This window comes from Testudinibacter aquarius, assembly GCF_004342725.1.
Classification (GTDB): domain Bacteria; phylum Pseudomonadota; class Gammaproteobacteria; order Enterobacterales; family Pasteurellaceae; genus Chelonobacter; species Chelonobacter aquarius.
This window is the reverse complement of sequence record NZ_SMCP01000002.1, coordinates 286,138-343,808: the sequence shown is the minus strand read 5'-3', so window position 1 is coordinate 343,808 and position 57,671 is coordinate 286,138. Positions and strand designations below refer to the sequence as shown.

The 57,671-nt window shown below is 43.3% G+C and carries 48 protein-coding genes and 1 tRNA gene (1 of these 49 running past the window's edge); 34 read left to right on the top strand and 15 right to left on the bottom strand.

The window, feature by feature from the left end; all coding sequences use genetic code 11:
* Positions 1 to 17: 17 nt before the first annotated feature.
* The 4 genes from fmt to selA all read right to left on the bottom strand — a co-directional run bounded on the left by fmt (position 18) and on the right by selA (position 4,908).
* Positions 18 to 977, bottom strand: a complete 960-nt coding sequence (gene fmt, locus EDC16_RS03355; RefSeq protein WP_132965380.1) for a methionyl-tRNA formyltransferase — start codon at positions 975 to 977, stop codon at positions 18 to 20.
* Positions 978 to 1,057: 80 nt separating this feature from the next.
* On the bottom strand, positions 1,058 to 1,564 hold the full coding sequence (def, locus tag EDC16_RS03350; protein ID WP_132965378.1) for a peptide deformylase: 507 nt from the start codon (positions 1,562 to 1,564) through the stop codon (positions 1,058 to 1,060).
* Positions 1,565 to 1,645: 81 nt separating this feature from the next.
* A complete protein-coding gene (selB, locus tag EDC16_RS03345) occupies positions 1,646 to 3,520 on the bottom strand; it encodes a selenocysteine-specific translation elongation factor (protein WP_132965376.1) in 1,875 nt (624 codons plus the stop codon).
* Positions 3,517 to 4,908: an L-seryl-tRNA(Sec) selenium transferase gene (gene selA / locus EDC16_RS03340; RefSeq protein WP_132965375.1), complete on the bottom strand. Its 1,392-nt coding sequence runs from the start codon at positions 4,906 to 4,908 to the stop codon at positions 3,517 to 3,519. The genes selB and selA overlap by 4 nt, the downstream gene beginning before the upstream one ends.
* 98 nt (positions 4,909 to 5,006) lie before the next feature.
* On the opposite strand from selA, the gene EDC16_RS12660 reads away from it, so the two are divergent.
* The 16 genes from EDC16_RS12660 (at position 5,007) to EDC16_RS03265 (ending at position 19,912) form a co-directional block, all read left to right on the top strand.
* A tRNA-Sec gene (locus tag EDC16_RS12660) sits at positions 5,007 to 5,101 on the top strand.
* A gap of 328 nt (positions 5,102 to 5,429) precedes the next feature.
* A complete protein-coding gene (locus EDC16_RS03335) occupies positions 5,430 to 6,692 on the top strand; it encodes a tyrosine-type recombinase/integrase (RefSeq protein WP_132965374.1) in 1,263 nt (420 codons plus the stop codon).
* Between the two features lie 130 nt (positions 6,693 to 6,822).
* A complete protein-coding gene (locus tag EDC16_RS03330; RefSeq protein ID WP_132965373.1) occupies positions 6,823 to 7,563 on the top strand; it encodes a Fic family protein in 741 nt (246 codons plus the stop codon).
* 255 nt (positions 7,564 to 7,818) lie between these two features.
* On the top strand, positions 7,819 to 9,294 hold the full coding sequence (locus tag EDC16_RS03325) for a TrkH family potassium uptake protein (RefSeq protein ID WP_232517251.1): 1,476 nt from the start codon (positions 7,819 to 7,821) through the stop codon (positions 9,292 to 9,294).
* Between the two features lie 19 nt (positions 9,295 to 9,313).
* On the top strand, positions 9,314 to 9,775 hold the full coding sequence (mioC, locus tag EDC16_RS03320) for an FMN-binding protein MioC (RefSeq protein ID WP_132965372.1): 462 nt from the start codon (positions 9,314 to 9,316) through the stop codon (positions 9,773 to 9,775).
* Positions 9,776 to 10,210: 435 nt separating this feature from the next.
* Complete coding sequence (gene mnmG, locus EDC16_RS03315; protein WP_132965371.1) at positions 10,211 to 12,103, top strand: tRNA uridine-5-carboxymethylaminomethyl(34) synthesis enzyme MnmG; 1,893 nt, start codon at positions 10,211 to 10,213, stop codon at positions 12,101 to 12,103.
* On the top strand, positions 12,100 to 12,732 hold the full coding sequence (rsmG, locus tag EDC16_RS03310) for a 16S rRNA (guanine(527)-N(7))-methyltransferase RsmG (RefSeq protein ID WP_132965370.1): 633 nt from the start codon (positions 12,100 to 12,102) through the stop codon (positions 12,730 to 12,732). The genes mnmG and rsmG overlap by 4 nt, the downstream gene beginning before the upstream one ends.
* Before the next feature lie 246 nt (positions 12,733 to 12,978).
* Positions 12,979 to 13,386, top strand: coding sequence for an ATP synthase subunit I (locus tag EDC16_RS03305; protein WP_132965369.1), 408 nt, complete (start codon positions 12,979 to 12,981; stop codon positions 13,384 to 13,386).
* A gap of 8 nt (positions 13,387 to 13,394) precedes the next feature.
* The gene (atpB, locus tag EDC16_RS03300) at positions 13,395 to 14,195 is read left to right on the top strand and encodes a F0F1 ATP synthase subunit A (protein WP_132965368.1); all 801 of its coding nucleotides are present in this window, start codon (positions 13,395 to 13,397) and stop codon (positions 14,193 to 14,195) included.
* A gap of 70 nt (positions 14,196 to 14,265) precedes the next feature.
* Complete coding sequence (gene atpE / locus EDC16_RS03295; RefSeq protein WP_132965367.1) at positions 14,266 to 14,520, top strand: F0F1 ATP synthase subunit C; 255 nt, start codon at positions 14,266 to 14,268, stop codon at positions 14,518 to 14,520.
* A 57-nt stretch (positions 14,521 to 14,577) separates the two neighbouring features.
* Positions 14,578 to 15,048: a F0F1 ATP synthase subunit B gene (gene atpF / locus EDC16_RS03290; RefSeq protein ID WP_132965366.1), complete on the top strand. Its 471-nt coding sequence runs from the start codon at positions 14,578 to 14,580 to the stop codon at positions 15,046 to 15,048.
* A gap of 13 nt (positions 15,049 to 15,061) precedes the next feature.
* Positions 15,062 to 15,595, top strand: a complete 534-nt coding sequence (gene atpH, locus EDC16_RS03285; RefSeq protein ID WP_132965365.1) for a F0F1 ATP synthase subunit delta — start codon at positions 15,062 to 15,064, stop codon at positions 15,593 to 15,595.
* 12 nt (positions 15,596 to 15,607) lie between these two features.
* Positions 15,608 to 17,149: a F0F1 ATP synthase subunit alpha gene (atpA, locus tag EDC16_RS03280; protein ID WP_132965363.1), complete on the top strand. Its 1,542-nt coding sequence runs from the start codon at positions 15,608 to 15,610 to the stop codon at positions 17,147 to 17,149.
* A gap of 25 nt (positions 17,150 to 17,174) precedes the next feature.
* Entirely contained in the window at positions 17,175 to 18,041 is an 867-nt protein-coding gene (gene atpG / locus EDC16_RS03275; RefSeq protein WP_132965361.1) for a F0F1 ATP synthase subunit gamma, read from the top strand.
* 21 nt (positions 18,042 to 18,062) lie between these two features.
* Entirely contained in the window at positions 18,063 to 19,436 is a 1,374-nt protein-coding gene (gene atpD / locus EDC16_RS03270) for a F0F1 ATP synthase subunit beta (protein ID WP_132965359.1), read from the top strand.
* Between the two features lie 47 nt (positions 19,437 to 19,483).
* Complete coding sequence (locus tag EDC16_RS03265; protein WP_132965357.1) at positions 19,484 to 19,912, top strand: F0F1 ATP synthase subunit epsilon; 429 nt, start codon at positions 19,484 to 19,486, stop codon at positions 19,910 to 19,912.
* Between the two features lie 30 nt (positions 19,913 to 19,942).
* Here the strand turns inward: EDC16_RS03265 and EDC16_RS03260 are convergent, their stop codons facing one another.
* From EDC16_RS03260 to dusA, 5 genes are all read right to left on the bottom strand, one after another.
* Positions 19,943 to 20,554, bottom strand: a complete 612-nt coding sequence (locus EDC16_RS03260) for a protein-methionine-sulfoxide reductase heme-binding subunit MsrQ (RefSeq protein WP_132965355.1) — start codon at positions 20,552 to 20,554, stop codon at positions 19,943 to 19,945.
* Entirely contained in the window at positions 20,554 to 21,480 is a 927-nt protein-coding gene (msrP, locus tag EDC16_RS03255; protein ID WP_132965353.1) for a protein-methionine-sulfoxide reductase catalytic subunit MsrP, read from the bottom strand. The genes EDC16_RS03260 and msrP overlap by 1 nt, the downstream gene beginning before the upstream one ends.
* A gap of 200 nt (positions 21,481 to 21,680) precedes the next feature.
* Positions 21,681 to 22,241 (bottom strand): superoxide dismutase family protein, encoded by a 561-nt coding sequence (gene sodC, locus EDC16_RS03250; RefSeq protein ID WP_132965351.1) that lies wholly within the window; start codon positions 22,239 to 22,241, stop codon positions 21,681 to 21,683.
* A gap of 449 nt (positions 22,242 to 22,690) precedes the next feature.
* Positions 22,691 to 24,685: a transketolase gene (gene tkt / locus EDC16_RS03245; protein WP_132965349.1), complete on the bottom strand. Its 1,995-nt coding sequence runs from the start codon at positions 24,683 to 24,685 to the stop codon at positions 22,691 to 22,693.
* Between the two features lie 156 nt (positions 24,686 to 24,841).
* Positions 24,842 to 25,810 carry a tRNA dihydrouridine(20/20a) synthase DusA gene (dusA, locus tag EDC16_RS03240; RefSeq protein ID WP_132965347.1) on the bottom strand — a complete coding sequence of 323 codons (969 nt, stop codon included), beginning with the start codon at positions 25,808 to 25,810 and terminating at the stop codon, positions 24,842 to 24,844.
* Positions 25,811 to 26,202: 392 nt separating this feature from the next.
* On the opposite strand from dusA, the gene rsmD reads away from it, so the two are divergent.
* The 6 genes from rsmD (at position 26,203) to EDC16_RS03210 (ending at position 32,696) form a co-directional block, all read left to right on the top strand.
* Entirely contained in the window at positions 26,203 to 26,826 is a 624-nt protein-coding gene (rsmD, locus tag EDC16_RS03235; protein ID WP_132965345.1) for a 16S rRNA (guanine(966)-N(2))-methyltransferase RsmD, read from the top strand.
* Positions 26,827 to 27,305: 479 nt separating this feature from the next.
* Entirely contained in the window at positions 27,306 to 28,973 is a 1,668-nt protein-coding gene (glpA, locus tag EDC16_RS03230; protein WP_132965343.1) for an anaerobic glycerol-3-phosphate dehydrogenase subunit A, read from the top strand.
* On the top strand, positions 28,963 to 30,243 hold the full coding sequence (glpB, locus tag EDC16_RS03225; RefSeq protein WP_132965341.1) for a glycerol-3-phosphate dehydrogenase subunit GlpB: 1,281 nt from the start codon (positions 28,963 to 28,965) through the stop codon (positions 30,241 to 30,243). Before glpA ends, glpB begins: the two co-directional genes overlap by 11 nt.
* A complete protein-coding gene (gene glpC, locus EDC16_RS03220) occupies positions 30,240 to 31,511 on the top strand; it encodes an anaerobic glycerol-3-phosphate dehydrogenase subunit GlpC (protein ID WP_132965339.1) in 1,272 nt (423 codons plus the stop codon). Before glpB ends, glpC begins: the two co-directional genes overlap by 4 nt.
* Positions 31,512 to 31,616: 105 nt before the next feature.
* Positions 31,617 to 32,066, top strand: coding sequence for a recombination regulator RecX (gene recX / locus EDC16_RS03215; RefSeq protein WP_132965338.1), 450 nt, complete (start codon positions 31,617 to 31,619; stop codon positions 32,064 to 32,066).
* Positions 32,067 to 32,189: 123 nt separating this feature from the next.
* Positions 32,190 to 32,696: a GNAT family N-acetyltransferase gene (locus tag EDC16_RS03210; RefSeq protein ID WP_132965336.1), complete on the top strand. Its 507-nt coding sequence runs from the start codon at positions 32,190 to 32,192 to the stop codon at positions 32,694 to 32,696.
* On the opposite strand, the gene EDC16_RS03205 is transcribed toward EDC16_RS03210, so the two are convergent.
* Complete coding sequence (locus tag EDC16_RS03205) at positions 32,674 to 34,590, bottom strand: ABC transporter ATP-binding protein (protein WP_132965334.1); 1,917 nt, start codon at positions 34,588 to 34,590, stop codon at positions 32,674 to 32,676. The two genes, EDC16_RS03210 and EDC16_RS03205, sit on opposite strands and share 23 nt — an antisense overlap.
* A 69-nt stretch (positions 34,591 to 34,659) precedes the next feature.
* Between EDC16_RS03205 and EDC16_RS03200 the strand changes: the two genes are divergently transcribed.
* Together EDC16_RS03200 and shiA are read left to right on the top strand one after the other, a co-directional pair.
* Complete coding sequence (locus EDC16_RS03200) at positions 34,660 to 35,277, top strand: MarC family protein (RefSeq protein ID WP_132965332.1); 618 nt, start codon at positions 34,660 to 34,662, stop codon at positions 35,275 to 35,277.
* Positions 35,278 to 35,465: 188 nt separating this feature from the next.
* Positions 35,466 to 36,782 carry a shikimate transporter gene (shiA, locus tag EDC16_RS03195; RefSeq protein ID WP_208857767.1) on the top strand — a complete coding sequence of 439 codons (1,317 nt, stop codon included), beginning with the start codon at positions 35,466 to 35,468 and terminating at the stop codon, positions 36,780 to 36,782.
* A gap of 134 nt (positions 36,783 to 36,916) precedes the next feature.
* Here shiA and EDC16_RS03190 read toward each other — a convergent pair whose 3' ends face one another.
* Together EDC16_RS03190 and rraB are read right to left on the bottom strand one after the other, a co-directional pair.
* Complete coding sequence (locus tag EDC16_RS03190) at positions 36,917 to 39,835, bottom strand: S8 family serine peptidase (RefSeq protein WP_132965330.1); 2,919 nt, start codon at positions 39,833 to 39,835, stop codon at positions 36,917 to 36,919.
* A gap of 297 nt (positions 39,836 to 40,132) precedes the next feature.
* Positions 40,133 to 40,573: a ribonuclease E inhibitor RraB gene (gene rraB, locus EDC16_RS03185; protein ID WP_132965328.1), complete on the bottom strand. Its 441-nt coding sequence runs from the start codon at positions 40,571 to 40,573 to the stop codon at positions 40,133 to 40,135.
* Between the two features lie 317 nt (positions 40,574 to 40,890).
* On the opposite strand from rraB, the gene adhE reads away from it, so the two are divergent.
* The gene (adhE, locus tag EDC16_RS03180) at positions 40,891 to 43,512 is read left to right on the top strand and encodes a bifunctional acetaldehyde-CoA/alcohol dehydrogenase (protein ID WP_132965325.1); all 2,622 of its coding nucleotides are present in this window, start codon (positions 40,891 to 40,893) and stop codon (positions 43,510 to 43,512) included.
* A gap of 96 nt (positions 43,513 to 43,608) precedes the next feature.
* On the opposite strand, the gene EDC16_RS03175 is transcribed toward adhE, so the two are convergent.
* Both EDC16_RS03175 and glpT read right to left on the bottom strand, forming a co-directional pair.
* Complete coding sequence (locus tag EDC16_RS03175; protein ID WP_132965324.1) at positions 43,609 to 44,967, bottom strand: MFS transporter; 1,359 nt, start codon at positions 44,965 to 44,967, stop codon at positions 43,609 to 43,611.
* Between the two features lie 19 nt (positions 44,968 to 44,986).
* Positions 44,987 to 46,330 carry a glycerol-3-phosphate transporter gene (gene glpT / locus EDC16_RS03170; RefSeq protein WP_132965322.1) on the bottom strand — a complete coding sequence of 448 codons (1,344 nt, stop codon included), beginning with the start codon at positions 46,328 to 46,330 and terminating at the stop codon, positions 44,987 to 44,989.
* A 276-nt stretch (positions 46,331 to 46,606) separates the two neighbouring features.
* Here glpT and EDC16_RS03165 point away from each other — a divergent pair, with 276 nt between their 5' ends.
* From EDC16_RS03165 to EDC16_RS03155, 3 genes are read left to right on the top strand one after another with little or no spacing between them, the layout of a single operon-like run.
* Complete coding sequence (locus EDC16_RS03165; RefSeq protein WP_132965320.1) at positions 46,607 to 47,827, top strand: ABC transporter substrate-binding protein; 1,221 nt, start codon at positions 46,607 to 46,609, stop codon at positions 47,825 to 47,827.
* Positions 47,811 to 49,751, top strand: coding sequence for an ATP-binding protein (locus tag EDC16_RS03160; protein WP_132965318.1), 1,941 nt, complete (start codon positions 47,811 to 47,813; stop codon positions 49,749 to 49,751). Before EDC16_RS03165 ends, EDC16_RS03160 begins: the two co-directional genes overlap by 17 nt.
* Positions 49,741 to 50,982: a sigma-54-dependent transcriptional regulator gene (locus tag EDC16_RS03155; protein WP_132965316.1), complete on the top strand. Its 1,242-nt coding sequence runs from the start codon at positions 49,741 to 49,743 to the stop codon at positions 50,980 to 50,982. The genes EDC16_RS03160 and EDC16_RS03155 overlap by 11 nt, the downstream gene beginning before the upstream one ends.
* Positions 50,983 to 51,026: 44 nt before the next feature.
* Here EDC16_RS03155 and EDC16_RS03150 read toward each other — a convergent pair whose 3' ends face one another.
* A complete protein-coding gene (locus tag EDC16_RS03150) occupies positions 51,027 to 51,947 on the bottom strand; it encodes a GntR family transcriptional regulator (protein WP_132965314.1) in 921 nt (306 codons plus the stop codon).
* Between the two features lie 159 nt (positions 51,948 to 52,106).
* On the opposite strand from EDC16_RS03150, the gene EDC16_RS03145 reads away from it, so the two are divergent.
* The 6 genes in view from EDC16_RS03145 to EDC16_RS03120 are tightly spaced (at most 51 nt apart) and all read left to right on the top strand, a layout consistent with a single transcriptional unit that may run on beyond the window.
* Positions 52,107 to 53,111, top strand: coding sequence for a zinc-binding alcohol dehydrogenase family protein (locus EDC16_RS03145; protein WP_132965312.1), 1,005 nt, complete (start codon positions 52,107 to 52,109; stop codon positions 53,109 to 53,111).
* Between the two features lie 47 nt (positions 53,112 to 53,158).
* Positions 53,159 to 54,148 (top strand): C4-dicarboxylate TRAP transporter substrate-binding protein, encoded by a 990-nt coding sequence (locus tag EDC16_RS03140; protein ID WP_132965310.1) that lies wholly within the window; start codon positions 53,159 to 53,161, stop codon positions 54,146 to 54,148.
* A gap of 51 nt (positions 54,149 to 54,199) precedes the next feature.
* Positions 54,200 to 54,700 carry a TRAP transporter small permease gene (locus EDC16_RS03135; RefSeq protein WP_084257584.1) on the top strand — a complete coding sequence of 167 codons (501 nt, stop codon included), beginning with the start codon at positions 54,200 to 54,202 and terminating at the stop codon, positions 54,698 to 54,700.
* A complete protein-coding gene (locus tag EDC16_RS03130; RefSeq protein ID WP_132965308.1) occupies positions 54,697 to 55,983 on the top strand; it encodes a TRAP transporter large permease in 1,287 nt (428 codons plus the stop codon). The genes EDC16_RS03135 and EDC16_RS03130 overlap by 4 nt, the downstream gene beginning before the upstream one ends.
* Before the next feature lie 24 nt (positions 55,984 to 56,007).
* Positions 56,008 to 57,465, top strand: coding sequence for a tagaturonate reductase (locus EDC16_RS03125; RefSeq protein WP_132965306.1), 1,458 nt, complete (start codon positions 56,008 to 56,010; stop codon positions 57,463 to 57,465).
* 4 nt (positions 57,466 to 57,469) lie between these two features.
* A protein-coding gene (locus tag EDC16_RS03120; RefSeq protein WP_132965304.1) for a UxaA family hydrolase crosses the window boundary here: on the top strand, positions 57,470 to 57,671 show its 5' end (the start). 1,286 nt of this gene lie beyond the right edge of the window; only the first 202 of its 1,488 coding nucleotides appear in the window; it begins with the start codon at positions 57,470 to 57,472; its stop codon lies off the right edge, out of view.

Sequence of the window (57,671 nt, the reverse complement as noted above, 5' to 3'; positions counted from 1 at the left end):
TTTATTCCAAACCCTCTTTAGGCTAAAACCGTGCCGAGCGGGAACCAATCACGACGAGAATTCAATAACTCCTGCGCGGTCATCGGTTTTTTCCCTGCCGGTTGCAACAACGTTAAATTCAGCACCCCATCAGCAGTGGCAATCTGAATTCCCTGTTTATCCGCCGCCAAAATCGTACCGGGCTGTTTTTCAACCGACGGCAACACTTGCGCCTGATAAACTTTGACGCTTTGCGTTTGTTGATTGCTGTCTTGCGTGACTAAATAGCTGATCGGCCACGGATTAAACGCGCGAATACAGCGTTCCAATTGTGCCGCCGACAGCTGCCAATCCAGCTTGGCTTCTTCTTTGCTTAATTTCTGCGCATAGTTGCTATACGCCTCATCTTGTTTTTCCGGCTTAAATTGCTTGCCTTGCAAGCCGTTCAACACCTCAAGCAACGCATTCGGCGCAATTTGCGCCAGTTTTTGATACAGTGATGCCGACGTTTCATCGCCAGCCAGCGGACAACGGACTTTATGCAGCATATCGCCACTATCCAAACCAATATCCATCTGCATAATCGTCACGCCACTTTCCACATCGCCAGCCCAAACCGCTCTTTGAATCGGTGCTGCCCCTCGCCAACGGGGCAATAACGAACCGTGCACATTCAAGCAACCGAAACGTGGGGCATCCAACACCGCTTGCGGCAGCAGTAAACCGTATGCCACCACCACCATCACATCCGCTTTCAGCGCCGCCAATTGCTGTTGTACTTCGCTATTACGCAGCGATTTTGGTTGATAAAGCGGCAAATTATGCTGTTCTGCCAGCTGTTTGACCGCACTTTGCTGTAATTTTTTGCCACGACCGGCGGGTTTATCCGGTTGGGTATAAACCGCAACCACCTTGTGTGGGCTGTTGAGTAACGCCTGCAAATGTTGTGCGGCAAAATCCGGCGTACCGGCGAAGATAATATTCAAGGGTTTTTGCATAATGTACTACGCCATCTAAAAATTGTCAGGATATTGAGATAAAACAAATAACCTCTCAATCGAGAGGCTATTGACCGGCTTTATTTTGCATTTAAACGGTTTTGTTTTTCCATTTTTTGCTTGATCCGCTGTCTTTTCAACGGTGATAAATAATCAACAAACAACACGCCGTTTAAGTGGTCGATTTCATGCTGAATACAGATTGCCAACAGCTCATCAGCCTCTAAAGTAAAGGTGTTACCGTTGCGATCTAACGCTTTCACCGTCACTTTTTCTTTGCGCGGCACTAAACCACGGCAGCCGGGAATCGACAAACAGCCCTCTTCAATCCCGGTTTCACCGGAGGAGGTCAAAATTTCAGGATTAATCAGCACGATTTGCTGCTGTTTATCGCCTTCAATATCAATCACGATAATTTGACGGTGAATATCCACTTGGGTGGCTGCCAAGCCGATACCTTCGTCGTGATACATGGTGTCGAACATATCATCAATAATCGTACCCACTGCATCGTCAACCTTGTCCACCAACGCCGCTTTATTGCGCAGGCGTTCATCGGGGTATTTTAATACGGTTAAAATACTCATAAATCTCTCTTACTCTTGCGGATAAAAACTGTTAATCGTTTATTTTAGCCATTTTTTAAGCATAAAGGAATAAAAGTGCGGTTAAGCTTCAAAAATATCGCCGTCACGCAACAAATGCACATCCCCTTTGCGTCGCAAAAAACCGCACTTATCAAAATACTCGATCAATTGCACTGTCATTTTACGCCCGAATTGCAGCTGATCACGCAATTCATTCACTGAAATTGCACCGTGCTGTTGAATATGCTGTTTAATTTGGCTAGCATACGCCACAACGGTTTCACTCAGGAAAAAACGGTCTTTGATGATGGCAGTCAAATAGCCGAGCTTACCGGCTTTATATAAAAAATTACGCATTTGTTGCTCGTCCACCGCCAGCATTTTGCCTAAATCGCGCACCCAAAGTGCTTGTTTATCGGCGCTGAAAATCGGCTTAACCTGCTGCCATAGCTGTTGTTCGTCACTGGTGAATTCAATTTTATGATCGGGCAGATGTATCCAACCACGGGTTTGTGCCAGCAGCCCAGCGTCGAGCAATGCCTCAATCAAATGGTAAATCAATTCAATCGGCTGCTTCAAACACGCCATGCGCTGCAAGCGGGCTTTGGAAATCCCCAATTGATCAGTGTGTTGCTGGTGGTAAAGCTGTACGGCTTGCAACAGCCGTTGCTGCTGTTGCTGCCGATAATCTTGATCAAACAGATATTGACGCACTCTTTCAAAATCAAGTTGTTGTTGCAGTTGTGAAAATTGTGGATCAGTTAGCTGTTCCAACCAGCAGACCGCACTTTTATCCACGCAACCCTGCTGCAAATACAACGCCAAACGTTGCTGGCTGTTTTGGCTGTTTGCCAACTGCCACAAATACGCCAAGCGCATTTCGCTGCGTTTATAACGTGCCGGTGAATTGATTTCCAGCACTTTCGCCCCGGCAAGCGTCTGCTTGTTGTCGCCGCTGCGGAGAATCAACTTATCGCCAAACAGTAAAAACAACGGCTCTTGCAATACCACTTCCGCCAACACTTTTTCACCACTTGCCGCCACATTTTGTTGCAACAGGGTCAATTTGCCGACTGTGTGGGCGGCTGCATGGTAAAGGTGAATTGGCTGACTGGCTTTCAAGGTTTGAATCGGATCCAGTAACAAAGTGATCCGATCACTGCTATAGGCTTGATGATGCGAAAACAACCAGTCGCCTCGTTCAATTTTGTGTTGCTCTGCAGCACCAAGATTAATGGCTAAACGTTGTCCTGCCTGGCCCTGCTGTGCTGCTTGATTTTGCGCATGGATATTTTTCACCCGCAGCGCTTGTTTCAAATTGGTGGATAAAAACAGCGTATCATCCAACACCACTTGTCCTGCAAACGCAGTACCTGTCACGACTTTTCCGGCACCTTTAATGTGAAAAACCCGGTCAATCGCATAGCGGAACGGCTGCTCGCTTTGCTGGCTGTCCACCAGGGTGGCAAGGTAATCTCGCAGTTCAGTAATCCCCTGTCCAGACAGCGTAGAAGTAACAAAAACCGCACTTTTATCACTGCTTTGCGCCAAAAACGGATAGCGCTGGAACAGCGTTTGTTGCAGTTGAACAACTTGTGCTTCTGTAACCTTGTCCGCTTTGGTGATCACTAAGATAATTTGTTTAAAATCCAATAACTTGAGCAAGATTAAATGTTCGTCGGTTTGCGGTTTGATGCCTTCATCGGCAGCGATAACCAGCATGGCATAATCCACGCCGCCCAGTCCGGCAAGCATATTGGATAAAAAGCGTTCATGCCCCGGCACATCAATAAATCCCAAAACGTTGCCATTGGCCAACGGCAGATAGGCATAGCCTAAATCAATCGTCATGCCGCGTTTTTTTTCTTCCGGCAAATGGGTGGTGTCGGTGCCCGTCAAGGCATGAATAAGTGCGGTTTTGCCGTGATCAACATGCCCGGCGCTGACAATAATCATAGTTCGTCCAAAATAGTTAAAAGTTGTTGCGGATTGGCAACGCTGCGTAGATCAAGCCACAATTTTTGCTGTTCGATTCGTCCGATAATCGGCTGACTGAGCTGTTTCAACGAGCGGATCAACTGCATTAACTCCTCATTTTTTCCCGAGTGCGGTTGCAGCGTCACCGCAAGTGACGGAATACGGTGCAGCGGTTGCGATCCACTACCGATCTGTGCCGAACTGGATTCGATTTGCAGCTGATAGTCAGCACTCAGTTTTTCTTGTAGTTTTTGTAACAGTAACTCAGCAACTTGCTGTAATTCATCTAAATTCTGAGTTAGCAAACGCAAGGTTGGATTGGTTGTGGTTAAGGTATCCGCAAAAAGATAGTCGCGTAATGTGGCTTCCAAGCCTGCTAAGATCACTTTGTCACAGCGCAAAACCCGTTTCAGCGGATGCTGTTGTAAGCGGTCGATCAGCGCTTTGCTGCCGACAATAATCCCGGCTTGTGGTCCGCCCAGTAGTTTATCACCGGAAAATGAGACCAAATCAACCCCGTCAGCCAACATCTTTTGTGGCGTCGGCTCTGCAGGCAGTCCGTAGCGGCTTAAATCAAGCAACGCACCGCTGCCCAAATCACTGATCAACGGCAAGCCGTGTTGCCGTGCTAATTGTGCTAATTCCGCTTCGGCAACACTTGCGGTGAAACCGCAAATTTGGTAGTTACTGCAATGAACTTTCATTAAAAGTGCGGTATTTTCAGTAATATTGTGTCGATAATCGGCTAAACAAGTGCGATTGGTGGTACCCACCTCCACTAGCTTGCAGCCGGCTTGCTGCATAATATCAGGAATACGAAATGCACCACCGATTTCGATCAACTCGCCACGGGAAATAATCACCTCTTTACCCGAAGCAAATGTCGCCAATAATAACAACACTGCTGCAGCATTATTATTGACGATACAAGCTGCTTGCGCCCCACACAATTGAGCCAGCAATTCACTGATAAAATTATCGCGGTGACTGCGTTTGCCCTGCTGTAAATCAAACTCCAACGCCACATTTTCGCGCATCGCCGCCAACGCTGCCTGCTGTGCTGCTTCGCCCCACAACGCTCGCCCCAAATTGGTATGCAAAACGGTGCCGGTCAGATTATGAACTTTTTTAATCGCGACCTGCCGCTGCAATTGCAAATCATGACTCAGTTTTTTATACAACACTGAAAAATCACTGAAATAGCGCGGCAATTGCTGTTGCTGCTGAATATGTAAACGTGCTTGTTGCAGCAGACTGCGCAACTGATTCACCACCGCCGAATGCCCAAAACGGTCAATCAGCAGCTCTCCTTGCGGCGTACTCAATATTTTGTCAACGGAAGGCAATAAGCGATAAAGAGGATTCATAGCAGCACCGGTTAAAATTATCATGGTAGAATGATTTGATTTTAATGCTATTTTAATTAAAATTCAGTACAATATTGCTACCGAACGCAAAAATCAAAGGAAGATCGTCGTTTCCGGTGAAGCGGCAGGACTTCAAATCCTGTTGAGGCTGCCAGCAGTCTCGGGTGGGTTCAACTCCCATGATCTTCCGCCAACTCATTAATCATACCTCCTCATACTTCATCATTTCACCCGATAAAACCCAGTAAAATCAAGCTTTCTTCTAAAATCCATTCGTTATAGTTCGTCATGATTAATCATTCTTTGTTACTTTTTTAGTTCCCTGATCTATACTATTTGCCCAACTCCCTAAATCTACTCCCAAAAAGTGCTATTTTCCTGAAAAAAATAGGGAACTAAAACACCATAATCATTTGAATTAAAAGATAAAAAATAGAGTTTTAAAAGGGAACAAAAGGCAAAAAATAGGGAACTATAATTTTTTATACAGGGAACTAAAATCACCGAAAGGCTTGTTATATATGGCTAGAAGAGTAATACCGCTTATTGATTCCGAGATCAAGAACTCCAAACCCAAAGCGAAAGAATATTTACTTTCTGATGGTGGCGGATTGCATTTACTGGTATCACCCAAAGGGGGAAAATTATGGCGCTTTATCTATGTGCAGCCGTACACGAAAAAACGTCTAAAAATGAGCCTAGGGCGCTACCCTGATTTATCACTGATTGAAGCACGCAAGATACGAGATGAATATAATGCCTTGCTGGTGCTGAATATCGATCCACAGGAACACCGCAGGCAGTTAGAGCAAACCGAAGCCGACAGCAAAAACCGCACTTTTAAGCGTTTGGCGCAAGAATGGTTCAATGATCGCAAGCAGAAAGCCAATTACTCAGAACGGACAGCGGAAGACACTTGGGCAATGTTTGAACGGCATATTCTGCCAGCGCTAGGCGATTATCCGATTAGTGAAATAACCCCCCTTATTGCCATCAACGCATTTAAGCCATTGGAAAAGGCTGGCAAGTTGGAAACCGTGAAAAAGATAATTAACAACGTGAACAACGTTATGCGCTACACGTTACACAGGGGCATGATCAGCCACAACCCACTAGCAGAGATTGGCAAAGAGTTTGATAAGCCTGTGAGCCAAGGCATGAAAACGATTCAACTGGAAGAGCTGAAAACCTTTCTACATGGATTTTATGCCGCCAGAGATAAGGGGCGATTTAATCCGCTGTCATTCTATGCGGTTATGCTGGTGCTGCTGACTGGCGGCAGACCGTCCGAAATTGCTAGAGCGAAATGGCAAGATATCGATTTAGAAAATCAGTTGTGGCAGTACCGAGTGCAGAAAGGGAACAAAAATCTACCCGAGGGGCGATTGCATACCGTGACACTATCACGCCAAGCCACCGCCATTTTCAGCAAACTGAAAGCCATTCAGACCGCACTTGATATGAACGGTGAATTTGTATTTGCCAGTTTTAACGCCAAGAGCGGGCATTTGACGATTGAAGCTATGCGCAAGGCGATCATCAAGGGCATTGGCGAAAACAAGCTGACTACGCACGGCATAAGGCATTTATTCAGCACTTCATTGAACGAGCAGGATTATAAAGCGGACTGGATAGAAAGGGCGTTATCACACAAGCAGAACAAGGATAAAAACCAAATCCGCCGCACCTATGATAAATCGTTGTACCTGAAACAGAGGGCGGAAATGCTGCAACAGTGGGCGGACTATGTAGAGAGCCAAGCACCAGCGCCAATAGTCATCTAATCAATAAATTAACTGTATGCTTGTACAGTATGCGCAATTATGGTTAAATATGACGAAACTTAGTTAAAAATATATTCACAATGTATAGTTATACAAGAGGAATATAATTGAGCATGGCTAGGCTGATAAAATGGCAGATCAACTACAACGCATTGACGAGTTAAAAAATAAATTGCCTGCATTGCACCCTTTGAGTGCAGCAGAGTTAAAACGGCTGCAAGAAGAATTTATTATCGAATCTTCCTACAACTCAAATGCTATTGAGGGCAACACGCTGACACTGCGGGAAACCGCCTTAATTTTGCGTGACGGTATCACCATCGCTGAAAAATCCATCAAAGAGCATTTAGAGGTTATCGGCTACAAAGACGCTTTTAATTATCTGTTTGAGCTGGTGGCAAGCCGTGAACCATTGACCGAGCGTATCATTAAAGAGATTCATTCGTTGGTACTGATGAATGACGCAGAGAATAAAGGCGTATATAGGCGTGTTCCGGTGCGGATCATGGGGGCAGACAATGAGCCGGCACAACCGCACTTAATCGCTGAACAAATGGGCGCATTAGTTGCCGATTATGCCGAGAAACTACAGCAGCAACACCCGATAGAGGCAATCGCATGGCTACATTTAGCCTTTGAAAGCATTCACCCGTTTATCGACGGTAACGGACGCACCGGGCGGCTATTGTTGAATTTTGAATTGATGAAGTGCGGTTATTTACCGATTGATATTAAATTCAGCGACAGAGCAAAATACTATCAATGTTTCGATGACTACTACCAACAGCAACAACCAACGGAATTTCTATCGTTGGTGGCGGGTTATGAGATAGCAGAGTTAGAACGATATATTGCGATTTTAAGCAATTAACCATTTAATCTAATTGAATGCGGCTAGGTGCGGATTGTAGTGATCCACTAATTCAACAACCCCGAATAAGTTATTTTTGTAAAAACGGACGGTAAGCCATTATTGTAGCGACGCGGACGGGTGTAATTATATTACATAATCTTTTACATCCGTTACCGCATTTTGAAATTAGTGGATCACTACACTTCTATAAAAATTGATTTGTCATATCACTTAAACCAATAAATTTGCTTTTCTGATTCGTTGGCGTAATCTATGGCAAATCTCAGCCAATCGATAAACTTCATGATGTTTAATTCAGCCTTTATCCTTTACACACTAGGTTCAGTACTGAATAAAATTGCCTATTTATTGCTGTTACCAATCATTACCGCACTTGTCACCAACGGTGACGGATTAGCTGAATTCAGCCAATCATTTGTCATCATTCTTTTCTTTTCGTTTCTGCTGACTTGGAAAAAACCGATCAATATGGCACTTCGGGTAAAAGATATGTTGCTGATGACCACCTTAATTTGGGTGGTTGTCGGACTTTTTAGTGCCTTACCGTTTATTTTTATTAAACATATCTCTTTGACAGATGCTTATTTTGAAACGATGTCAGGCTTAACCACCACCGGATCCAGTGTCTTAAGCAATTTGAATAACACCGCGCCAAGTTTGTTAATGTGGCGCTCCACATTGCAATGGATTGGCGGATTGGGGATGATCGTGATGGCGGTGGCGATTCTGCCGTTTTTAAATGTCGGCGGTATGACATTATTTCGTAGCGAATCCTCAGATTGGTCGGAGAAAAGTACCCCGCATACTAAAGATATCGCTAAAAATATTATTCGAATCTATATTTTGCTGACAGTTTTATCCATTGTTGCTTTTATGTTGAGCGGAATGTCTTTTTTTGACGCGATAAACCATAGTTTTGCCGCACTTTCTACCGGCGGTTTTTCAACCCGCGATGCCGGGTTGGCAGATTATTCCAACGCTGCGCAATGGGTTTGTGCATTATTTATGTTTTTAGGATCATTGCCTTTTTTACTCTTTTTACAAGCCGCCCAAAAACGAAATTTTAAAATCATCGCCTATAACCAACAAATTGTCGGCTTTACGCTGTTTATTGTGGTCACCGGTTTATTTTTAACCGGATACCTTTACCAGCAGCATATTTTTAATTTTAACGACAGTTTACGTTTCAGTTTTTTCTCGTTAATCAATATCTTATCTACCAGTGGTTTTACCTTAGTCAATTTTGATACCTGGACTAGCGCTACCACAATCATTTTTGCATTTGCTTTTTTGATCGGTGGCTGTTCCGGATCGACTGCCGGTGGCATTAAAATTTTCCGTTTTCAAATTATTTTCAGTTTGTTAAAAATTCAAATTCAAACATTAGTTCATCCGAACAGTGTACATTTGCTGCAATATAACGGTAAAAAAGTACAAAATAACACTTTATTTGCGATAATCACCTTCATATTTTGTTATTTCATCAGTATCTTTATATTAAGTGTATTATTGGCAATCAGCGGAATGGACTCATTAGAGGCGCTCAGCAGTGCCGCAACTGCAATCGGCAATGTTGGGCCGGGATTAGGCCCGTCGGTCGGACCCAGTGGCAATTTTGCCAACATTCCGGAAATAGCCAAATGGCTGATGTCGATCGGCATGTTGTTAGGACGATTAGAAATTACCACAATGTTGGTACTACTGTTTCCGAGATATTGGAAAATGTAATAGTTTAACCAGGAATATTATGAAAAATACGATTTGTATCATCACCGGCAGCACCTTAGGCAGCGCTGAATATTTAGCAGAATACTGTGAAGATCAATTACAACAACAAGGTTATAAAACCGCACTTTTGCACGGTCCTGATTGGCAAACGGTACAAGATTATCGTGAATGGCTGATCATCACTTCTACCCACGGCGCCGGTGAATTACCGGATAATTTATACCCATTATTTGAACATATCGAAAATGAAGTTGATCAACTTGATCAATTGCATTTTTCAGTTATCGGACTTGGTAACTCAGATTATGATACTTTCTGTTTTGCGGTCGACAAAGTCGAACAGATCCTGCAAAACAAACAGGCAAAAAAACGTCACCCCTCGCTGAAAATTGATGTGCTACAAAGCCTCGATCATGATCAACAAGCTGCCGAGTGGCTGCCAAATCTATACGATCAGCTAAGCAAATCATGTTTAAGTTGAAAATTTATCAAAAACTTTAAAAAAAACAGCTGTGGATAACTTAGATCAAATCTGTTTAAAAGCTGTTTTATTTACTTGAATAAAATTAATACCAACTTTACCTGTGGATAAAAACCCTTTTTATCCACAACAAATTTTGAACAAAACACGATCTTCTCTACAGCTACCAAAGGATCGCAAGATCTTATTTTAAAACAAAAAAAGGATCTTATTCACAAGATCATGCTTTCCTAATAATAACAATAATAAGATCTTTATATATAAAAAGATCTTTATTTAATAGCTCACGATCTTTTCTCACACCGCTGTTTTAGATCGCGGATCGTGACGATAAATTTCCTTTAACGATCCGACTAAATTCAGTAGAATAGCCCACAATTTTACAATCGATAGATCAGAATCCATCGATCGTTCTCAAAATCAACAAGGTTTTTTATGATTTATACTGACAGTTATGATGTGATCGTCGTTGGCGGTGGTCACGCCGGTACCGAAGCAGCGCTTGCGCCTGCTAGAATGGGATTGAAAACACTATTATTAACCCACAATGTTGATACGCTAGGACAAATGTCTTGCAATCCTGCAATCGGTGGGATCGGGAAAGGACATTTGGTGAAAGAGATCGATGCGATGGGGGGATTGATGGCAATCGCAGCGGATCAAGCCGGGATCCAATTTCGGACGTTAAACAGTAGTAAAGGCCCTGCAGTACGCGCAACCCGTGCCCAAGCAGATCGGGTTTTATATCGCCAGGCCGTTAGGATCGCACTGGAAAATCAAGAAAATTTAGATATTTTTCAACAAGAAGTGATCGATATTATCTTAGATCAAGATCGTGTCAACGGTGTAAAAACCAAAATGGGACTAACATTCCATGCCCGCTCGGTGATCCTGACCGCCGGTACTTTTTTAGCCGGTAAGATCCATATTGGTATGCAGAATTATGTCGGTGGTCGAGCGGGTGATCCGGCGTCGATCATGTTGGCTGATCGCTTGCGCGAACTGAATTTAAGGGTTGATCGGCTGAAAACCGGCACTCCACCACGACTGGATGCACGCACGATTGACTTTTCAATATTGGAAAAACAACACGGTGATTCAGTATTGCCGGTATTTTCTTTTATGGGATCAGTGGATCAACATCCCCGTCAGATTCCGTGCTATATCACCCATACCAATGAAAAAGCCCATGATCTAATTCGGGCTAATTTAGATCGCAGCCCGATGTATGCGGGAGTGATCGAAGGGATCGGTCCGCGTTATTGTCCGTCGATCGAAGATAAAGTGATGCGCTTTGCTGAGCGTAACAGCCATCAGATCTATTTAGAACCGGAAGGTTTGACCAGTAATGAGATCTACCCGAACGGGATCTCGACCAGTTTGCCGTTTGATGTGCAGATGGGGATCGTCAATTCGATGAAAGGCTTGGAAAAAGCACGGATCATGAAACCGGGTTATGCGATCGAATACGATTATTTTGATCCGCGCGATCTGAAACCGTCGTTGGAAACCAAGGCGATCAACGGGCTTTTCTTTGCCGGACAGATCAACGGCACAACCGGTTATGAAGAAGCAGCGGCGCAAGGTTTGTTAGCAGGGATCAACGCAGGCTTATTTGTACAGCAAAAAACAGCCTGGTATCCACGCCGTGATCAAGCCTATTTAGGGGTATTAGTTGATGACCTTTGTACCTTAGGCACTAAAGAGCCGTATCGGATATTTACCTCCCGTGCTGAATACCGTCTGCTGCTGCGTGAAGACAATGCTGATCTGCGTTTGACCCCGATTGCCAGAGAATTAGGATTAATTGATGAAGCGCGTTGGGCACGTTTTAATCAAAAATTGGAAAATATTGTACAAGAACAACAGCGTTTACGCCAAATTTGGATTCACACGCAATCAACTCATTTAGCGGAAGTGAATAGTATTTTGAATACGCCGTTAACCCGTGAAGCCAGTGGTGAAGATCTGTTGCGCCGCCCGGAAGTGGATTATAAAACCCTGACCGCACTTTCAGTGTTTGCGCCGGCTTGTGCTGATGCGGAAGCTGCGGAACAGGTTGAAATTTCAATTAAATATCAAGGTTATATTGAACATCAATACGAAGAGATTGCACGGCATAAACGCCATGAAAGCACCTCCATTCCGGATAATTTCGATTATGACAAAGTCAGCGGATTATCCAATGAAGTGCGGTTGAAATTGACCCAGCATCGCCCGGTATCCATCGGACAAGCATCACGGATTTCAGGTGTCACCCCTGCTGCCATCTCAATTTTGCTGGTTAACTTAAAAAAGCAAGGCATGCTAAAACGTGGTGATGAATGAAATTGTATAACCGATTAGATCAACTATTGGCGCAAACCGTACTTTCGCTCACCGATCAGCAAAAACAGCAGCTGGTGGCCTTTGTCGAATTATTGGATAAATGGAATAAGGCTTATAACCTGACTTCAGTGCGGGATCCACACGAGATGTTGATTAAGCATATTCTGGATAGCCTGGTGGTGAGTCCTTATTTACAAGGCAAACGTTTTATTGATGTCGGCACAGGTCCTGGTTTGCCAGGGATTCCGTTGGCCATTATTAATCCCGATCAGCACTATTTTTTGTTAGACAGTTTAGGAAAGCGAATTATCTTTATACGCCAGGTGATTCGTCAGTTAGGGTTGACTAACGTAACACCAATTCAAAGCCGAGTGGAGCAATATCAACCCGAAGTGCGGTTTGACGGGGTACTCAGCCGTGCATTTGCTTCGTTAAAGGATATGACTGAATGGTGTCAGCATTTGCTTGATCAATCTGGGCATTTTTATGCTTTGAAAGGAATTTATCATTCGGACGAATTACAGCAGTTGGATCTGCAATTTCAGTTACAGCAAAAGATAAAATTGATGGTGCCGGAACTGGTCGGCGAAAGGCATTTAGTGATTTTATCCAAGACGGATAAACAATAAATTAGGTTTCAGTATTGAGTGAAAAATAGCAATCCGTATTTTATTGTGATAAAAAAGTAAAAAAAATTTAATAAATGTTAACTGAATAACATTTTTAACGGCTTTAATCGTTGCAATAATTAAATCTGACCGTATAATTTAACCTGTTTTGTTAGCGCGGAGATTACCCCGTTTTAGGTAGTTTTTAACACTAGGCATAACTTCACCTGAATAATAAAAAGATGATTTTGGTGAATAGGAAATCAGATGTCAGCAGTATTGGATAGAAACAGAAAACTTTATCATAAAGCGTTTATTATCGAACTGGCATTAATCCTGATTGTTTATGCGTTAATCGGATTGTTACAACCCGCATTCTCTTTCCCGTTTTTATTGGGCGCTTTGATCGGTTGGTTGCCGCAGCTGGTACTGGTTGTTTATGTATTTTATCTGCGTGCAAATTTACAATCGGAACATAAGTTAAAAGCGCTGTATCAAGGGGAAGGAATTAAAATAGTTTTAACTATTATTTTATTATTGCTGGTTTTTATTAACATTGATCTAACGCCGCTAGCATTTTTTGCCGGCTATTTTGGTTTAATATTGCTTAATAATCTTTTACCTTTTGTATTGCAAAAGCACACAGAAAGTAAAATCAACTCACTTACGAAGTAGGAAATTGTATGGCTGCCGAAGGTTCATCCCAAACTTCTATTGGATATATTCAACATCATCTCTCATTTCTCACCCACGGTGAAGGTTTTTGGTCGGTTAATATCGACTCCCTATTTTTCTCGGTCGTCACCGGATTACTGTTTATCTTTATTTTCAGCAAAGTCGCTAAAAAAGCGACCAGTGGTGTGCCGGGAAAATTGCAATGTGCGGTTGAAATGCTGGTCGAATGGGTTGACGGAATGGTCAAAGAGAATTTCCACGGCAGTCGCAATGTGCTCGGACCGTTGGGTTTGACCGTATTTGTCTGGGTGTTGTTAATGAATACTTTGGATATTGTTCCGGTCGATTATTTACCACAAATTGCTCATGCAATGGGTTTTGAGTATCTGCGTGCAGTACCAACGGCTGATATGAATATTACCTTCGGTATGTCAATTGCAGTATTCTTTTTGATTATCATCTACACAATAAAATCCAAAGGTTTCGGTGGTTTGGTCAAAGAATATACAATGCACCCTTTCAACCATCCTGTTTTTATTCCGGTCAACTTCCTATTGGAAACTGTAACATTATTAGCCAAACCGGTTTCACTTGGTTTACGGTTGTTCGGCAATCTATATGCCGGTGAATTGATTTTTATCTTGATCGCACTGACCTACTCTGCCGGTTATGTTATCGGTGGTCTAGGAATCTTCATGCATGTGGCTTGGGCAATTTTCCATATTTTGGTGGTTATTTTGCAGGCGTTTATCTTTATGATGCTGACGATTGTCTATATCAGTATTGCTTATAACAAAGCCGATCATTAATTTTTAACGAGTATTTTTATTTTTAACCTGGCAATTTTGCCAACACTTTAACTTAAACATGGAGAAAATCATGGAAACTGTTATTACTGCAACAATCATCGCTTCTGCCATTATGATTTCAATTGCGGCATTAGGTACTGCTATTGGCTTCGGCTTGTTGGGCGGAAAATTCCTGGAGTCAGCAGCCCGTCAACCGGAACTAGCTAACTCTTTGTTAACAAGAATGTTTATTGTTGCAGGTTTACTTGATGCGATTTCAATGATTGCGGTTGGTATCGCGTTATACTTCATCTTCGCTAATCCGTTTACTGCGTTATTGGGTTAATTTTTGCCTTACGCCATTTTGTTGGCGTAACCGATAAGCATTATTGAGGAGGACGTTGTGAATATTAACGCAACACTGATTGGACAATCGATTGCATTCTTGATTTTTGTCTTGTTCTGCATGAAATTTGTCTGGCCACCGGTTATTAAAGCGATCGAAGAGCGCCAATCCGGTATTGCCAATGCTTTGGCAGCAGCCGAAGCAGCTAAAAAAGAGCAATCTGACACCAAAGTTTTGGTTGAACAAGAGCTGAATAGTGCCAAAAAACAAGCGCAAGAGATTGTCGATTTAGCCAACAAACGTCGCAATGAAATTTTGGACGAAGTGCGGTCTGAAGCAGAATCGTTGAAAGCTAAAATTATCGAGCAGGGCTATAGTGAAATTGAAGCAGAACGTAAACGTGCACAGGAAGAGTTGCGCGTTAAAGTCGCTTCCTTGGCAGTGGCTGGAGCAGAGAAGATTGTCGGTCGTTCGATTGATGAAGCGGCTAACAGCGACATTATTGATAAATTAGTTGCAGAACTATAGGAAGGTGGGGCTAATGTCAGAATATATCACAGTCGCACGCCCCTATGCTAAAGCTGCATTTGACTTTGCGGTTGAACAAAACAGAGTTGATGCATGGCAAGCCATGTTGGGTTTTGTTGCCGAAGTGGCAGAAAATGACGATATTAAACATTTTTTAAAAGAGTCTTTTTCACCGCAGAAAGTCGCCAAGACTTTCATTGATATATGTGGCGATCAGCTGGATCAATATGGGCAGAATTTTATCCGTCTAATGGCAGAAAATAAGCGCGTAATGGCACTTCCTGAGGTATTTAAACTGTTTCAGGAGCTTGTCGATCAATATAAATCGCTGGCTAATGTTGAAGTGATTTCCGCCGAACCATTAACGCAGAAACAACAACAAAATATTCTCCAGGCAATGGAAAAAAGACTTGCCCGCAAAGTGAAATTAAATTGCAGCATTGATAAAAATCTGATTGGCGGCGCGATTATCCGTACCGATGATTTGGTTATCGACGGCAGCAGCCGTGGTCAATTAAATCGTTTGGCCAATGAGTTGCAATTGTAAGAGGAATAGAAAATGCAACTGAATTCTACAGAAATTAGTGAACTGATTAAAAAACGGATTGCCGATTTTAATGTAACGAGCGAAGCTCGCAACACCGGTACCATCGTTTCAGTAAGTGATGGGATTATCCGTATCCACGGCTTGAGCGATGCAATGCAAGGGGAAATGATTGCATTGCCGGGCAACCGCTTTGCTATTGCGTTGAACTTGGAAAGAGATTCTGTCGGTGCGGTGGTGATGGGGCCTTATTCCGATTTAGCCGAGGGTATGGAAGTACAATGTACCGGTCGTATTTTGGAAGTGCCGGTAGGACGTAACTTATTGGGTCGTGTCGTGAATACCTTAGGGCAACCGATTGACGGCAAAGGTGAAATTGTTGCTGATGCCTATTCGCCGATTGAGGTGATTGCACCGGGCGTTATCGATCGCAAATCGGTCGATCAGCCGGTACAAACCGGATATAAAGCGGTTGACTCCATGGTGCCGATTGGACGTGGTCAACGCGAATTGATTATCGGTGACCGCCAAACCGGCAAAACCGCATTGGCAATCGATGCAATCATCAACCAACGTGATTCCGATATTAAATGTATTTATGTGGCAGTGGGACAGAAAGCCTCGACCATCGCTAATGTGGTGCGTAAATTGGAAGAACATGGTGCACTGGAAAATACTATCGTCGTGGTTGCCTCAGCGGCTGAATCGGCGGCATTGCAATATTTAGCGCCTTACTCCGGGTGTGCAATGGGCGAATTTTTCCGTGACAACGGTGAAGATGCGTTAATCGTGTACGATGATTTATCTAAGCAAGCGGTTGCTTACCGTCAAATCTCATTGTTATTGCGTCGTCCACCGGGTCGTGAAGCGTTCCCGGGCGATGTATTTTATCTGCACTCCCGCTTATTGGAACGGGCGGCTCGCGTTAGTGCGGAGTATGTGGAGAAATTTACCAACGGGCGTGTGAAAGGCAAAACCGGTTCTTTGACTGCACTTCCGATCATTGAAACTCAGGCTGGTGACGTATCAGCGTTTGTTCCGACCAATGTAATCTCGATTACCGATGGTCAGATTTTCTTGGAGTCTGATTTGTTTAACTCAGGGATCCGTCCGGCGGTTAACCCGGGGATTTCGGTTTCACGCGTTGGTGGTGCGGCACAAACTAAAGTGGTGAAAAAATTGGCTGGCGGAATTCGTACCGCACTTGCTCAATACCGTGAATTAGCGGCGTTTGCTCAGTTTGCTTCCGACTTGGATGAAGCGACCCGTAAACAGTTGTCGCATGGTCAAAAAGTGACTGAGTTATTGAAACAAACGCAATATTCACCGTTAAGCGTCGGTCAACAAGCCTTGGTGTTGTTTGCAGTTGAATTTGGTTATCTGGATGATGTGGAGTTGGATCGTATAGCCTCTTTTGAAAGCAGTTTATTCGATTTTGCCAACAATAACGAAGCGGAATTCTTAAAACAGCTTTCTGCAACCGGCGACTATAACGATACTATCAAAGATAAATTAAAATCTATCTTAGATAATTTCAAAGCCAAAGGTGCATGGTAATAGCCAACGCTAACGGAGAGATGAAATGGCAGGTGCGAAAGAGATCAGAACCAAAATTGCCAGTGTGAAAAGCACGCAAAAAATCACCAAGGCAATGGAAATGGTTGCAGCCTCAAAAATGCGCAAAACGCAGGAACGCATGTCTTCTTCACGTCCGTATTCTACAGCAATACGCAACGTAATTAGCCATGTTTCCAAAGGTAATATTGAGTATCGTCACCCTTTTTTGGTGGAACGTGAAATCAAAAAAGTGGGTTTTTTGGTTATCTCGACAGACCGTGGTTTGTGCGGTGGTTTAAATGTTAATTTGTTTAAAACCGCACTTAGTGAGTTTAAACAGTGGAAAGACAAACAAGTCAATGTAGAAATTGCGCTGTTAGGGTCGAAAGCTATCGGCTTTTTCCACTCCTTAGGATTGACAATTCGTGGTCAAACCTCCGGCATGGGAGATACCCCGTCGGTAGAACAAATTGTCGGCATTGCCAACACGATGTTTGATAGTTATAGCAGCGGTGAATATGACGCCATTTATATTGTCTATAACAAATTTATCAATACGATGGCACAGAAACCGGTGGTGCAGCAGTTGATTCCATTACCGGAGCTGGAAGAAGACGAACTTACAACTGAAAACAGCTGGGACTACCTGTATGAACCAAACTCCAAATATCTGTTGGATAAACTGCTGACCCGTTATTTGGAAGCGCAGGTTTATCAAGCAGTGGTCGAAAATTTGGCGTCAGAACAGGCGGCACGGATGGTGGCGATGAAGTCGGCAACGGATAATGCCGGTAACTTGATTAACGACTTGCAGTTGGTTTACAACAAAGCTCGTCAAGCCAGTATTACAAATGAATTAAACGAAATTGTTGCCGGTGCGGCGGCAATTTAACGAAAAAGTAGAGGATCGGTAATGGCAACAGGAAAAATTGTACAAATCATCGGTGCCGTCATTGACGTTGAATTTCCACAAGATGCAGTGCCAAAAGTATATGATGCGTTAAAAGTGGAAACCGGGTTAACCCTTGAAGTTCAACAACAATTGGGTGGCGGAATCGTGCGTTGTATCGCAATGGGCTCGTCAGACGGTTTAAAACGTCATTTGAGCGTCAGCAACACCAACAACCCGATTTCAGTGCCGGTCGGAGTGAAAACTCTCGGTCGTATTATGAATGTGTTGGGTGAGCCGATTGATGAATTAGGTCCGATTGGGGCAGAAGAGAACTGGTCAATCCATCGTGAAGCGCCAAGTTATGAAGATCAATCCAATAGTGCCGAACTTTTGGAAACCGGTATCAAAGTTATCGACTTGGTATGCCCGTTTGCCAAAGGGGGGAAAGTCGGCTTGTTCGGTGGTGCCGGTGTAGGTAAAACCGTGAATATGATGGAGTTAATCCGTAATATCGCGATTGAACACTCTGGTTATTCGGTATTTGCCGGCGTGGGTGAACGCACCCGTGAAGGCAACGACTTCTACCACGAAATGCAGGATTCCAACGTATTGGATAAAGTATCATTGGTGTACGGTCAAATGAATGAGCCGCCAGGTAACCGTTTGCGTGTGGCCTTGACCGGGTTGACGATGGCGGAAAAATTCCGTGATGAAGGCCGTGACGTATTATTCTTCGTGGATAATATCTATCGCTATACCTTGGCAGGAACCGAAGTATCCGCTCTTTTAGGTCGGATGCCGTCTGCAGTAGGTTATCAACCGACTTTGGCGGAAGAGATGGGGGTATTGCAAGAGCGGATCACCTCAACCAAAACCGGTTCCATCACTTCGATTCAAGCGGTGTATGTACCGGCGGATGACTTGACTGACCCATCTCCGGCAACGACCTTTGCTCACTTGGATGCCACTGTGGTATTAAGCCGTCAAATTGCCTCGTTGGGGATCTATCCGGCGGTGGATCCGTTGGATTCCACTTCGCGTCAATTGGATCCGTTAGTAGTAGGTAAAGATCACTACGAAGTGGCACGTGGCGTGCAATCAACCTTACAGCGTTATAAAGAGTTGAAAGACATTATTGCGATTTTGGGTATGGACGAGTTATCCGAAGACGATAAATTGGTTGTTGCCCGTGCGCGTAAAATCGAGCGTTTCTTATCGCAGCCGTTCTTCGTGGCAGAAGTATTTACCGGTTCTCCGGGTAAATATGTATCGCTGAAAGATACGATTGCCGGTTTTAAAGGGATTTTGGACGGCGAATATGATCATATTCCGGAACAAGCGTTCTATATGGTCGGTTCGATCGACGAAGTCTTGGCAAAAGCCGAGAAAATGTAATCACTCCCTCGGGTATGTGAGTAATAACAGAACTGAAGGAGAATAACATGGCATCTTCATTTGAACTGACTGTGGTTAGTGCGGAGAAACAGATTTTCCATGGTGAGGTCAACAGTATTCAGGTTTCCGGTATTGAAGGGGATCTGGGTATTTTACCGGGGCATACTCCGTTGTTGACCGAAATCAAACCCGGCGTGCTGCAAATTAAGCAGGAAAGCGGACTAGAAGTGATCTATGTATCTGGTGGTTTTCTTGAAGTGCAGCCACATGTAGTGACAGTGCTAGCCGATACCGCGATTCGTGGTGATGAACTGGATAAAGACCGGATTCTGGCTGCCAAACGTCGTGCTGAGGAAAATACGCATGCGAAACACGGCGACGTGGATTATTCTTTGTTATCATCGAAATTATCGCGTGAATTGGCGAAATTACAAGCCTATGAATTAACCGAAAAATTAACTAAAGCTAAACGTTAATTTTTTAGTCGATTGCAAAACCCGTCATTTTTAAAATCGGCGGGTTTTATTTTTGTAGGCAATTATCTGATTGCTGAAAAATTTCCAAGCTAAAACCATAATTGCAAAAACCAGAAAAATCAGCGGCTGTAAGGCAATACCTTTGGTTGACCAATAGTAGTGAATAATCGCTAACACAATAGCTGGATTACTGAGTTGGTGCAGGATAAACCAGTTTTTTGCCAGTTTGCGACGTAGCATCGGGATTGAACTGGTGGCAGGCAGCAGAAAAAAGACAAACGCCAGTACGCCGACAATCAGATAAGGACGCTTTATAATTTCATTCAAAAACAGGCGGTAATCAAACGCCAGCTCTAATGCTAAATAACTCAATATATGCAATGTTAACCAAAACAATCCCCATAAACCTAGCGGTTTGTGTAGTGTCAATAAACGCCCGTTGCCGTATAAACGGTTAATAATCCGCAAGCTAAACAGCGCGGTAAAAAGATAAAGTGCGGTCAAACCGAAAAAATGGATTAATTCTTTAATTGGATCTGCGCCGAATATCAGGCTTATATCGCCATAATTCAGGATATAACCCAGCCATAATAACGGCAACAAACCGGCACAGTGGATGGTAAGGCGTAAAACATTAAACATTAAAAATTAGCCTTTAAATCCAAACCTTGATAAAGCCAAGCGACTTCATCGGCATAACCGTTAAATGGTAATGTGGCTTGGCGTTTGCTGGAAAACAGCCCGCCACTGCCGATAATCCGTTCGCTGGCTTGTGACCAGCGCGGGTGATCGACTTCGGGATTAACGTTGGCATAAAAGCCGTATTCGTTCGGGGCGAGGCGCTGCCAGGTATTCAGCGGTTGCTGTTCGGTCAGGGTGATTTTGACAATTGATTTAATACTTTTGAAGCCGTATTTCCAAGGTACAACCAGACGTATCGGTGCGCCGTTTTGTGGCAGCAAATCTTTGCCGTACAAACCGGTCGCCATTAAGGTCAGCGGGTGCATGGCTTCTTGTATCGTCAAACCTTCAACATAGGGATAATCAATACCGCCGCCAGTATAGCGATCACGTTGTCCCGGCATTTGTTGTGGATCATACAGGGTTTCAAAGCGCACATATTTGGCATTAGCGGTCGGATCGGCTAATTTGAGTAATTGATTCAATTCAAATCCCAGCCATGGTACCACCATTGACCAGGCTTCGACGCAGCGAAAACGATAGATTCGTTCTTCTGTAGTAAAACGTTGGTGCAGGTCATCCCAATCTAAGGTAAGCGGATTGTTGACTGCGCCATCTACCGTTAGCTTCCACGGGTTGGTTTTGAATGACTTGGCATAATGTTGTGGATCTTGTTTGCTAACGCCGAATTCATAGAAATTATTATAACCGATAATATTTTCTTCCGGGGTTGGCTTTAATAAAGTTGCTTGAGTGCCGCTATTGTCCGCATAGACAACATTAGGCAGCAATAAACTGCTTCCGCTTATGCCAAGTGCGGTCAGGATTTTACGTCGTTGGTGAAAAACCCGTTCGTCGGTAACATCATTTTCCAGTAATTTTTTCATACTTCCCCCATGTTTGATACTTAGATAGAAATAGTCAATAAAAGTTCGCTGAATTGATAGGTGGCTTAGTATAAAAGAAGCGGTTTATAGTCGCATCAATACCACAATCTAGGAGGAAAATAGAAAATGGATAACATATCAGGACGGTCTTCCCCGCCCTGATAACATGTTGTTATTAAATTAAAAAGTGTGGTGTCCGATTATTTTATGACACCGCACGCCATTCTGGCACCACCACCACCCAGTGGCGCCGGGTGATCGGAATGGTTATCACCACCGGCATGGATCATGATTGCACGGTTTTGAATTTCATCAAGTGATTTCAAACGTGGTGCTAACACCGGATTGGTTGCAGTGCCGTCGGCATTGACCGTTAAAGCCGGTAAATCGCCTAAATGGGCATCATCTTGCCACGGGAAACCGTGTTGCTTGGTCTCTTTTGGATCCCAGTGGCCACCGGCGGCTAATCCGGCAACTATTTTACCGTCTTTTTCTTGTGGTTCGCAGCTTGGGTTTTGATGAATATGGAAACCATGTAAACCCGGGGTTAAACCATTGAGTGCCGGTGTGAACACCAGACCATAGTTTGATTCGGTAACGACCACTTCGCCGATATCCTGATTGCCGTTGGTCGGGTCAAGCAATTGCACCTTAATTACCAAATTGTCGTCATGTTGGTGAGCGTGGTTTTGCGCCAACACCGTAGAACTTAGAGCGAGCGTGCAGATTGAAAGTGCGGTAACCAATAACGTTTTCTTCATAACTTCTCCTTAGGGTCTGTTGATCTTTGTTTATAATTTGAGCTATAGACTATTTTTCGTCAATACAAGGCAAAAGTTGTGAAGTTTAGTCATTCTAAACGAACGGCTTTTAACGCTGCTGTTGTAGCGAAAAGTAATGGCGAAAAATAGTCATAGTCCTACGGATTGTATTTAAAATGAGCATACTCGTCGTTGTAACCCTCATCAATAGTCCCACTATTGATTTCGGCTTACGCCTAGATTGTGCTCATTTTAAACGACAACTCAAAATATAAACAAAGATCAACAGACCCTATTATTAACAGCAATACCGTTCAGAAAATCAACGGATAGTGACACAATAAAGCAAAATTGCAGTTAGCTTAAGTGATCGAGTTCACAAAATAGAAAAATCCCTTTGTTTAAGACTAAAACAAAGGGATCATTTTACTGTGAGACAAATTTTACTGTTACAAAATCTCTTTGGCTTTTGCTACCACATTTTCAACGGTAAAGCCGAACAGTTTGAACAGTTGATCTGCCGGGGCCGATTCGCCAAAGCTGTTCATGCCGACAACACGACCGTTAAAGCCGACGTATTTGTACCAGAAATCGCTGATTCCGGCTTCGATTGCCACACGCTTGCTGACCGCACTTGGTAATACGGATTCACGGTAAGCTTGATCTTGAGCGTCAAATACATTGGTTGACGGCATCGAGACAACGCGTACTTTTTTACCTTCCGCATTCAACTGTTCAGCAGCTTTCACTGCCAATTCAACTTCTGAACCGGTAGCAATCAAAATTAAGTCCGGCGTACCATTACAATCTTTCAGTACATAGCCGCCACGGGCAACATTGGTCAATTGCTGTGCACTGCGATCCATTTGCGTCAGATTTTGACGGGTGAAAATCATTGCGCTTGGACCATCTTTGCGCTCAACCGCTGCTTTCCAGGCAATGGCGGATTCCACTTGGTCACAAGGACGCCAAGTTTGCAGGTTCGGAATCAAACGCAATGCAGCAGTCTGTTCAACCGGTTGGTGGGTCGGGCCGTCTTCGCCTAAACCGATGGAGTCGTGGGTGTAAACAAACAGCACACGCTGTTTCATCAATGCTGCCATGCGGATAGCATTGTGGGCATATTCCATAAACATCAGGAAAGTAGCACCGTAAGGAATAAAGCCGCCATGCAGGGCAATCCCGTTCATGATCGCTGACATACCGAACTCACGCACGCCGTAGTTGATATAGTTGCCGTCGACGATATTGGCGCGGATTGGTTTTGAACCAGACCACAAGGTTAAATTCGAACTTGCCAAGTCGGCAGAGCCGCCCAAAAATTCAGGCAGTAACGGTGCATAGGCTTCGATGGCGTTTTGTGAGGCTTTACGGCTGGCAATTGCCGCCGGATTAGCTTGTAATTTTTCGATAAAAGCTTGTGATTGTGCCGCCCAGTTTGCCGGCAAGTCACCGTTGACACGGCGCTTGAATTCAGCGGCTAATTCAGGATAAGCAGCTTGGTAAGCGGCAAATTTTTCATCCCAGGCTTTTTCAGCTGCTTGACCTTTGGCTTTTGCGTCCCATTCGGCGTAGATATCAGCCGGAATTTCGAATGCCGCGTGCGCCCAGTTTAATGCTTTACGGGTCAGCGCAATTTCGTCGTCGCCCAGCGGTGCGCCGTGGCTGTCGTGGGAGTTGGATTTGTTCGGAGAGCCGTAACCGATAATGGTTTTGCAAATAATCAATGTCGGTTTTCCGCTTTCTGCTTTGGCTTGTTCAACCGCACTTTTAACTTGTGCCGCATCGTGTCCGTCGATTGCCGGAATCACTTGCCAGCCGTAGGCTTCAAAGCGTTTTTGGGTGTCGTCGGTGAACCAGCCGTCAACATGACCATCAATGGAGATGTTGTTGTCGTCATAAAACGCAATCAGTTTGCCTAAGCCTAAAGTTCCAGCTAAAGAGCAGGCTTCATGGGAAATTCCTTCCATCAAACAGCCGTCACCTAAAAATACGTAGGTATGGTGATCAACAATTTCATGTCCTGCACGGTTAAATTGACCGGCTAAGGTTTTTTCCGCAATGGCCATCCCGACGGCATTGGTGATGCCTTGTCCCAGTGGGCCAGTGGTGGTTTCCACACCCGGCGCATAGCCGTATTCCGGGTGCCCCGGGGTTTTGGAATGCAGTTGGCGGAACTGTTTTAAATCGTCAATTGACAGATCATAACCGCTTAAATGCAGCAAGCTATAAATCAGCATCGAGCCGTGTCCGTTAGACAGTACGAAGCGATCGCGATTTGCCCAACTCGGGTTGGTTGGGTTATGTACTAAAAAATCGCGCCATAACACTTCGGCAATATCTGCCATGCCCATCGGGGCGCCGGGGTGTCCGGATTTTGCTTTTTGTACCGCATCCATACTTAAAAAGCGGATCGCATTTGCCAATTCTTTGCGTGAAGCCATGTGATTCTCCTGTTCAAAATAGAAATAATTATTTGCTAAAAAATAGTGGTATGAGTTTACACCAATCCGAGAATAAATGCTGAGAGATCATCTCAAGCGTTTAACTTTCAAAATTTTTTTGTGATCTTAATCACAAATACTCGGCATAGGTCAGGCTCAATCGATAAATGAAAGTGCGGTTTGCACCACTTCTGTCCCCGCATTTGGTTTATGTGCATTTTCGCTTAAATAACGCCGCCACTGTTTTGCGCCTTTACAGCCCTGAAATGCGCCCACCATATGGCGACTGATATGGTTTAAATGGGTGCCTGCCTGCAATTCTTTTTCGATATAAGGCAACATTTTTTCCACCGCTTGCCGTGGCGTGACAACCGCACTTTGCGGATCAAACAACACTTGGTCAACGTAACCAAGCAGGCTGGGGTTTTGGTAGGCTTCGCGTCCGACCATTACCCCGTCGACAAACTGCAAATGCTGTTGCATTTCATCAAGGGTTTTAATGCCACCGTTAATCACGATAGAGAGTTGTGGAAAATCGCGTTTTAATTGATAAACCCGTTGGTAATCCAATGGCGGAATCTCACGGTTCTGCTTCGGGCTTAAGCCGGACAGCCAGGCTTTGCGCGCATGAATGATAAACTCTTGGCAGCCAGCATTAGCCAGTGTTTGCACAAAATCATACAGAAATTCATAACTGTCAAAGTCATCAATCCCGATTCGGGTTTTCACCGTCACCGGAATTGAAACCGCACTTTGCATTTTAGCGACACATTCTGCGACCAAATCGGCTTTTGCCATTAAACAAGCACCGAAAAAGCCGTTTTGCACCCGATCTGACGGGCAGCCGACATTCAAGTTAATCTCGTCATAGCCGTATTGTTCGGCTTTTTGCGCACACAGCCGCAACTGTGACGGATCGCTGCCGCCCAGTTGCAGCGCCACAGGCTGTTCGCCCGGATCGTACAGCAGGTGATCATATTTGGCATGGATAATCGCACCGGTGGTGATCATCTCGGTGTAAAGCAAGGCGTGCCGGCTAAACTGACGGTGAAAATAGCGGCAGTGGCGCGTGGTCCAGTCCAGCATCGGTGCAACCGAAAAACGACCACGATAATGAGTTTTCATAGGCATAAGCGTTAATTAATGTTGAGCGGATTTGTTTTCCGCATGTTGTGTTGAAATGGCACAGGATTCTGAGATTACCTTTATGGCGCAGGAAAAACCGCACTTTGTTAATGGTGTTTTACAGAGAGTGTGTCGGCTGGAAGCACGCATAAAATTCAGATTGCCGTGTTTAGGGTCTGTAGCTCAAATTATAAACAAAGATCAACAGACCCTAAAAATATAAAGTTAAAAATAATCGCTAAAAAATAAACGTTGAACAACAAAATTATAACGGAAAAGATGTGCAGAGAAACCCTTCGTGCCGAATTTCGTTTTCAGTGTATCGATCAACAATCCCATTTTGTTCGGAAATAACATACACTATACACAAATCAATGTTGGAAAAATAGACTATGAAAAAACACCGGCGAATTGCTGATCAGAGGTTACAACCGAATAAAGCTAATAACAAATCCCAAAAAGGTGAGGTCAGAATTATCGCCGGGCTATGGCGTGGACGCAAATTACCGGTGTTGGACAGTCAAGGTTTGCGCCCGACTACCGATCGGATCAAGGAAACCCTGTTTAACTGGCTGATGCCGTATATTGTCGGCGCTCGTTGTCTGGACTGTTTTGCCGGCAGTGGTAGCCTGGGGTTTGAAGCACTTTCGCGTCAGGCAAGTGCAGTGCAGTTTTTTGAGCAGGATAAAAGTGCGGTCAAACAGTTGCAGCAGAATTTACAGCGTTTGGAATGTCAGCGTGGTTTGATTACTCAGGGCGATACTTTGCAACTGTTGGCGCAAGGCAATTCTCAGCTGCCGTTTGATATTGTGTTTTTGGATCCGCCATTTCAACAGCAATTGATTGCACCGACGATTGAACTGCTACAGAGTAATGGTTGGCTGGCTGCGGGGGCTTTGGTTTATGTCGAAACTGAAAAGCAGTTGGCAATACTGCAAGTGCCGGTGACGTGGCGTTTGTTAAAACAAAAAATCGGCGGTGAAGTCTGTTTTCGTTTGTATCAAACCGCTGATTGAACGACCGCTATTAGGGTCTGTTGATTCTTTGTTTATAATTTGAGCTATAGACTATTTTTCGCCACTCTTTTTGCAAATAAATAAGGCAAAAGTTGTGAAGTTTAGTCATTCTAAACGAACGACTTTTAACGCCGCTGTAGTTCGAAAAGTAATGGCAAAAAATAGCCATAGTCCTACGGATTGTGTTTAAAATGAGCACACTCGTCGTTGTAACCCTCATCAATAGTCCCACTATTGATTTCGGCTTACGCCTAGATTGTGCTCATTTTAAACGACAACTCAAAATATAAACAAAGAATCAACAGACCCTACAACAACGTTACTAAAATAGCGCAAAAAAGTGGTGGTTTAACTAATAAATTGTGATCGAAGCCTAATTTTAATGTTTGTTTTCGAACATTGAATGGCAAAAAGTGACACGGTAGGTTAAAATTCTCAATAGCAAATTTCGTATTCGAATTTTTATAGTGGGGATTTTTATGAACGCAACGTCTACTTGTCGTTCACATAGCGATGTGATCATCATCGGTGGCGGCGCGACCGGCGCGGGAATTGCCCGTGATTGCAGCTTGCGCGGATTGAGTGCGGTGCTGTTGGAACGGCGTGATATTGCCACCGGGGCGACCGGGCGTAACCACGGTTTGCTGCACAGTGGTGGTCGTTATGCGGTGAATGATCCGGAGTCGGCAAAAGAGTGTATTGACGAAAATAATATTCTAAAACGAATCGCCAGACACTGTATTGACGATTGCAAAGGGCTGTTTATCACCCTGCCGGAAGATGATTTAAGCTTTCAACAGCCGTTTTTGCAAGCCTGTGAACAAGCCGGGATTGATGCTTTGCAAATTGAGCCGGCATTGGCACGTCGCTTGGAGCCGTCGGTCAACCCAAATTTAATCGGCGCGATTGTGGTGCCGGATGGCAGCATCGACCCTTTCCGTTTAACTTCTGCCAATATGCTGGATGCCAAAGAGCGTGGCGCCCAAGTGTTCAGTTATTGCGAAGTGCGACAGTTGATCCGTGAAGGCAGTCGAGTCATCGGTGTTAAAGCCTTTGATCATAAAAATAAAATCGAACGAGAATTTTTTGCACCGGTGGTGATCAATGCCGCAGGGATTTGGGGACAAGGCATTGCCGAATATGCCGATCTGAAAATCAAAATGTTCCCGGCAAAAGGCGCCTTGTTAGTGATGGGACACCGTTTAAACAGCATGGTGATCAACCGTTGTCGCAAGCCTGCTGATGCCGATATTCTAGTGCCGGGCGATACCATCAGCGTTATCGGCACCACATCCAGCCGAATTCCCTACGATCAAATTGATAATATGCAGGTGACACCGGAAGAGGTGGATATTTTGATCCGTGAGGGCGAAAAATTGGCGCCTAGCCTACGGCATACTCGGGTGTTGCGTGCTTATGCCGGGGTGCGTCCGCTGGTGGCAACCGATGATGATCCGTCGGGGCGTAATGTCAGCCGTGGCATTGTGTTGCTCGATCACGCTGAACGCGACGGTTTGGACGGCTTTATCACCATTACCGGCGGCAAATTGATCACCTATCGTTTGATGGCAGAATGGGCGACCGATCTCGCCTGTAAAAAACTCAACAAAACCGCACTTTGCAGCACCGCACAGCTTGCATTGCCCGGTTCGAATGAAAGTGCGGTCGAAACGCATCAAAAAATCTTTTCACTGCCGACGCCGCTGCGAGTTTCAGCGGTATATCGTCATGGTTCTCGTGCCAGTGCATTGTTGGAAAAAGAGCGGCTGGATCGCAGCCTGATTTGCGAATGTGAGGCGGTGACTGCCGGTGAAGTACGCTATGCGGTTGATGAATTAAAAGTCAATAATCTGGTTGACTTGCGCCGCCGCACCCGAGTCGGGATGGGAACTTGCCAAGGTGAACTATGTGCCTGCCGTGCTGCCGGGCTGATGGCACGCTTTAAAGTCGCCAATCCGCAGCAATCCACCCAGCAACTGGCCTCTTTTATGGAAGAGCGCTGGCGCGGGATTGAACCGATCGCTTGGGGCGATGCGTTGCGTGAAGCGGAATTTACCTCATGGGTTTATTATGGCTTACTGGGGCTGAATGATGTGCCGCTGCCGACACCACAACAACTACAAGGAACCGACAACAATGAAGTTTGATAGCTTAATTATCGGTGGCGGCTTGGCTGGGCTGATTTGTGGCATCCGTCTGCAACAAAGTGGCCAGCGCTGTGCCATGGTCAGCAATGGACAGAGCGCACTGGATTTTTCTTCCGGTTCGCTGGATTTGTTAAACCAACTGCCAAACGGTGAAAACGTACAATATGCAGCGCAAGGATTAGTGCAACTGGCTCAGCAACAGCCGCAGCATCCCTACAGCCTGTTAGGGGCGGAGACCGTACTGGCGAAAGCGGCACAATTTGAACGGCTTGCCGCAGCGCTGAAGTTGAATTTAGTGCGTGGTGGGCAACACAACCATCTGCGTTTGACACCGCTGGGTGCATTGCGTCCGACCTGGCTTTCGCCTGCCAGTGTGCCGACCTTTGACTGGGTTGACAAAATCTTATCACCACAGAAAGTGGCGGTATTGGGCATCGAAGGGTTTAACGATTTTCAGCCGCAACTGCTGTGCGACAATATGCAGCAGCTACCGCACTTTCAACAGTGGCAGATTCATTTTGATTATCTGCATATTCCGGAGCTGGATCACCTGCGTAACGATGCCCGTGAATTTCGCAGCATCAATATTTCACAGGCGTTAGAGCACAAACTGAATTTTCAGCAGTTGGTGGCTGAACTGAAAAAAGCAGCGCAAGGGGCAACCATGGTGTTTTTGCCGGCGTGTTTCGGTTTGGATAATGATGACTTTTTAAAACAGTTACAACAAGCTTGCGGCATCAAACTGTTTGAACTGCCAACCTTGCCACCCTCATTGCTGGGCATTCGCCAACACCGTTTATTGCAACAAGCCTTTGAACAGTCCGGTGGAATTATGATGAAAGGCGACAGTGTCCTGCGTGCCGAGATGCACGAAAACCGTGTAACCGCACTTTATACCCGCTTGAACGAAGAGGTAGCGCTGAGTGCCGATCATTATGTGTTGGCAAGCGGCAGTTTTTTCAGTAACGGTTTGGTTGCTGAATTTGATCAGATTGTCGAACCGATTTTCGGGCTCGATCTGTTTAGCCAGCAACAGCGCAGCCAGTGGACTCATCGTCGTTTTGCCGCTGCTCAGCCTTATCAACAGTTTGGTGCTAAAATTAATGCCCATTGCCAAGCGATGAAACAACAGACGGTGATCGATAATTTATATGCGATCGGCGCGGTGGTGGGCGGTTATGATGCCATTCACCAAGGTTGTGGTTCCGGGGTGGCGGTGGTGACTGCCTTGGCAGCAGCAGATCGAATTTTGCAGGAGAAAAGCGTATGAATTTACAGGAATTGATTCAACAGGCAGAGCGTACGCAAACCCAAATTCATCAAGACAACAGTTTTGAAAGCTGCATCAAATGCACAGCTTGTACTGCCGTTTGTCCGGTTTCTCGCAATAACCCGTTCTATCCGGGACCGAAACAGTCCGGTCCTGACGGCGAGCGTTTGCGTTTGAAAAGTGCCGAATTTTATGATGAAGCGTTGAAGTATTGCACCAACTGCAAACGTTGCGAAGTTGCTTGCCCGTCCGATGTCAAAATCGGCGATATTATTGTGCGTGCCAGAAATCGTTACAGCAAAAAACAGGATAAACCGGCAATTCAAAAACTGCGTGATGCGGTGTTAAGCAACACCGATATTATGGGATCGCTTTCCACGCCGTTTGCACCGGTGGTCAACGCATTGACCGGTTTGAAAGCCACTCGTTTCTTGTTGGATAAAACCCTGAAAGTGGCTAAACAGCGCAGCCTGCCAAAATATTCATTCGGTACTTTCCGCCAGTGGTATGGCAAGGTAGCGGAAAGGCAGCAGCAGTATGCAGAAAAAGTGGGTTACTATCATGGCTGCTATGTCAATTACAATAATCCGACCTTGGGCAAAGAGCTGATTGAGGTGTTTAATGCAATGAATATCGGCGTGCTGTTGTTGGAAAAAGAGAAATGCTGTGGCGTGCCGTTGATGGTCAACGGTTTTCCAGAACGGGCGAAGAAACAAGCCGAGTTTAATCTTCTACAATTGGAAAAAACGGTTAGCGAGCGCAAATTGGATATTGTCGGCACCTCTTCCACCTGCACCTTGACCCTGCGTGACGAGTATCAACATATTTTAGGCTTGGACAATCACAAAGTGCGGTCGCATATTCAATTGGTGACACGCTATTTATACACCCTGTTGCAGCAAGGCAAAACGTTACCGCTGAAACCACTGCCGCTGCGAGTGGCATATCATACCGCATGCCATATGGAAAAGAGCGGTTGGGTGCCGTATACCATTGAAGTATTGCGAAAAATTCCGCAATTGGAGATTGTGATGCTCAATTCACAATGCTGTGGCATTGCCGGTACTTACGGTTTCAAAGCGGAAAATTATGACACGGCACAAGCCATTGGCAATGGCCTGTTTCAACAGATTGATCAGGGCGGGTTTGACTATATTGTTTCCGATTGTGAAACCTGCAAATGGCAAATTGATATGTCCACCAGTCGCCAATGCTTGCACCCGATTACCCTGTTGGCGATGGCGCTGGATAATCCAGTTAGACAGTAAAAGTACCGGCAGTTTCTGAGCACAAAGTGCGGTATCCCACTGCACTTTGCGCAAAAATATGTTTTAATAGACAAATTAACTCATCTTACAACCGCTCTTTGTGTTATGAATAATATTGCCTTATCTTACCTTCTTAATTTGCTGGCGCGCCGTGATTACAGTGTGTATGAAATTCAACAGAAAATGCGGGCAAAGGCATTCAGTGAAGCGGAAATTGAAACGGTGATCGAACACTGCCAGCGCAAAGGCTGGCAAAGCGATCAGCGCTTTTGCCAACACTTTGTGCTGGCACGTAGCCGCAAAGGTTACGGTCCGTTGCGGATTCGGCAGGAGTTGCAGCAAAAAGGGATTGAAACAGCGCTGATTGCGCAACAACTGGCAACGGATGAGATTGACTGGTTTGCGCTTGCCGAGCAGGTGTTTACTAAAAAATATGGCGATCATACGCCAACAGAGTGGACGCCGGTACTGAAACAAAAGGCTTGGCGCTTTATGTTAAGTCGTGGTTTTCAAACCGATCACTTTTCTCATTTGCTGAATATCGACAGATCCTAAAATATTTGCCGATTTTTTAATCTTTTGATTGCGCCCAGACGGAGTTTGTGGCTAAATACAGCAATTCGAATTTCCTAATTTATCATATAGTTAGAATATTTCTTATAGCTTAATGGATTAACTATGATTAGTATTGAAAAATACCGCTTTTCGCATTTTGAGGCGCTGGTGCACTACCAACTGCCGCCGGAGCAGGCATTGTATGCGCCGGATCCGTCACAATGGTTTAATGGGCATACCTTGCTGCTGGAAAGCAGTATGACTGCGGTCTCCATTTTAAAAAACCAACAGGTGGTCGGCTTTTTCATTTTAGATCGCGGCGTGGATAAACTGGAATTTACCCATAATCCGCAATCGATTTTGCTGCGCTCCTTTTCGGTTAATCCTCACTATCAAGGACAAGGCATTGCGAAAACTGTAATGCAACCGGGATTGTTGGAACCGTTTATCTCACAACAATTATCACCCAGCTGCAATGAAATCGTGCTGGCGGTTAATCCTGCCAACCAGCACGCTTATCAGTTGTATCTAAAGTGCGGTTTTTGTGAAGTGGGTAAAATGGTGATGAGCAGGCGCGGTACACTTTGCTCTGCTTTACGGCGTCCGATTACAGGTTCACAGCTTGATTGAGCAACTCTTCTAGCTGCTGCTGAGCCTCTAGCCAGTCAAATTCCACCTGTTCTAAGGCTTTTTTCTGTTTAACCTGTTGATCCAACAGCGTAGTTAACCGCACTTTGTTCTCTTCTTGATAAAGTGCGCTGTCGGCAAGCTGATTTTCAATCTCGCTTAATTGTGCGCTGTATTGCTCTAACTGGGTTTCCAGTTTGCGCAGTGATTGACGCAACGGCGCACTTTGTTGCCGCAGTTCCGCTTCGAGCCGTTTTTGCTCCTTGCGGTTGAGTGAGTTTTCTGTTTTTTCAACTGCACTTTCAGCGCTTTTATCAACAGTTTGATTAGCATTGTCGTTCAGCCATTTTTGATAATCGTCCAAATCGCCGTTGAAGTCTTCCACCTTGTGATCGTGCACCAGATAGAAATCGTTGACGGTGTTGCGCAGCAAATGGCGATCATGCGACACCACCACCAAAGAGCCTTGATAATCGACCAATGCTTCGGTCAAAGCTTGGCGCATGTCTAAATCCAAATGGTTGGTCGGTTCGTCCAACAGCAGTAGATTCGGGCGTTGCCACACAATCAGCGCCAACACCAAACGCGCTTTTTCGCCGCCGGAAAAACTGTCCACCGCCTGTTTGACTTTGTCACCGTGAAAAGCAAAACCACCGAGATAATCGCGCAGTTGTTGTTCAGTCTGTTGCGGCGCAAGGCGTGCCAAATGCCAAAGTGCGGTTTCGTCAGCGCGCAGCGTGTCCAATTGATGCTGGGCAAAATAGCCTAGTTGTACCCCTTTCGCCAGTTGCACCATACCGCTTTGCGGTGCTAATTCTTCCGCTAATAGTTTGATTAAGGTGGATTTGCCGGCACCATTACGACCAAGCAAGCCGATGCGTGAGCCGGGAACCAAGTTCAATTTCACTGATTGCAGCACCGTATGATCAGCGTAACCGGCACTGACTTTCTCCATGCTTAGAATCGGATTTGGCAATGAAACCGGCGGACGAAATTCAAATTTAAACGGATTGTCTACATACGCCGGTGCGATCAGTTCCATGCGTTCCAGTGCACGAATCCGGCTTTGCGCCTGTTTGGCTTTGCTGGCTTTGGCGCGAAAGCGGTCGATATAGCTTTGCAGATGTTCCACTTTTTGCTGTTGCTGGCGATAGAGCGCATTTTGTTGTGCCAGTTTGGTGGCACGCTGTACTTCAAACGAGGAGTAATCGCCGCTATATTCGTTCAGTTGTTGCTGTTCGATATGCAGAATTTTACTCACTACCGGATCGAGAAAATCGCGGTCGTGCGAAATCAGAATCAATGTGCCCGGATAGCGGCTCAACCAGCGTTCCAGCCAGATCACGGCATCCAAATCCAAGTGGTTGGTCGGTTCATCCAGCAGTAGCAAGTCAGAGCGACAAATCAGCGCTTGCGCCAGATTCAGCCGCATCCGCCAACCGCCGGAAAACGACTTGACCGCACTTTGCAGTTGTTCGTTTTTAAAACCTAAGCCGTGCAACAAGGTGGCGGCACGAGACTGAATCGTCCACGCATCGATGATGTCCAATTTGGCGTGCAGCAGTGCGATTTGGTTGCCGTCATTGTCAATATTTGCCTGTGTCAGTTCTTGGCTCAGCTGAATATATTCCCGATCACCTTGAATCACATAATCCAATGCACTGATGTCCAACGCTGGGGTTTCTTGATTAACCCATGCCAATGACCAATTTGACGGAAATTTGACCTCACCGCCTTCGCTGCTCATCTCGCCTTTAAGTAAGGAAAGTAAAGAGGATTTACCACAACCGTTTTTGCCCACCAGACCGACTTTTTGTCCTGGATTAATCGTCGCGTTAGCATGTTCGAGCAGCGTGGTCAGTCCGCGCTTCAAAGTAAGATCAGTAAAAAAAATCATTTTTTGTTTTATTTTGTTAACAGATTATTGCACAATAATAGCATATTTTTCTCACGTTCAGGATGAATAATGTTTGACTCTTTGATTGTGCAGTTCGTCGTACTTTGGGCGGTGATCGATCCAATCGGCTCCGTACCGGTTTATCTTGCAAAAACAATTGGTTTGCCGCTGGAAGCGCGCCATCGGATTGCGCGTAATGCCACCTTGATCTCCGCCGGAATTTTGGTGTTTTTCTTGGTTGCCGGTCAATTGTTGTTAGAGGCAATGCAGATTCCCCTGACGGCATTCCAAACTGCCGGTGGTTTGGTACTGTTATTATTTGCCTTGACCATGATTTTTGGTGAGGGCAAACCGAGCGAAGAGATGCGAATGCCGTCCAACCTGAACGAAATTGCGGTTTATCCGCTGGCGGTACCGTCGATTGCTTCGCCCGGTGCGATGATGGCTGTGGTTCTGTTGACCGATAATCACCGTTTTAATTTTGGTGAACAGATGCTCACTACGTTGATTATGTTGATTATTTTGCTTATCACTTATCTGCTGTTTATTGCTGCCAACCGCATTCAACGGATTATCGGTACCACCGGCGCTGCGATTATCAGTCGGGTGATGGGCTTGATTCTGGCTGCGGTGGCGATCAACAATATTCTGCTCGGCGTGCGTGATTTCTTTATGTATGTGAAATAATAAATACGAAAAACTGACCAATACCGTCACTTTAAGACCAATATAACGTTGGTCTTTTTTCTGTTTAACATCCTGCTTGTTGACCTTATTCCACACTTTGGGTAATCTCAAATCCTATTTTTAATTTATGTAAAAAAATAATGACATAATCGGGTGTTATTTTTACAGTCGGGTGAGTCGAGGTTTCAGTGTCGCCAATATCGAAAGAGATGAAAAGTGCGGTAGCCGAAGTGCCGCTTTACAGTAACAAACGAGCACAGCGTGCTGCCTTGAGCAGCTTTATGGGGGCGGTGGTTGATTGGTACGATTTTTTGCTGTACGGCATTGTTGCCGCCTTGGTATTTAATCACCAGTTTTTTCCCAATATCAGTCCAGCGATGGGCACGCTGGCGGCGTTTGCCACTTTTGGCATCGGCTTTTTATTCCGCCCGTTGGGTGGCGTGGTGTTCGGGCATTTCGGCGATAAACTCGGGCGCAAAAAAATGCTGGTTTTGACGGTATTTTTAATGGGCGGTTCGACGGTGTTGATCGGCTTGCTGCCTAATTTTGAGGCTATTGGTTGGGCGGCGCCGGTGTTGTTGGTGATGCTGCGTGCGATTCAAGGCTTTGCTGTCGGCGGCGAATGGGGTGGTGCGGCATTGATGGCGGTCGAAAGCGCTCCTCCGGGCAAAAAAGCGTTTTACAGCAGTGGCGTGCAAGTCGGTTATGGTGTCGGCTTAATGCTGGCGACCAGCAGCGTATCACTGATTATTTACTTTTTCGGTAACGAGGCTTTTCATCAATGGGCATGGCGGATTCCGTTCGTTGCCAGTGTGGTGCTGTTGCTGGTGGCGTTGTGGATTCGGCGCAATCAGCAGGAATCGACCGAATTTGAGCAAACGATGGTCAATACCCAAAAACAGGTTCGGCGTATGCCGATTATCGAAGCGGTCGCTCGCCACCCGAAAGCCTTTTTATACATTATCGCCTTGCGTTTCGCCGAATTATTAACCATGTATCTGGTCACTAATTTTGCCTTGAACTACTCGACCGTGCATTTGGGGATGTCGAGCAGTGTTTTTCTGAACATCGGTTTATTGGTCGGCGCAGTCAGTTGTGTCAGCATACCGCTGTTTGCCAAAATTGCCGATCATTACGGCTACCGTCGTATGTGCGTCGGTGGCGGGATTATCGGCGCATTGAGTGCGGTGCCGTTCTTTTTGGCAATGGAACAGGGCAATCTGTTTTTGATTTACCTGTTTGCGATTCTGCTTGCCAATATTGCGCATGATATGGTGGTGAGCGTGCACCAACCGTTGTTCACTGAGTTTTTCGGCACGGCTTACCGTTACAGCGGTGCCGGAGTGGGCTATCAGGTTGCCAGTATTGTTGGCGGCGGCTTTACCCCGTTTATTGCCGCAGCATTGGTGACTTGGTATGACGGTGCTTGGTATCCGGTGGCGATCTATTTGATGGTGGGGTGTTTATTAACCGCGCTGGCGGCGGCAAGTATGCAGCGCAATTAATTCAACGTTTATCGGTTCACTGTCGTTGATTCCGGAGCAGTGGGGTGAGCGGATTAAACTGTTCGCAAGCCGTCAAAAAGCCGCAATCTGAGACTGATGCGGCTTTTTTGATCGCAGCGCTTAGAAGCCGACGCTTAGAAGCGATAGGCGATATTCAGATAGGTCTTATTGCCTTTTTCCTGTTGATAGCCGTTGTGCTGCCAACCTAATATTGCCTGCCAAGCGTGGTAGTTGACTGCCAGCGCCAGTTGTGTCCGCAGATGAGCACGCTGGGTGGCGGTAGCCGTTTGGGTGATTACCACGTTATCTAGCTGACTGCTGACATCAAGCGGGCGGGAAGCTAAATGTCGGATATAGGCAACGGAAATACTCGGCACCAACAGCCAGTCGGCATAACGCAAAGTGCGGTCTAGCTTCAGATCCAGCAGTGCATTGACTTCGCTTTGACGAATACCGCCGGTACGCAGCGCCAGCTCGCTATCGTGTTCGTTAAAACCTTTCAGCTTCAGGCGGTTGAGTTGTACGCCGATTGTCGGTTGCAGTGACCAATCGTTGTGTTGCCATACATAACCCGTACTTAAACCGAGGTTACCGTTCCAGCCGTGGGTTTTGCCTTTAGCGGTGGTTGTAACGCCTTTAAAGTGGCGTTGTTGCTTGTAGTGGATTTTTGCCAAAGACAAATCGCCTTCGATAAACCAGTTTTGTGCCAAGCCCAGATAATAGCGTCCGCCAGCAGAAAAACGGGTTTCACGCATATCGGCGTTGGCGTTAGTTTGGCTTATATCAAATCGGTTGTTGGCTAAAGCCAAGGTCAGCAATGCCCGTTCGGACAGCATTTTGTTGATGCCCAACGCCAGTTGTTTGCTGTTGTATTTCACTGCTGTACCATGCTGATTTGCCTGATAACGGCTGTTATCACGTCCGTTTTCGAGCCACACTTGCCATTCACCGTTTTTCAAGGCTGTGGCTGTTGACAATTGGCGATGTAACAAAGTGCGGTTTAATGCCGCTTGATCGAGCAGATAGCTGATTCCGTTGGCATAAATACTGTTACCCAAATTTGCGGGCAAGCCTTGCCAATCGCCGCTTTGCAACGTGCGGTTCAGCCATTGGTTATAATCGCTGCGGCTGAATGCCAAACGGCTATCGCGCAATTGGTTTAAGGCGTTGATTGCCTCAGCTTCATTGCGGTTGGCGCTGTTGGTGGTTAAGGTTGCCGCATTGACGTTCAGCACAACGGCGTCCTGGGTAAATTGCAAATCATAGCGCAAGCCTTGGGTTAACAGCGCTTGCGGTTGAACTAGGGCAGAAAAGCCGCCGCTGTAGCTTGCGCCGTTTTTCAGTTGCAGTAAGTATGCTGCGGGCTGCCCGGCTTTTGCTTGGGTAGCGTTCAGCTCGGCAGTCAGTTCGGCAGTGGTCAGTCGCCCAGCCAACCGCACTTTTGCCGTGCTGCCGTCAGCAATAATGCCCTGTGTTGTCCGCAAGTCGAGTAGTGCGGTCTGTTGCAAGGTTAAGGCGTGTAAAAAGCGCATGCCTTCGGCATATAGGGTTCCGCTGATGTCGGTTGCGGCATCAATCACACCGTGGCCGCTCAAGCTGCCTTGCGGTTTGATTTGCACGGTTTGGCTGTGCAGGCGTTTGTTGATCTCCAGATTGCCGTGTTCAACCAGCGCATTTTTCGTTAAATAGGTATCGCCTTGCAGCGTCAGCCCACCAGCGGCAACAGTAATGCCTTTTAAGTGATTGCTGTTGCCGCCCAATGTCAGCCTTGCCGCTCCGTGTTTCGTCAGGCGCCCACCGGCACTTAGGCTGTTTGACCAGCGATCATCCTGTTTCAGGTTGTAGCTTTCATCACCGAGTAACTGTGCCGGCCCGTTGATTGCCTTGCCCAGATTCAGCATGCCCCAACCGAATTGCTCATCAACGCCTTTACTCCCCAAATCAGTGGCAGTGGTCAGCATAACATCACGTATCTGCGCCATACTCATATAATCAAATCGCTGCTTCAACACTGCGGCGGCGGCACTGACCGTCGGTGCTGCATAAGACGTGCCTTCTTCAATTGCAAAGGTATAATCGACTTCATCGGCTTGCGGATCACCTTTTACGGTCAGCAATACCATGCTGCCGGGGGCTGCGATACACCAGTTTTTGCTGACGCCGCAATGATTAGAATAGCTTTCCAGCCGGTGATCCGCGTTGACTGCAATCACCGATAGATAGTACTTCTCCATTTGTGGAAAATAGCGTGGTAATGCGGCTAAAATTCCGGGCTGGCGTTTTGATTCGTTGCCGGCGGCAAAAACGTGTAAAATCCCCTTTTCGGTTGCTCGTTGTAAGCTGTTGATCAGCACATTGGACAAATCCAGCGTGCCTTTATATTCGCGATCCATCTCATCTACACGGTTAGAAATCGGATCTTCATTCCAGCTGTGGTTCATCACATGCAGTGTCGGCACTTTGTCAATCATATGGTTGATGGCACCGGCAAACAGGGTGCGTGTAAGAGGGTTTTTACCGAGCAGCAATTTTTTGTCTTGTTGCTGATCGCCACTCTCTGCTACTGGGTCAGGGGTTGCTTCGTAGGAGGTTTGATATAGCGTGACACCTTTTGCGATGCCACCAAAATAATCCAGTTGTGGATTGAGTTTGGATTTCTGTGCGTCGGCGACAATAATCCCGCTGACTTGTCCGCCGTGGTTGCTATAAACCAGTTTACCGCTGTCCTGATCTTCTGCCACCGTCAAGATATTCGGGTCAAAGGTGTAAGGTTTGCTGTTCAGTGTTAGTGTGAAAGGCAACGGCGTGATATTTTGCTTATTTTTCAATAAAGGGTGCTGGTTAAAAAATCCGGTATCGACTACACCGACTACAATCCCTTTGCCGTTATAACGGGCTGCAATATTATCCGTCAAGCCAATCGCTTCTTTTGGCTGCTTCAAATAAGCGGCCAAGGCTTCTTGATCTTTACTCAAGGGTGCCGCTTGAACTTGAGCGCCAAAGAGGGCAGTACTGATCACCAAATTCAAGTAAGACGAGTTAAATTTAAACATTAAAACTCCTGTTTTATTAGGGGCTGTTGCTTTTTAAAATTATATTGATGAAAACGAGTTAACAATTGTTTTCAGCTCCAAAAGACGGCGACACTTTATGTAATAAAAAAAGTAACGACAAGGTATTATCTGTAATTTAATTGAACAATCACAATGATTTACCTCAAAATAAAGAGGGTGTCTGTTTTTTATAATCCGGGTAAATCGGCATAAAGAAAGGTGTTGTAGTGAGCATAAAAAAGCAGCCCGAAAGGGCTGCGGTTGATAAATCAGCGTAATGTGATACGAAAAGTGCGGTTAGTGTCGGGTATCCAGCTCTTCTTCATCGTCATAATCATCATCTTCATCGAAAAACTCGCCGTCGTCGCCGTACTCGTCGTCATCGGCATTCGGATCTTCAAAATAGGTTCCCCAGCCGTCATAAAGACCGCCGTGTTTTTCGATCAGGGGAATCAGTTCGTCTTGTTGCGCGCTGATTAATTCGGCTTTCAATTCGATTTCGCTGATGATGTCACAGCAAAAAATATCATGCCCGTCTTCATCTTCCAGCTCTTCAGCTTCGGATACTTCGTAACCGGCTTTGAACGCATCAACTGCGATTTTTTCCAGCTTGTCGAAATCTCGATGCGAGACGTGGTGTTCGATGATGTATAGCGCTTGCGGATCGCTGCCGTCGTCCAGCAAATCTTGGATAATCTCTTGAGTTTCTTGTAATCGTTCGGCTTTACTCGGTTTCATGGCCTTTCCTTTAAATGTGCAGTTGAATTTACCGTTTCATTGTAAGGCTCGGCTACAAATAGCACAATGGAATTTTAGGGGCTGTTGATGTAGCGGCGAAAAGCAAAGTGCGGTTTTAAACTGTTTTTTAGATAATTGCCTTTTTAAACAACCACTTTTTAAAAAACAGTTATCCAGTTGTTAAGATTTAATTCGAGTTTGACCAAAGCGTGATCTAGATCACTCTTTAGAGGTAAATAACGCTTAAATATTTGCTTCAAGCGCCTATAATTTTTCTCAGAAAATTTTTTAATTTATTAACTTTAGGAGAAATCACTATGAGCAAAACAACAGCGGATGCGGTTGTCAGTCCGGCACAGGTAGAAGTCAATCATTTGGTTGAAAACGGCCTGGTTGCCCTTGAAGAGTTTCGCAAGCTGAATCAGGAGCAAGTGGACTATATTGTGGCGAAAGCTTCAGTGGCTGCACTGGATCAGCATGGCGTGCTGGCGTTACATGCGGTTGAAGAGACCGGACGAGGCGTGTTTGAAGACAAAGCCACTAAAAACTTGTTCGCCTGCGAATATGTTGTTAACAATATGCGCCGTTTGAAAACCGTCGGCGTGATCAGCGATGATGATGTCACCGGGATTACTGAAATTGCCGATCCAGTTGGAGTGGTTTGTGGTATCACCCCAACCACCAACCCAACTTCAACTGCTATTTTTAAAGCATTGATTGCTTTGAAAACCCGTAACCCGATCGTATTTGCCTTCCACCCGTCGGCTCAGCAGTGTTCCGCCCATGCGGCACGTGTGGTGTATGAAGCAGCAGTCGCTGCCGGTGCGCCAAAACATTGTGTGCAATGGATTGAAAAACCATCAATGGAAGGCACCGCCTCATTGATGAAACATCCCGGCATTGCCACTATTTTGGCAACCGGCGGTAATGCAATGGTGGAAGCAGCTTACTCTTGTGGTAAACCGGCACTGGGCGTGGGCGCAGGCAACGTGCCGGCCTATGTGGAAAAAAGCGCTGACATCAAACAAGCGACTCACGATATTGTGATGTCAAAATCGTTCGATAACGGCATGATTTGCGCCAGCGAACAAGCGGCAATTGTGGATAAAGAAGTGTATGACGAATTTGTTGCCGAGATGAAATCTTACGGTGTGTATTTCGTCAATAAAAAAGAGAAAGCCCTGTTGGAAGCGTTTATTTTCGGGGTGAAAGCCAATGGCGCTAACTGCTCCGGTGCCAAATTGAACCCGAATGTAGTGGGCAAATCCGCCTTCTGGATTGCACAACAAGCCGGTTTCAGTGTGCCGGAAAAAACCAATATTCTGGCGGCTGAATGTGCCTTAGTCGGGGAAAAAGAGCCGCTGACCCGTGAAAAACTGTCACCGGTATTGGCAATTTTAAAATCCGATTCAACCGAAAATGGATTTGAATTAGCAGAACAAATGGTTAATTTCCACGGTTTGGGGCACTCGGCGGCGATTCATACCAAAGACGCCAAGATCGCCAAAGAATACGGTGAACGAGTGAAAGCGATTCGTGTGATTTGGAACTCGCCTTCGACATTCGGCGGCATCGGCGATGTGTACAACTCCTTCCTGCCTTCTTTGACGTTAGGTTGTGGTTCTTATGGTAAAAACTCCGTCGGCAACAATGTCAGTGCGGTCAATTTGTTAAACATCAAACGGGTCGGCAGACGGAGAAATAATATGCAATGGTTTAAAGTGCCTTCAAAAATCTACTTTGAACGAGACTCTATCCAATACTTACAATCAATGAAAGGCGTGGAGCGTGTGGTGATCGTCACCGACCGCACGATGGTGGATTTGGGCTTTGTGGAAAAAATTGCGCACCAATTGACCACTCGTGGCAATCATGTCACTTATCAACTGTTTGCCGACGTTGAACCGGATCCGAGCATCGAAACCGTGCGTCGCGGCACCGAATTGTTGCGTAACTACCAACCGGACACTATCATTGCATTGGGCGGCGGCTCGGCGATGGATGCGGCAAAAGTGATGTGGCTGTTCTATGAACAACCGGAAGTGGATTTCCGTGATTTGGTACAAAAATTCATGGATATCCGCAAACGGGCATTCAAATTCCCACAATTGGGGCGCAAAGCCAAATTTATCGGCATCCCGACCACCTCCGGCACCGGCTCTGAAGTGACCCCGTTTGCGGTGATCACCGAAGGCGATAAAAAATACCCGATTGCGGATTATTCGTTGACGCCGACCATTGCGATTGTCGATCCGTCATTCACCATGAGTGTGCCGGCACATGTGACTGCCGACACCGGTTTGGACGTGTTGACCCACGCCACCGAAGCCTATGTTTCTACCTTGGCGAATGATTTCACCGACGGTTTGGCACTGCAAGCGATTAAACTGGTGTTTGAATATCTTGAACGCTCGGTGAAAAACGGCGCCTCTGATCCGGAAGCGCGCGAAAAAATGCACAATGCCTCAACTATCGCAGGGATGGCGTTTGCCAATGCGTTCTTGGGTATGAATCACTCGCTGGCGCACAAAATCGGTGGCCGTTTCCACACCCCGCACGGACGCACCAATGCGATTTTGATGCCGCATGTGATCCGTTACAACGGCACTCGCCCGCAAAAAACGGCCACTTGGCCGAAGTATAACTACTACAAAGCCGACGTGAAATACCAAGAAATCGCCAAAATGTTAGGCTTGCCAAGCAACACGGCAGCGGAAGGCGTTGAGTCTTTTGCCCAAGCGTGTTCTGATTTGGCACAAAGAGTCGGCATCAAAATGTCGTTCAAAGAGCAAGGCTTGAATGAGCAAGAATGGATGGATAGCCGCCGCGACATCGCCCTGTTGGCATTTGAAGACCAATGCTCCCCAGCCAACCCACGCCTGCCGATGGTGGAAGATATGGAGCAAATCTTAACCAAGGCGTTTTATGGTGACAAATAAAACAACACGTTAGTTTTAGCTCAATAAACAAAACCGCACTTTGCTAGTCAGATGGACTGGTGAAGTGCGGTTAGTTAGTTTTAGATGCTTAGTGTTTTATGCTTTGCCATTGAGTCGTTCGATTTTTTTCGATTCTAACTTCATAACACCACGGTGTGTCATAATACAACAGAAGATACAACCAAAAACGGCAAATAGCAGCAGGTAGAAGCCGGCATCCCAACCAAAATTATGAGCTAGAATACCGAACAATGCTGTTCCAGAAAAACTGCCAAGCACATAACTTAATAATCCCCGTAGCCCGGTCGCTGATCCAGCAGCAAATGGTGGAACCAACTCAATGGTTTGCAAAGAGGATAGAAACATCGGCACATAAATTAAGCAACCGATAACGCCGGCACCGATAGTGACAGTCAATAAATCTTTGCCGCCCCAATAGGCAAAAATCGCCACGCCAACTCCCAGCAAAGTAATAATTGCCAAAGGCATCCGTTTTCCTTTGAAATAAGTATCGGTTACCCAACCGGCTAAAATAGTGGAGGGAATTGCAGCCCACTCAAAAATAGCGAATGCAGTTGACATTTCCCCTTTGGTAAATCCTTTGGTTTCTAGTAAATAGAGTGGTAACCAAGTTAAAACACCAAAACGGATCATATAAGTAAAAACATCAATAAAGGAAACAAACCAGACATTAATATCTTTTAGAATATATTCTTTAAAAATATCCCAAGAGCTTAGTGAGGATGTATCTTTTTTATTGACGACTAACTCCTCATCTTCATTTTTAAGGATGTCGACTAGTAATGGCAGCCCCTCATTATAGGTTTTACCAGTGCCAATAATATAGAAAATTAAGGCAATAATAAAAACAATAGCGACCGGAATAATAAAATTAGCCGCTTGCCAATATTCAGTACCTAAGAATGCCATTGCTCCACCAGCAATCGGGGCAATTAATCCACCGCCTACATTGTGCGAAATATTAAAAATTGCAGTAGTTACCCCTCTAGATTTTCGTGGGAACCAATTGGCTAAGATAACATAAGCCGGACCAGCCCCCATTCCTTGAAATAACCCATTGAACATGACTAAAATAAAAAACATCCAAAAGGCGCTACTGAATCCCATCATCAAATTTACAAGGCCTGAGAGGATTAATCCAAAAATCATAAAATGTTTAGGATTAGATTTATCCGCTAGTACACTCATAAATCCTTTGCTAAGCCCATAAATAATGAGCATTGCACCAGACATAAATCCAATATCTGATTTGCTGAATTGATATTCGCTGATTAAATATGGTGTTGATAAAATAAAGTTATTACGCACAATATAATATGCAGCATAACCAATAAAAATACCAAAAAGCGCGCGCCATTTTAAACGGTTATATTCAATTAATATCTTATCGTTTGGGACGGCTACACCGGGTTTAGATTTTAATAATGAGATCATTTATCCTCCAGAGATGAAATCAGTGAGTATGTGATTTTTTGCCTAACATACTCATAAATAATAGAATAATGGCAAATAAGCATGATGCGATTAGTGTATAAAAACCTCCATCCCAACCAAAATGGTCAACGACTCCGCCTAAAACGACTCCGGCAAAAGCAGAACCAATTAAATAACCTAATAATCCAGTTAATCCTGTTGCGCTGCCGGTGGCTTTTTTAGGAACGAGATCTGCGGCATGTAGCCCAATCATCATTACCGGCCCATAAATAAGAAATCCAATAGCAACCAGTGCAATATTATCTATTAATGGGTTACCCGCCGGATTTTTCCAGTAAACAAAAATGGCAATTAATACGCCAACCATAAATAGTATTGTTGCTGGAGCACGACGACCTTTAAAGACTTTATCACTTAAATAACCACTAACCAGCATGCCTGGAATACCTGCCCATTCATATAAGAAATAGGCAGTTCTTGAGCTTTTATGCGAGAAATCTTTTACCTCAGTTAAATAGGTAGGTGCCCAATCGACAACACCATAACGAATAAAATAAACAAAGATATTGGCAACGGCGATATACCATAAGACGCGATTGTTTAAGACATATTTAAATAAGATTTCTTTTGAGGTTAATTCTCTTTCAATAACTTCTGAAGTGGCTTCTTTAGGATAATCATTACGATACTCTTCAATTGATGGCAAGCCACAAGATTGCGGTGTATCTTTCATTAGAAAGAAGGTTAGGATTGCCAGAAAAATAGCAATAATAGCCGGGAAGAAGAAAATGCTGTGCCAAGTACCAAATAAGAAAATACCTAACCCAGCTAATGGCGCAATCAAGCCACCGCCTAAATTATGGGATACATTCCACCACGACCACTTTTGACCTCGCTCATTAGTTGAAAACCAATGTACCATCGTTCTCGCATAAGGAGGGTAGCCCATCCCTTGAAACCAGCCATTTAAGAAGCTCAGCACAAACATAATCGGAATACTGGACATAACGCCGGGAAGTAAACCGAACATCAGGCTGATAAAAGCACTTAACAGTAGGCCTGCGGTAGCAAAATATTTTGGATTGCTGCGATCAGAAATATTTCCCATAACAAATTTACTGATGCCATATGCAATTGATACACCAGTTAATACTATACCGAGTTCAGCTTTACTAAAGCCGGTCTCGGCTGTCATATATGGCATTGCTAAAGAAAAATTTTTCCGCAACAAATAGAAGGTTGCGTATCCAATAAAAGTTCCCCAGAATACCTGCATTCTCAATTTTTTATACTCAGGATCTATCTGTTTGTCGGGTAAGCGATCAATGTGTTTAGCGGGAGCAAAGATAGAAAAAAATGACATAGAGACTCCTATAATTAGGTTTGTAATGAATAAAAAATATGTTATTTTTTAATATATTAAGTAAAAGTAAAATTATAGCAATAAGTTCATTTTGGGTTAAAATTGACCCAATTATTAAATTAAATGTGTCAATTTTGACAAATATCGATTTTTCCAAATTGTCCATCTGTTTATTTAGGTCAGTTTTGAGTGTTTTATGTGAATTATAATAATTTTATTGGTGTGAAAATATTTATAAACTGTGATCTTTATCACTATTAGAATAGGGCTTGTAATATGCGTATATATCATTTCTTTATTGCATTAGTGTTATCTCTATTATTTCAGGTAAAAGCTGAAACGTTAACGATTGGAACAACATTATCTGTAGATTCTTTGCAGTATTTAATCGATAAATGGCAAGAGGAAATGGATGGTAATCAAGTGAAAACAGTAAATAGAACAGCGATGTCATTAGAAAGGCTATTAATGCAACCCAATGAAGTGGATATTATATTTAGTTCCTCTCCAATATTATTATATAATTTAAAGGAGAATGATAAGCTAGCTATCTTACCTAAAAAATCACAACAAAATAATAAGTTAATTCCTGAATACCTAAATCAATATGCTGTTGCGGTTGCTTTTTCTGGGTTCGGGATTCTATATAACGAGGCATTACTTAAAGAACGAGGAATGAATTTACCCACTGATTGGCAGGACTTATTAGATATAAAATATAATGGTAGTGTAGTAATGAGCTCACCTTCTCGATCAGGTACAACACATTTATTGATTGAGATGTTATTACAACAGCAAGGGTGGAAGTCTGGATGGGCTACAATATTAGAGATGTCATCCAACTTATCAACGATTTCCTCTAGAAGTTTTGGAGTGGCTGAAAAATTGAAGTCTGGTTTGGTTTATGCAGGACTAACGATAGATAATTATGCTAACCTTGCTTTAAAAAATAAAAATTTAGGTTTTCAATATTTTCCTAATTCTATAGCATCAGCCACTTTTTTAGCTATTAATAAAAATAGCCAACACAAATTACTAGCTGAAAACTTTATCGATTTTTTATTAAGTGAAGATGGGCAGAAATTTATCTCAAATTCTAATAATGGTAAGTTTCCAGTAAATAAATTGCCTGAGGATCACCTTCTTTTTTACCAGCAACAGAGATTATTAGATCAAGATCAAATTAATCATAAATTACTCTTAGAGAGGAGATTGATCGTAGAGAAGTTATTTGATCTTGCTATTACTTTTAGGTTAAAGCAGCTACAAGATACATGGAATGAATTATATAAAAAAGAAGAAAAATTAGGTTATAGATTGCAAAAAATAAGGAATTTATTAACATCGATACCTATCAGTGAGAGTGACATTAATCAAGATTTTTTATTACAAATAAAAGGAGATCAGAATTTTTTATTGAAAAAAGAATCAGAGTGGATTTATTTCTTTCAAAATAAAAATGACGAGGCGATAAAAGAACTTGGAAAAGTTAATTAAATTAAAAAAAGTTAAAATTGCAGATAAATTACGCAATGCACTTTGGTTTAGTACATTTTTAACAATTATTGTCGGTTTGGTAGGACTGCTATCTTGGTATCAACAAAATAAGCAAGTTGATTACATACTATCTTATCATATTCCACAAGAAAAAATCATTTTTAAATTTGAAGATAGCTTTAATTATTTTGTGGATGATTTTAATGAGTTCATTAATATAAATAATAATGTACTACGTGAAAAATTATACAAGCAGCTATCAGTTAGAATTGTAAACATACAAGATCTTGTTAAAAAAATTAATGATAGAAATAGTAGGGATAATCTCTTAATAAAAACAGAGGAATTAAAGGATATTTTGATCTTGGTAAATAATAATATTTATAGAAATATTATTTTAAAGCAAAATCTTGAGGAGTTTAATACTAAGATAAATTGGTTACATGATGATTTTACAAATGAAGTGCTTGCGCTAATACAAGAGATAAATTGGCAGCAATCTAGTGTTTTTGAGCAAAAAAGAGATGATGATTTAAAAAGCGCTAAGTTGAATAATTTACAATTAGAGTTACAGCATGTTTATAATTTGTCTTATATAGAAAATCAACTTAAAAATGAATTGTTAGCTTTGATTTATAGTAACCCTGATGAAAAAATTAAGAAGTATTATTTTTCAGATTCTATTTCAAATTTAAAAAATATTTTAAGCCAAGGTTATATAGAAAAATATCCTAGCGTAACAACACTTCATCAGTTGCTTAATTCATTTTTTGAATTATTATCTGAAAAAAATGGTGTCCCGTTTATATTTTTGCAATATCAACACTCAAAATCTGAGTTTAATCAAGTGATTAAAGAAAAAGACGATGCCTTAAGTCAAATTAGGTATATTGTTGAACAGCAAGTTATTGCTAATCATGAAGCACTTAATAACTTAAGTAACTCATTAAATAAACTGACATTAATTGGAGGTTGGTTAATTTTATCTTCTATTTTTCTTGCATTGCTCTTCCTTTACTTTTTTAATAAAATTTATATTAGAAAAAATTTAATTAAACGCTTTATGGCATTGAGTCAATCGGTTTCTTTATTAAGTAAAGGGGATTTTAATACTAAAATTATAGTAGATGGAAATGATGAAATTACAAGAGTTGCTAAATTTTTAAAAATATTTTCTAAAAATACTCGTGAGAGGATAGAAATAGAGAAAAATTTGAGAGCTACACAAGATGAATTAATTCAATCAGCAAAATTAGCTACAGTCGGTAAAACAATGATGATTTTAGCGCACGAAATAAATCAACCACTTAATGCATTATCAATTTATCTTTTTAGCATTAAAAAATCATTAAAAAAAGAAAGTGGTTTAATTAGAATAAAAGAGCAAGTTGAAAAAATAGATCAATTAGTAGAAAGAATAAATCACATAATTAAACAATTACGTCAATTTACTAAACGCAGTAACCATGAATTATCACCTACTGATCTAAGAAGTAATATTTATAGCGCTTGGGAGATATTAAAGTTACAGTATAAAGTTAATTCTGTACATTTAATGATAAATGGTGACAGTGTTGTTTTGGCTAATAGTATTTTTATTGAACAAGTTTTTGTTAATCTTTTTAATAATGCCTTAGAGGCTTGTCGTTTAATAACACCTTATTTACAAGTTGATATTGAGCGTTGTGATCAGATTACCAAAGTGGGGTTAAGTGATAATGGTCCCGGTTGGAATTTATCACAAGCAGAGTATTTAATGCAGCCTTTCATGACGACTAAAAAAGTAGGGCTTGGTTTAGGGTTATCGATTAGTCAAACAATTATGCAACATTGTCATGGAAATTTATATATTGCATCTACTTTGGATAAACATGCACAAATAATCCTTATTTTTCAAAATAGTGAGCTGGCTTATGATAAATGATAATACTATTCTATTAATTGATGATGATCTTGATGTGCTTTCTGCCTATAGAAATTTATTAGAAGATGATTATTCTGTTTATGTAGAAAGCGATCCAAGCGTAGTGTTAGATAAAATTAGTCTTGACTGGATAGGTGTTATAGTCACAGATGTTTCAATGCCTGAAATTTCTGGTTTAGAGTTATTAGTGCGGTTACAAGCTTTTGATAAAAATATTCCGGTTATTTTAATTACTGGACATGGTGATATTCCAATGGCAATTGAGGCTATGAAAAAAGGAGCATATCATTTTTTAGAGAAACCTATAAATCCAGAGCAACTATTAAATTATATTGAGACTGCGTTGGATGAAAGACGTTTATATATTCAGAAAAAATTATGGCAGCAGAAGGAGTTAACCCTTAATTTCATTGGAGTGAGCGGATGGGCTAAGCAACATCGACAATATTTACAGAAATTATCTGAAATAGAGCTTCCAGTATTTATATTTGGCGAATTGGGTACAGGAAAAACATTATCAGCTAGATATTTACATCAAATATCAGGTAAGAAAGGAACAGTAGAGTTTATCGAGCTATTTGATATGTATTCACCTGAAAATTTACAAAATAAATTAGATGAAAGTGTTTTTTCTACATTAGTGATTGAAAATATTGAATACTTATCTCTTCCGGCGCAGCGTTTACTATTAAAATTAGAGCACAGTCAAGAAAAACGATTTAGATTGATCTTGAGCAGCCACTATTCTCCAGCACAATTACTAGAGCAAGGAAAGTTACTACCTGAATTATTTTATTTATTCTCCTTGACGCAATTAGAATGTTTACCGTTATCAAAGCGTTTAAATGATATTGAAGTGTTATTTCGTCATTTTGTAGACTTAACTTGTAGTCGGTTAAATAAAAAGAAACCAGCAATTAATAAAAATATTTTACAGAATCTATTAGTACAAAATTGGGTTGGTAATGTAAATCAATTAATGCATGCAGCAGAGCTCTTTGCAATTGGGGCAGTTATTTTAGAAAATAAAGTATATACCACAATGATTGAAGATAATGTATTATCATTAGATTCATTAGTTAGTGAATATGAGAAAAAAATTATTACAGAAATTCTAGATCGCTTTCAAGGAAAGGTGCAAGCCGCTGCTGATTATTTGCAAATACCGCGAAAGAAACTTTATTTAAGAATGAAAAAATATGAGTTAAATAAAAAACATTATAAAGAGTAAATATTAAGAGTGCAAAATACTATATTTACAATTTGGTTATAATGCTAATTTTTATGTATTAAAGCTATACTATTTTTTAGGGTTTTTTTAGCGGTATTTAAGTGTTGCTTGAGCTCTTTTGTTGCATCTGATCTATCATTATTTAAAATATTTTGAATAATCGCGAGATGTTCTTCTACGGCTAAAATATTACGTTGCAATAAATTACTGTTATCCCATTGATAGTGAAAATGAAATATTACGGAAATCAATTCAATGAAATCATCAATAAAAGGATTGTTTGCTGCGGAAAGTAGTAAAGAATGAAGTTTATTGTCCAAAGCGGAAAAATCGGGATATTCTCTCACAACGTTGTCACGCAATTCTTGATGAAGGTTAAAGAGCATTTTCATTTCATTCCAGCGTTTATCTTCTTTTGGTAATGCCATAAAACATTCCAGAGCATGAACTTCAAGCAACTCTCGCAGCTCGAACAATTTATCAGCATAAAATTCATTAATTTCAATTAATTGCCATCGCCCTCTCGATAGGCTGGCAATAAGGTTGAAGCGGGAATATTGTATTAAGTATTCTCTCACCGTAAAAATATTGACGCTAGCATCTTTGGATAATTGTAATTCGGTAAATATATCTCCCGGCTTCAGTAGTTTTCTTTGGATTACACTTTTAAAGTAGCTGTCAATCGACTGATACTGATTTTTCCTCGGATATTTAATTCTGACATTTGACAGAATATCTTTTTTTTCCGGTTGGCGAAGAATTAAAAATTGCTTGTTTTGTTCGGTAATAATTTTAATCTCGAGTAAATACTGCAAGGCATGACGAATAGTTGTTCTGCTGACATTGCAAAGTTCCGCCAACATGACTTGAGATGGCAGGTATTGTTGGAATTGCCCGCTGGAGATAAATTCGAGAATTTGATTTACCGTATCATATCTGAGATTTTGGTTACGCCCTCTGCTCATTTTATACACGCCCCCACCGATTAATTTGAATAAAAAACATAAAAAAAACATAAAAGCACATTATCTATCACAAATCAAACAACCAAGTTTAGAAGAGATGAGAAATTAGCAAATAATGTATCCATGTTTACCGATTAACTTAATTAATAAGGATTCATTATGAAATCACTAGTCTGCAAAGAACCGTTCAGTTTGGAATATCAAGAAAAGCCGGCTCCTGTCGCAACGGATAATGAAGTGGTTATCAAAGTTTCGGCGGTTGGAATCTGTGGTACGGATATCCATGCTTACCAGGGAAATCAACCGTTTTTTGAATATCCCAGAGTATTGGGGCATGAAGTATGCGGCAGTATTGTTGCGCTGGGCAGCCAAGTCAAAGCGTATAAAATTGGTGAGCGAGTTGCTTTAGTTCCTTATTTATCATGTGGTCAGTGTATTGCTTGCCAAAATGGCAAAACTAACTGTTGTGAATACATTTCTGTGATGGGTGTTCATCAAGATGGCGGTTTTAGCGAACTGTTGGCAATTCCGCAAACCAATGTTATTCCTATTGCCGATAATGTCGATGATATCAGTGCGGCGCTGATAGAGCCCTTTGCAATCAGCGCGCACGCTGTCCGTCGGGTGCAAGTCAATCAAAATAGCAATGTGTTGGTCATCGGTGCCGGCCCTATCGGATTGGGAGCGGCGGCAATCGCAATGGCTGACGGGGCTAAAGTGGTTGTGGCTGATACAAGTGAAGAAAGAAGACGACATATTCAGAAAAAACTGAATGTGGCGGTTGTTGATCCGTTATTGGAAAAAATAGAAGATTATTTCGATAATATTTTACCTGAAATTGTTATTGATGCTACCGGCAATCCGCATTCCATGAACAATGCGGTGAATTTTATTTGTCACGGAGGAAGAATTGTTTTTGTGGGATTATTTAAAGGGGATTTAGTTATTCATGATCCTGATTTCCACAAAAAAGAGACAACATTAATGGGAAGCCGGAATGCAACTCAGGAGGATTTTATTAAGGTTCAACGATTGATGTCGGAAGGGAAAATTTGCTCGTCAATGATGCTGAGTGATACGTTTAATTATACTGATCTTGCGGATATTTATGAGGAAAAAATTGTTAAAAATAAAAATTTAGTAAAAGGCGTTATTCTCTACTAATAAAGTCGTATTTACCCTATATACCTAATCACAAAGTGAGGATTCTTATGTCTATTTTTAAAAAATTAAAAACGGTTTCTGTATTAAGCCTTATCGGTTTAAGTGTTAGCTTTGCCGCCCAGTCTGCGACAGAAATAATGGTTGCTTACGGTAATCAGCCGGGAGAGCCGATAGATAAAGCGATGCATTATTGGGCGGAGCAAGTTAAGGAAAAATCGAATGGCGATATTATTTTTAAATTATTTCCGTCCAGCCAATTAGGTAGTGAAACAGAGGTTATGGAACAAGCTAAATTTGGCGCCAATATTATTACTATTAGTGATTACGGCGCATTGATGGATATTGTACCGGATCTGGGTATTATCAATGCACCTTATTTAAGCCAATCATTTGAGAAGAAATCAAAGTTATTACATTCGGAGTGGTTTAACAACTTATCCGCACAACTTGATCAGAAAGGCGTTCATATTGTCATTCCAGATGTTATTTACGGCACCCGGTACTTATTGACTAAAAAAGCGGTTATCAAGCCAGATGATCTGAAAGGAATGAAAGTTCGCGTTCAGCATTCCCGCTTATTTGTTGCAACGATTAAAGCAATGGGTGGGGTGCCTACACCGATGTCTTTGGCCGATGTTTACCCAGGATTATCAGAAGGTATCATTGATGGGCTTGAAAATCCGACAGTCGTGCTGTTTGGCGGTAAATTTTACGAAGTTGCCAAGAATTTAAACTTGACGGCTCACACAAAACATATGTCGCCTTTTGTTGCCGGTAATGCATTTTGGCAACGTTTAACGCCTGAGCAGCAAAATATCATCAAACAAACAGGCGTGGATATGGTGAAGTATGGCGCTGCGCTTATCGAACAAAATGAAGCTGAAGCGCTGAACAATTTGAAAGATGCCGGTGTTAGCGTAAATGAAGTGGATCTAGAACTGTTTGAGGCGATGGTAAAAGAGCAGATACAAAAAGATTTCCCTGAATGGACACCGAATTTATATGTAGATATTCAGAAACGACTTTCCGAATTGTAATTATCAAGGGGAGTATTTATCGCTCCCTTTCAAATTTTAGAGGAATAAAGCATGAATACGCATAAAAAAGAGACCTCATTGTGGCTAAAAATAAGTTCAATCGACGAGATTTTAGCCTCTGTCTTTCTTGCTATTATCGTTATTTTGTCTGCTTATGGCGTTGTTACCCGCTATGTTTTAAATTCACCGAGCGCTTGGGTGGAAGAAGTCTGTATCGTATTCTTTATTTGGTTTACTTTTTTGGCATCCAGCGCACTTGCCAAAAATAACGAACTCATCAGAATAGATTACCTGTTGACTAAAATCCCAGCCAGATTAGCGAATATTATCGATGGTATATTCCAACCTTTAGTAATGATATTTTGCTTGGTTTTTATGGCTTATCTGGGATTTAAACTATTGCCTATGGCGCAATTTAGATTTACACCGTCACTACAATTATCATATGCCTATATTTATGCTGCAATTCCGATCAGTGCTTCGTTTATGCTTTTTTATGAAGTTAGAAAAATAGTTTATTTCTTTAAAATAAATAGAGGAAGTCAGTCATGAGTGTATTCATTCCGATTATTATTTTATTAGCCTTGTTTTCTTTAGGAATTCCAGTCGCATTTTGTATATTTTTCTCAACATTAAGTTATTTTTTGATGAGTGATTTACCCATGATTATGCTGGTGCAACGATTAGCCGGCGGATTGGAATCGGTTACGCTATTGGCTATCCCATTTTTTATTATGGCAGGCGTATTTATGAACCATTCGGGGATCAGTGAACGGCTGTTGAAATTTTGTGAAGTGTTAACCGGACATTTAAACGGTGGCTTGGCGCAAGTTAATGTGGCGTTAAGTACGCTGATGGGCGGATTATCCGGTTCGAATATTGCCGATGCGGCGATGAATTCCAAACTGCTTGTTCCGCAAATGGTCGCCAGAGGATACAGCGCTTCATTTTCATCTGCCGTAACGGCTGCCGGCTCGTTAATCACGCCGATTATCCCTCCGGGTATAGCGATGATTATTTATGGTTATGTCAATAACGTATCTATTGGCCGTTTATTTTTGGCAGGTGTTGTGCCGGGGTTTCTATTGTGCGTTTTGATGATGATTTTGGTTTCGGTTATTTCTAAAAAACGTGGATATCTACCTATCAGAGAAAAAAGAGCGTCATGCAAAGAAATTATTTTTTCAGCTAAAGATGCCGTTTTGGCACTGATGTTGCCGATCATTATTATCGGTGGAATTCGCATGGGAGTGTTTACTCCGACAGAGGCTGGGGCAATAGCGGTTATTTATGCTTTGGGCTTAGGAATGTTTGTATATAGAAAAATGGACTTTCGGCAATTATGGTTAGCGACCAGAGAATCAGCGCTCGGTGCGGCGAATGTACTGTTAATTATCTGCGTTGCCGTCGGTTTTTCAAAATTCTTGACATGGGAACGAGTTCCTCAATCTTTAGCGTCTTGGATTACTCAAATCGTCGATAGCCCATTAGCATTTTTAATGATTGTTAATGTCACCTTATTGATCCTTGGCATGTTTTTGGAAGGCAACGCGATTATGATTGTCCTCGCCCCCCTGCTTGCGCCGATTGCGCATTCATACGGCGTGGATCCGATTCATTTCGGTATTGTCTTTATTTTCAACGGTGCAATTGGAACGATTACGCCGCCATTAGGTACGGTGATGTTTACTACTTGTTCAATTACAGAAGTACCGATTGAAAAATTTATCAAAGATGTTCTTCCATTTTGGGCGTTATTAGTCGTGGAATTATTGTTGCTCACTTATATTCCCGCCATTACCACAACATTACCTAATCTTGTTTATGGTGCTTAATATATTTTCTTGTAAGGATATAAAATGAAAAAATTAAATAGGACAAACTTCCCTGGCTCCCAATATCCGACCAAAATTATTCAATTTGGCGAAGGCAACTTTTTGCGGGCGTTTATCGACTGGCAGATTGATATTCTGAATGAGAAAACCGGATTAAATGCGGGAATTACCGTTGTCCGTCCGATTGACAGCGATTTCCCGCCGTCTTTGAACAGCCAAGACGGGCTCTATACCACGATTATCCGTGGCTTGAACGAGCTGGGGGAGGCGGTGAAAGAAGCGCGGGTTATTCGTTCGGTCAATAATGAAATTAATGTGTACCGAGATTTCGCCGATTATTTGGCACTTGCCCGTGATGAAAATATTCAGCTCGTGTTTTCCAACACCACTGAAGCGGGAATTAGTTATAACCAACAGGATCAATTCAGTGACGCACCACCGAGTAGCTATCCGGCCAAATTGACCCGTTTAATGTATGAACGTTTCACCCATTTCAATGGCGATCCGGATAAGGGGTGGATGCTCTTGCCGTGTGAGCTGATTGATTATAACGGCGAAAAATTGAAGGAGCTGGTGCTGAAATATGCGGCGCAATGGCAGTTGCCACCGCACTTTGCGCAATGGATTGAGCAACACAATACCTTCTGTTCAACGCTGGTTGACCGGATTGTCACCGGTTATCCGCGTGGTGAAGTGACAGCACTTGAGCAGGAGTTCGGCTATCAAGATAGCTTTTGGGATACCGCCGAGTATTTTTACTTGTTCGTGATCCAAGGACCGGAATCGGTTAAACAGCTGCTGAATTTAGATCAAGTTGAGATGAATATTTTGGTCGTGGACGACATTAAACCGTATAAAGAACGCAAAGTGGCGATTTTGAATGGGGCGCATACCGCACTTGTGCCGGTGGCGTATCTGGCGGGCATGGATTATGTCGGTGAAGCAATGGATGATCCACAACTGCGTGAATTTGTCGAACAGGCGATTACAAAAGAGATTATCCCGGTTTTATCCTTGCCGCAAGATGAATTAAAAGTGTTTGCCGATGCGGTGATCAACCGTTTCCGCAACCCGTTTATCAAACATCAGTTACTTTCGATTTCCTTGAACAGTATGACTAAATATGTCACTCGCATTTTGCCGCAGTTATTGGCTTATCACCAAAAATTCCATCGTTTACCGGAGCGCTTAACGTTTGCCTTAGCGGCATTAATCGCTTTTTATCATGGTAAGCGCAATGGTGAAGCGATCCCGTTAAATGATGACCAATTCTGGTTGGATCACTATGCTTTGTGGTGGCGGAAGGTTGAAACACAGGAAATGACTTTATCCCAGTTAGTTAGTAATGTTCTGGCGCAACAAGCGCATTGGCAAGTGGATTTAACTGCGGAACCCGGTTTAACCATGGCGGTCACGGAACAATTACAATCGATTTTGGATCACGGTATCAGAACTTCCTTAAGAATTTACTGTAAGGAGTAAGCTGATGAAACAACTGATTAAAATTAATCCGCAGGACAATGTTGCGGTCGCCTTGCAGGATTTATCTCCCAGGCAAACGGTTAACTTGGACGGCGCTGTGTTCAAGGTTAAAAGTGCGGTTGCGCGAGGACATAAAATAGCACTGCAACCGATTGCCAATGGCGACTTGGTGATCAAATACGGTTATCCGATTGGGCATGCCACAC

Bases quoted from the DNA above. Each gene is read 5' to 3' on its own strand.
- fmt (WP_132965380.1), bottom strand. From the start codon at position 977: ATGCAAAAACCCTTGAATATTATCTTCGCCGGTACGCCGGATTTTGCC.
- def (WP_132965378.1), bottom strand. From the start codon at position 1,564: ATGAGTATTTTAACCGTATTAAAATACCCCGATGAACGCCTGCGCAAT.
- selB (WP_132965376.1), bottom strand. From the start codon at position 3,520: ATGATTATTGTCAGCGCCGGGCATGTTGATCACGGCAAAACCGCACTT.
- selA (WP_132965375.1), bottom strand. From the start codon at position 4,908: ATGAATCCTCTTTATCGCTTATTGCCTTCCGTTGACAAAATATTGAGT.
- EDC16_RS03335 (WP_132965374.1), top strand. From the start codon at position 5,430: ATGGCTAGAAGAGTAATACCGCTTATTGATTCCGAGATCAAGAACTCC.
- EDC16_RS03330 (WP_132965373.1), top strand. From the start codon at position 6,823: ATGGCAGATCAACTACAACGCATTGACGAGTTAAAAAATAAATTGCCT.
- EDC16_RS03325 (WP_232517251.1), top strand. From the start codon at position 7,819: ATGGCAAATCTCAGCCAATCGATAAACTTCATGATGTTTAATTCAGCC.
- mioC (WP_132965372.1), top strand. From the start codon at position 9,314: ATGAAAAATACGATTTGTATCATCACCGGCAGCACCTTAGGCAGCGCT.
- mnmG (WP_132965371.1), top strand. From the start codon at position 10,211: ATGATTTATACTGACAGTTATGATGTGATCGTCGTTGGCGGTGGTCAC.
- rsmG (WP_132965370.1), top strand. From the start codon at position 12,100: ATGAAATTGTATAACCGATTAGATCAACTATTGGCGCAAACCGTACTT.
- EDC16_RS03305 (WP_132965369.1), top strand. From the start codon at position 12,979: ATGTCAGCAGTATTGGATAGAAACAGAAAACTTTATCATAAAGCGTTT.
- atpB (WP_132965368.1), top strand. From the start codon at position 13,395: ATGGCTGCCGAAGGTTCATCCCAAACTTCTATTGGATATATTCAACAT.
- atpE (WP_132965367.1), top strand. From the start codon at position 14,266: ATGGAAACTGTTATTACTGCAACAATCATCGCTTCTGCCATTATGATT.
- atpH (WP_132965365.1), top strand. From the start codon at position 15,062: ATGTCAGAATATATCACAGTCGCACGCCCCTATGCTAAAGCTGCATTT.
- atpA (WP_132965363.1), top strand. From the start codon at position 15,608: ATGCAACTGAATTCTACAGAAATTAGTGAACTGATTAAAAAACGGATT.
- atpG (WP_132965361.1), top strand. From the start codon at position 17,175: ATGGCAGGTGCGAAAGAGATCAGAACCAAAATTGCCAGTGTGAAAAGC.
- atpD (WP_132965359.1), top strand. From the start codon at position 18,063: ATGGCAACAGGAAAAATTGTACAAATCATCGGTGCCGTCATTGACGTT.
- EDC16_RS03265 (WP_132965357.1), top strand. From the start codon at position 19,484: ATGGCATCTTCATTTGAACTGACTGTGGTTAGTGCGGAGAAACAGATT.
- EDC16_RS03260 (WP_132965355.1), bottom strand. From the start codon at position 20,554: ATGTTTAATGTTTTACGCCTTACCATCCACTGTGCCGGTTTGTTGCCG.
- msrP (WP_132965353.1), bottom strand. From the start codon at position 21,480: ATGAAAAAATTACTGGAAAATGATGTTACCGACGAACGGGTTTTTCAC.
- sodC (WP_132965351.1), bottom strand. From the start codon at position 22,241: ATGAAGAAAACGTTATTGGTTACCGCACTTTCAATCTGCACGCTCGCT.
- tkt (WP_132965349.1), bottom strand. From the start codon at position 24,685: ATGGCTTCACGCAAAGAATTGGCAAATGCGATCCGCTTTTTAAGTATG.
- dusA (WP_132965347.1), bottom strand. From the start codon at position 25,810: ATGAAAACTCATTATCGTGGTCGTTTTTCGGTTGCACCGATGCTGGAC.
- rsmD (WP_132965345.1), top strand. From the start codon at position 26,203: ATGAAAAAACACCGGCGAATTGCTGATCAGAGGTTACAACCGAATAAA.
- glpA (WP_132965343.1), top strand. From the start codon at position 27,306: ATGAACGCAACGTCTACTTGTCGTTCACATAGCGATGTGATCATCATC.
- glpB (WP_132965341.1), top strand. From the start codon at position 28,963: ATGAAGTTTGATAGCTTAATTATCGGTGGCGGCTTGGCTGGGCTGATT.
- glpC (WP_132965339.1), top strand. From the start codon at position 30,240: ATGAATTTACAGGAATTGATTCAACAGGCAGAGCGTACGCAAACCCAA.
- recX (WP_132965338.1), top strand. From the start codon at position 31,617: ATGAATAATATTGCCTTATCTTACCTTCTTAATTTGCTGGCGCGCCGT.
- EDC16_RS03210 (WP_132965336.1), top strand. From the start codon at position 32,190: ATGATTAGTATTGAAAAATACCGCTTTTCGCATTTTGAGGCGCTGGTG.
- EDC16_RS03205 (WP_132965334.1), bottom strand. From the start codon at position 34,590: ATGATTTTTTTTACTGATCTTACTTTGAAGCGCGGACTGACCACGCTG.
- EDC16_RS03200 (WP_132965332.1), top strand. From the start codon at position 34,660: ATGTTTGACTCTTTGATTGTGCAGTTCGTCGTACTTTGGGCGGTGATC.
- EDC16_RS03190 (WP_132965330.1), bottom strand. From the start codon at position 39,835: ATGTTTAAATTTAACTCGTCTTACTTGAATTTGGTGATCAGTACTGCC.
- rraB (WP_132965328.1), bottom strand. From the start codon at position 40,573: ATGAAACCGAGTAAAGCCGAACGATTACAAGAAACTCAAGAGATTATC.
- adhE (WP_132965325.1), top strand. From the start codon at position 40,891: ATGAGCAAAACAACAGCGGATGCGGTTGTCAGTCCGGCACAGGTAGAA.
- EDC16_RS03175 (WP_132965324.1), bottom strand. From the start codon at position 44,967: ATGATCTCATTATTAAAATCTAAACCCGGTGTAGCCGTCCCAAACGAT.
- glpT (WP_132965322.1), bottom strand. From the start codon at position 46,330: ATGTCATTTTTTTCTATCTTTGCTCCCGCTAAACACATTGATCGCTTA.
- EDC16_RS03165 (WP_132965320.1), top strand. From the start codon at position 46,607: ATGCGTATATATCATTTCTTTATTGCATTAGTGTTATCTCTATTATTT.
- EDC16_RS03155 (WP_132965316.1), top strand. From the start codon at position 49,741: ATGATAAATGATAATACTATTCTATTAATTGATGATGATCTTGATGTG.
- EDC16_RS03150 (WP_132965314.1), bottom strand. From the start codon at position 51,947: ATGAGCAGAGGGCGTAACCAAAATCTCAGATATGATACGGTAAATCAA.
- EDC16_RS03145 (WP_132965312.1), top strand. From the start codon at position 52,107: ATGAAATCACTAGTCTGCAAAGAACCGTTCAGTTTGGAATATCAAGAA.
- EDC16_RS03140 (WP_132965310.1), top strand. From the start codon at position 53,159: ATGTCTATTTTTAAAAAATTAAAAACGGTTTCTGTATTAAGCCTTATC.
- EDC16_RS03135 (WP_084257584.1), top strand. From the start codon at position 54,200: ATGAATACGCATAAAAAAGAGACCTCATTGTGGCTAAAAATAAGTTCA.
- EDC16_RS03130 (WP_132965308.1), top strand. From the start codon at position 54,697: ATGAGTGTATTCATTCCGATTATTATTTTATTAGCCTTGTTTTCTTTA.
- EDC16_RS03125 (WP_132965306.1), top strand. From the start codon at position 56,008: ATGAAAAAATTAAATAGGACAAACTTCCCTGGCTCCCAATATCCGACC.